Origin of the sequence: Streptomyces sp. NPDC051214, assembly GCF_040682375.1 — a bacterium.
GTDB lineage: Bacteria > Actinomycetota > Actinomycetes > Streptomycetales > Streptomycetaceae > Streptomyces.
Window position 1 is genome coordinate 1 of sequence record NZ_JBFBAT010000002.1, and the last position, 57,671, is coordinate 57,671.

Annotated in this window: 37 protein-coding genes, 1 rRNA gene and 1 pseudogene (1 of these 39 running past the window's edge); 22 read left to right on the forward strand and 17 right to left on the reverse strand. The window is 71.5% G+C overall.

Annotated elements, in window-relative coordinates; translation table 11 throughout:
* Positions 1 to 93, forward strand: a 5S ribosomal RNA gene (gene rrf, locus AB0M70_RS04520); the annotation flags it as partial.
* An 88-nt stretch (positions 94 to 181) separates the two neighbouring features.
* Here rrf and AB0M70_RS04525 read toward each other — a convergent pair.
* The 5 genes and pseudogenes from AB0M70_RS04525 to AB0M70_RS04545 all read right to left on the reverse strand — a co-directional run bounded on the left by AB0M70_RS04525 (position 182) and on the right by AB0M70_RS04545 (position 6,014).
* Positions 182 to 1,492 (reverse strand): DUF58 domain-containing protein, encoded by a 1,311-nt coding sequence (locus AB0M70_RS04525; RefSeq protein ID WP_365816325.1) that lies wholly within the window; start codon positions 1,490 to 1,492, stop codon positions 182 to 184.
* A complete protein-coding gene (locus AB0M70_RS04530) occupies positions 1,492 to 2,475 on the reverse strand; it encodes a MoxR family ATPase (RefSeq protein ID WP_365816327.1) in 984 nt (327 codons plus the stop codon). Before AB0M70_RS04530 ends, AB0M70_RS04525 begins: the two co-directional genes overlap by 1 nt.
* Positions 2,472 to 3,641: pseudogene (locus AB0M70_RS04535) on the reverse strand (DUF4350 domain-containing protein); the annotation flags it as partial. The gene AB0M70_RS04530 and the pseudogene AB0M70_RS04535, both read right to left, overlap by 4 nt.
* Positions 3,642 to 4,009: 368 nt before the next feature.
* Positions 4,010 to 4,696, reverse strand: coding sequence for a DUF4129 domain-containing protein (locus tag AB0M70_RS04540; protein WP_365817524.1), 687 nt, complete (start codon positions 4,694 to 4,696; stop codon positions 4,010 to 4,012).
* A gap of 19 nt (positions 4,697 to 4,715) precedes the next feature.
* Positions 4,716 to 6,014, reverse strand: a complete 1,299-nt coding sequence (locus AB0M70_RS04545) for a glycerophosphoryl diester phosphodiesterase membrane domain-containing protein (RefSeq protein WP_365816329.1) — start codon at positions 6,012 to 6,014, stop codon at positions 4,716 to 4,718.
* 140 nt (positions 6,015 to 6,154) lie between these two features.
* Here AB0M70_RS04545 and mtnA point away from each other — a divergent pair, with 140 nt between their 5' ends.
* The 7 genes from mtnA (at position 6,155) to AB0M70_RS04580 (ending at position 14,785) form a co-directional block, all read left to right on the forward strand.
* The gene (gene mtnA, locus AB0M70_RS04550; protein WP_365816331.1) at positions 6,155 to 7,339 is read left to right on the forward strand and encodes an S-methyl-5-thioribose-1-phosphate isomerase; all 1,185 of its coding nucleotides are present in this window, start codon (positions 6,155 to 6,157) and stop codon (positions 7,337 to 7,339) included.
* Between the two features lie 4 nt (positions 7,340 to 7,343).
* Entirely contained in the window at positions 7,344 to 8,033 is a 690-nt protein-coding gene (gene mtrA, locus AB0M70_RS04555; RefSeq protein ID WP_361836743.1) for a two-component system response regulator MtrA, read from the forward strand.
* 1 nt (position 8,034) lies between these two features.
* A complete protein-coding gene (mtrB, locus tag AB0M70_RS04560; RefSeq protein WP_365816334.1) occupies positions 8,035 to 10,131 on the forward strand; it encodes an MtrAB system histidine kinase MtrB in 2,097 nt (698 codons plus the stop codon).
* An 85-nt stretch (positions 10,132 to 10,216) separates the two neighbouring features.
* Positions 10,217 to 11,971, forward strand: a complete 1,755-nt coding sequence (locus tag AB0M70_RS04565) for an LpqB family beta-propeller domain-containing protein (protein WP_365817526.1) — start codon at positions 10,217 to 10,219, stop codon at positions 11,969 to 11,971.
* 91 nt (positions 11,972 to 12,062) lie between these two features.
* On the forward strand, positions 12,063 to 12,839 hold the full coding sequence (locus tag AB0M70_RS04570) for a phosphoribosyltransferase family protein (RefSeq protein ID WP_365816336.1): 777 nt from the start codon (positions 12,063 to 12,065) through the stop codon (positions 12,837 to 12,839).
* 257 nt (positions 12,840 to 13,096) lie between these two features.
* Positions 13,097 to 13,846 (forward strand): ribosome-associated translation inhibitor RaiA, encoded by a 750-nt coding sequence (raiA, locus tag AB0M70_RS04575; protein WP_365816338.1) that lies wholly within the window; start codon positions 13,097 to 13,099, stop codon positions 13,844 to 13,846.
* Positions 13,847 to 14,041: 195 nt separating this feature from the next.
* Positions 14,042 to 14,785, forward strand: coding sequence for a response regulator transcription factor (locus tag AB0M70_RS04580; RefSeq protein ID WP_365816340.1), 744 nt, complete (start codon positions 14,042 to 14,044; stop codon positions 14,783 to 14,785).
* Here AB0M70_RS04580 and AB0M70_RS04585 read toward each other — a convergent pair.
* Complete coding sequence (locus AB0M70_RS04585; RefSeq protein WP_365816342.1) at positions 14,778 to 15,968, reverse strand: crosslink repair DNA glycosylase YcaQ family protein; 1,191 nt, start codon at positions 15,966 to 15,968, stop codon at positions 14,778 to 14,780. The genes AB0M70_RS04580 and AB0M70_RS04585 overlap by 8 nt on opposite strands.
* Before the next feature lie 73 nt (positions 15,969 to 16,041).
* Positions 16,042 to 16,614, reverse strand: coding sequence for a GNAT family N-acetyltransferase (locus tag AB0M70_RS04590; protein WP_365816344.1), 573 nt, complete (start codon positions 16,612 to 16,614; stop codon positions 16,042 to 16,044).
* A 223-nt stretch (positions 16,615 to 16,837) separates the two neighbouring features.
* On the opposite strand from AB0M70_RS04590, the gene secA reads away from it, so the two are divergent.
* Complete coding sequence (gene secA, locus AB0M70_RS04595) at positions 16,838 to 19,681, forward strand: preprotein translocase subunit SecA (RefSeq protein WP_365816346.1); 2,844 nt, start codon at positions 16,838 to 16,840, stop codon at positions 19,679 to 19,681.
* Positions 19,682 to 19,752: 71 nt separating this feature from the next.
* On the opposite strand, the gene AB0M70_RS04600 is transcribed toward secA, so the two are convergent.
* Positions 19,753 to 20,232, reverse strand: coding sequence for an Rv3235 family protein (locus AB0M70_RS04600; RefSeq protein WP_365816348.1), 480 nt, complete (start codon positions 20,230 to 20,232; stop codon positions 19,753 to 19,755).
* 361 nt (positions 20,233 to 20,593) lie between these two features.
* Between AB0M70_RS04600 and AB0M70_RS04605 the strand changes: the two genes are divergently transcribed.
* Both AB0M70_RS04605 and AB0M70_RS04610 read left to right on the forward strand, forming a co-directional pair.
* Positions 20,594 to 21,079 carry a hypothetical protein gene (locus AB0M70_RS04605; RefSeq protein WP_365816350.1) on the forward strand — a complete coding sequence of 162 codons (486 nt, stop codon included), beginning with the start codon at positions 20,594 to 20,596 and terminating at the stop codon, positions 21,077 to 21,079.
* A gap of 92 nt (positions 21,080 to 21,171) precedes the next feature.
* Positions 21,172 to 21,849: an HAD family hydrolase gene (locus AB0M70_RS04610; protein ID WP_365816352.1), complete on the forward strand. Its 678-nt coding sequence runs from the start codon at positions 21,172 to 21,174 to the stop codon at positions 21,847 to 21,849.
* Between the two features lie 7 nt (positions 21,850 to 21,856).
* Here AB0M70_RS04610 and AB0M70_RS04615 read toward each other — a convergent pair whose 3' ends face one another.
* On the reverse strand, positions 21,857 to 22,423 hold the full coding sequence (locus tag AB0M70_RS04615; RefSeq protein WP_365816354.1) for a DJ-1/PfpI family protein: 567 nt from the start codon (positions 22,421 to 22,423) through the stop codon (positions 21,857 to 21,859).
* A gap of 496 nt (positions 22,424 to 22,919) precedes the next feature.
* Between AB0M70_RS04615 and AB0M70_RS04620 the strand changes: the two genes are divergently transcribed.
* From AB0M70_RS04620 to AB0M70_RS04630, 3 genes are all read left to right on the forward strand, one after another.
* Complete coding sequence (locus AB0M70_RS04620; RefSeq protein ID WP_365816356.1) at positions 22,920 to 27,866, forward strand: NAD-glutamate dehydrogenase; 4,947 nt, start codon at positions 22,920 to 22,922, stop codon at positions 27,864 to 27,866.
* A 153-nt stretch (positions 27,867 to 28,019) separates the two neighbouring features.
* Complete coding sequence (locus AB0M70_RS04625; RefSeq protein WP_365816358.1) at positions 28,020 to 30,923, forward strand: bifunctional glycosyltransferase family 2 protein/CDP-glycerol:glycerophosphate glycerophosphotransferase; 2,904 nt, start codon at positions 28,020 to 28,022, stop codon at positions 30,921 to 30,923.
* Entirely contained in the window at positions 30,920 to 32,062 is a 1,143-nt protein-coding gene (locus tag AB0M70_RS04630) for a glycosyltransferase (RefSeq protein WP_365816360.1), read from the forward strand. The genes AB0M70_RS04625 and AB0M70_RS04630 overlap by 4 nt, the downstream gene beginning before the upstream one ends.
* 11 nt (positions 32,063 to 32,073) lie before the next feature.
* Here AB0M70_RS04630 and AB0M70_RS04635 read toward each other — a convergent pair whose 3' ends face one another.
* Positions 32,074 to 32,862 (reverse strand): ABC transporter ATP-binding protein, encoded by a 789-nt coding sequence (locus AB0M70_RS04635; RefSeq protein ID WP_365816362.1) that lies wholly within the window; start codon positions 32,860 to 32,862, stop codon positions 32,074 to 32,076.
* The gene (locus AB0M70_RS04640; protein ID WP_365816364.1) at positions 32,855 to 33,766 is read right to left on the reverse strand and encodes an ABC transporter permease; all 912 of its coding nucleotides are present in this window, start codon (positions 33,764 to 33,766) and stop codon (positions 32,855 to 32,857) included. Before AB0M70_RS04640 ends, AB0M70_RS04635 begins: the two co-directional genes overlap by 8 nt.
* Positions 33,767 to 33,881: 115 nt before the next feature.
* Between AB0M70_RS04640 and AB0M70_RS04645 the strand changes: the two genes are divergently transcribed.
* Complete coding sequence (locus tag AB0M70_RS04645; RefSeq protein WP_365816366.1) at positions 33,882 to 34,502, forward strand: TetR/AcrR family transcriptional regulator; 621 nt, start codon at positions 33,882 to 33,884, stop codon at positions 34,500 to 34,502.
* 23 nt (positions 34,503 to 34,525) lie between these two features.
* Here AB0M70_RS04645 and galE read toward each other — a convergent pair whose 3' ends face one another.
* The 4 genes from galE to AB0M70_RS04665 all read right to left on the reverse strand — a co-directional run bounded on the left by galE (position 34,526) and on the right by AB0M70_RS04665 (position 42,376).
* On the reverse strand, positions 34,526 to 35,509 hold the full coding sequence (gene galE / locus AB0M70_RS04650; protein ID WP_365816368.1) for a UDP-glucose 4-epimerase GalE: 984 nt from the start codon (positions 35,507 to 35,509) through the stop codon (positions 34,526 to 34,528).
* 92 nt (positions 35,510 to 35,601) lie between these two features.
* Complete coding sequence (locus AB0M70_RS04655) at positions 35,602 to 37,251, reverse strand: glycosyltransferase family 2 protein (RefSeq protein ID WP_365816370.1); 1,650 nt, start codon at positions 37,249 to 37,251, stop codon at positions 35,602 to 35,604.
* Positions 37,252 to 37,286: 35 nt separating this feature from the next.
* Positions 37,287 to 38,882, reverse strand: a complete 1,596-nt coding sequence (locus AB0M70_RS04660; protein WP_365817528.1) for a hypothetical protein — start codon at positions 38,880 to 38,882, stop codon at positions 37,287 to 37,289.
* A 2-nt stretch (positions 38,883 to 38,884) separates the two neighbouring features.
* Entirely contained in the window at positions 38,885 to 42,376 is a 3,492-nt protein-coding gene (locus tag AB0M70_RS04665) for a CDP-glycerol glycerophosphotransferase family protein (protein WP_365816372.1), read from the reverse strand.
* A gap of 151 nt (positions 42,377 to 42,527) precedes the next feature.
* Between AB0M70_RS04665 and AB0M70_RS04670 the strand changes: the two genes are divergently transcribed.
* Positions 42,528 to 44,636 carry a bifunctional glycosyltransferase family 2 protein/CDP-glycerol:glycerophosphate glycerophosphotransferase gene (locus tag AB0M70_RS04670; protein ID WP_365816374.1) on the forward strand — a complete coding sequence of 703 codons (2,109 nt, stop codon included), beginning with the start codon at positions 42,528 to 42,530 and terminating at the stop codon, positions 44,634 to 44,636.
* On the opposite strand, the gene AB0M70_RS04675 is transcribed toward AB0M70_RS04670, so the two are convergent.
* The gene (locus AB0M70_RS04675) at positions 44,621 to 47,458 is read right to left on the reverse strand and encodes a stealth conserved region 3 domain-containing protein (RefSeq protein WP_365816376.1); all 2,838 of its coding nucleotides are present in this window, start codon (positions 47,456 to 47,458) and stop codon (positions 44,621 to 44,623) included. The genes AB0M70_RS04670 and AB0M70_RS04675 overlap by 16 nt on opposite strands.
* Positions 47,455 to 48,390 (reverse strand): hypothetical protein, encoded by a 936-nt coding sequence (locus AB0M70_RS04680; RefSeq protein ID WP_365816378.1) that lies wholly within the window; start codon positions 48,388 to 48,390, stop codon positions 47,455 to 47,457. Before AB0M70_RS04680 ends, AB0M70_RS04675 begins: the two co-directional genes overlap by 4 nt.
* A gap of 133 nt (positions 48,391 to 48,523) precedes the next feature.
* Between AB0M70_RS04680 and AB0M70_RS04685 the strand changes: the two genes are divergently transcribed.
* From AB0M70_RS04685 to AB0M70_RS04710, 6 genes are all read left to right on the forward strand, one after another.
* Positions 48,524 to 50,281, forward strand: a complete 1,758-nt coding sequence (locus tag AB0M70_RS04685) for a hypothetical protein (protein WP_365816380.1) — start codon at positions 48,524 to 48,526, stop codon at positions 50,279 to 50,281.
* Entirely contained in the window at positions 50,278 to 51,441 is a 1,164-nt protein-coding gene (locus tag AB0M70_RS04690; RefSeq protein WP_365816382.1) for an acyltransferase, read from the forward strand. The genes AB0M70_RS04685 and AB0M70_RS04690 overlap by 4 nt, the downstream gene beginning before the upstream one ends.
* 52 nt (positions 51,442 to 51,493) lie before the next feature.
* Positions 51,494 to 52,234: a methyltransferase domain-containing protein gene (locus AB0M70_RS04695; protein WP_365816384.1), complete on the forward strand. Its 741-nt coding sequence runs from the start codon at positions 51,494 to 51,496 to the stop codon at positions 52,232 to 52,234.
* Between the two features lie 55 nt (positions 52,235 to 52,289).
* Positions 52,290 to 53,108 (forward strand): TylF/MycF/NovP-related O-methyltransferase, encoded by an 819-nt coding sequence (locus tag AB0M70_RS04700; RefSeq protein ID WP_365816386.1) that lies wholly within the window; start codon positions 52,290 to 52,292, stop codon positions 53,106 to 53,108.
* Between the two features lie 187 nt (positions 53,109 to 53,295).
* Complete coding sequence (locus tag AB0M70_RS04705) at positions 53,296 to 56,790, forward strand: CDP-glycerol glycerophosphotransferase family protein (RefSeq protein ID WP_365816388.1); 3,495 nt, start codon at positions 53,296 to 53,298, stop codon at positions 56,788 to 56,790.
* A protein-coding gene (locus AB0M70_RS04710; protein WP_365816390.1) for a CDP-glycerol glycerophosphotransferase family protein crosses the window boundary here: on the forward strand, positions 56,787 to 57,671 show its 5' portion. The gene runs 1,935 nt beyond the window's last position; only the first 885 of its 2,820 coding nucleotides appear in the window; the start codon lies at positions 56,787 to 56,789; its stop codon lies beyond the right edge, outside the window. Before AB0M70_RS04705 ends, AB0M70_RS04710 begins: the two co-directional genes overlap by 4 nt.

A 57,671-nucleotide genomic window follows, 5' to 3' on the forward strand; every position in this document is an offset into this window, starting at 1 on the left:
ACGCCCGGTTACATTCCGAACCCGGAAGCTAAGCCTCACAGCGCCGATGGTACTGCAGGGGGGACCCTGTGGGAGAGTAGGACGCCGCCGAACTATTATTACGGGAAACCCCCGCACCCTCTGGGTGCGGGGGTTTTCTGCGTTCAGGACCAATTCTCCCCTCCCAACGCACTGTTGACTGTCAGAGGCGGCCGGCTGCCTTTAGGGACAGGTATGCGTCTGCCAGTGCGGGGGCCAAGTCTGTTGGGGTCGCGTCCACGACTGTTACGCCGTGACGGAGGAGTTGTTCTGCCGTGCGGTGGCGTTCCGCGTGGGCCTGGGCGGCGGCTGCGGCGTCGTACACGGCTTCTGTTGATCCTCGGGCCTTGGACATCTGCTCTATGTGAGGGTCCGCGACCGAGGCCAGCAAAACCGTGTGGCGTTGGGTGAGGCGGGAGAGCACGGGGAGCAGGCCCTCTTCGATGGGGGCTGCGTCCAGGCTGGTCAGCAGCACAATGAGCGAGCTGCGGGTTGCTGTGCGGAGCGCTGTCGAGGTGAGGCCTCTGGCGTCCGTCTCGACTAGTTCGGGTTCGAGTGTGGCCAAGGCGTTGACGACCGAGGGCAGCACGTCACCTGCTGCTTTGCCCCGGACCAGGGCTCGTACCCGGCGGTCGTACGCGAGGAGGTCGACTCTGTCTCCTGCGCGTGAAGCCAGGGCGGCGAGGAGCAGGGCCGCGTCCATGGAGGCGTCGAGACGTGGGGCGTCGCCGACCCGGCCCGCGGAGGTGCGGCCGGTGTCGAGGACCAGCAGGATGTGGCGGTCGCGCTCGGGGCGCCAGGTGCGGATGGCGACGTTTGATTGGCGGGCGGTGGCGCGCCAGTCGATGGAGCGGGTGTCGTCGCCGGGGACGTAGTCGCGGAGGCTGTCGAATTCCGTGCCCTGGCCGCGGGTCAGCACGCTGGTGCGGCCGTCGAGTTCGCGGAGGCGGGCCAGCTTGGACGGGAGGTGTTTGCGGCTGGTGAAGGGAGGCAGGACCCGGAGCGTCCACGGGACCTTGTGGCTGCCTTGGCGGGTGAGGAGGCCCAGGGGGCCGTACGAGCGGATGGTGACGCGGTCGGCCTGGTGGTCGCCTCGGCGGGTGGGGCGCAGGCGGGTGGTGAGGCGGCGGCGTTCGCCGGGAGGGATCGTCAACCGGGTGCGGGAGGCCTCGACTTCGGTGCCGGGGTGCCAGCTGCTGGGGGGCCAGGCGTCGCGGATCTGGGCGCGCAGGGGGCGGCCGGAGGGGTTGGTGACGGTCAGTTCGACGTCGGCGGATTCTCCGAGGCGTACGGAGGTGTCGCCTGCGCGGGTCAGGCCGAGGCGGCGTACGGGAGCGGCAAGGGCGAAGTCGCAGGCGCAGGCCAGGGCCAGTGGGGCGTTCACGGCGAGGATGCCGGTCCAGCTGGGTTCCCAGATGCCCACCGGGAGGGTGCCGAGGGCCGCCAGGAGGGCTGTGCGGCCGGTGAGGGCCATCAGCGGGGGGCCGGGACGTGGGCGAGGATCGCGTTGATCACGGAGTCGGCTGTCACGCCCTCCATCTCGGCTTCCGGGCGGAGTTGGACGCGGTGGCGGAGGGTGGGGAGGGCGAGGGCCTTCACGTCGTCGGGGATGACGTAGTCGCGGCCCGTCAGCCAGGCCCAGGCGCGGGCTGTCGAGAGGAGCGCGGTCGCGCCGCGCGGGGAGGCGCCCAGGGTCAGGGATGGGGATTCGCGGGTGGCGCGGCAGATGTCCACCACGTAGGCGGTGATCTCCGGGGAGACGGATGTCTTGGCGACCGCGGCGCGGGCTGCTTCGAGGTCGGAGGGGCCGGCCACGGGGCGGATGCCGGCGGCGGCGAGGTCGCGGGGGTTGAAGCCTTCCGCGTGGCGGGTGAGGACGTTGATCTCGTCCTGGCGGGAGGGGAGGGGGACGGTGAGCTTGAGGAGGAAACGGTCCAGCTGGGCTTCGGGGAGGGGGTACGTGCCTTCGTACTCGACCGGGTTCTGGGTGGCCGCGACGAGGAAGGGCTCGGGGAGCGGGCGGGGGGTGCCGTCCACGGTGACCTGGCGTTCCTCCATCGCTTCGAGGAGGGAGGACTGGGTTTTGGGCGGGGTGCGGTTGATCTCGTCGGCGAGGAGGAGGTTGGTGAAGACCGGGCCCGGCTGGAAGGAGAACTCGGTGGTGCGGGCGTCGTAGATGAGGGAGCCGGTGACGTCGCTAGGCATCAGGTCCGGGGTGAACTGGACGCGCTTGGTGTCGAGTTCGAGGGATGCGGCGAGGGCGCGGACGAGCAGGGTCTTCGCCACTCCGGGGACGCCTTCGAGGAGGACGTGGCCGCGGCAGAGGAGGGCCACGACGAGGCCCGTCACCGCGGGGTCCTGGCCGACCACGGCCTTGCCGATCTCAGTGCGCAGGGACTCCAGGGAGGAGCGGGCGCTGTCGGAGCTCCCGGCGTTGTCAGTGGTCGGGTCCATCATGAAGTACGTACCTCTCTTTCGAGGGCGTCGAGTTGGTCGGCGAGGGTGATGAGGGTTGCGTCGTCGGCGGGGGGTGGGCCGAAGAGGAGGGGGTGCAGGTCCTGGCCGGGGGTGCGGAGCCTGGCGGACAGGGCGGGGAGCAGGGTCTCGGGCGCGTGGGCCTGGGTGGGGGAGACGCCGATGAGGGGGGCGATGCGGGTGCGGGTGGCCGAGCGGAGGGCGGCGGCCGCGCGGTCGCGGGCGTTGGCCTTGCGGTAGAGGCGGGCTCGGCCTTCGACGGTTTCGGAGGCGCGGATGGCGACGGGGAGGCGTTCGGGGACCAGTGGGCCGAGGCGGCGGGCTCGCCACAGGGCGGCGAGTGCGGCGGCGATGGTGAGTTGGAGGGTGCCCCAGAGCCAGCCGTCGGGGATGAGGTCGAAGAAGTCGCGGTCGGCGGTGTCGCCGGTGGCGGCGTCGTCGGAGAGCGAGGGGAGGTACCAGACCAAGTGGGGTCGTGAGCCGAGGAGTTGCAGGGCCAGTGAGGCGTTGCCCTGCTCGTCGAGGCGGTCGTTGAAGAGGATGTCGGGGGCGCCGAGTACGACGGTGTCGCCGGGGCCTTCGGTGGCCGGGAGCCGCAGCAGGCTGGGGAGGCCGTCGCTGAGATAGCACGCGTCGGCGTTCGGGGCGAGGGTGTCGTAGCGCAGACCGCCGACGTCGGCGGAGCCCGCGCGTTCGGCGGCGGGGAGGTCGCAGCGGGGGGAGAGCGTCGAGTCCAGGCTGGGGGTGGCGTCCGCGGTGACCCCGGGCGCGAGGGTGCTGACCGAGGGGGTGCCGGGGGCGAGCAGGACGGTGCGGCCCCGGGAGCCCTGGGTGGCCGCGCGGAGGCGGGACTGCTGGCGTTCGGTGAGCCGGTCGGGGGTGGTCACCAGGAGCGTGGTGTCCGGGCCCGCCGCTGATCTGGCCTCTTCGGAGGTGGTGACCACGCGGGTGGACACGCCGCGGTCCGCGAGGAGTTCGGCGACGGCGCGGCTGCCGTACGGGTCGGCGGAGCGCGGGTCGAGGCGGCCGTGCTGGGCGCCGGAGCGAACGGCCGCGATGGCGATGGCGGCTGTCACGAGGAGTACCAGGGCGAGGAGGATGCCGCGGGTCTTGGTCCAGAGTTGGCGGGGGGTGGGGCTCGAGGAGGTGGGGGTGACGGGGTTGGGGTTGGCGTTGGGGTCGGGGGTGGAGTCGGCCCCGGGGGTGCGTGCGGGTGTCGGTGCGGGCACCGGTGTGGTGGGGGCGATGGCTGTGGCGGCGCGGGCTGGGGTGGGTGCTCCCGTGCCGGTGCCGGTGCCGGTGCCTGTGCCGGTGCCTGTGCCGGTACCGATGCCGGTGGCAGGGCCGGTGCCTGTGCCGTTGCCAGGGCCGGTGCCTGTGTCGATGTCGGTGCCAGCGCCTGTGCCGTTGCCAGGGGCGGGGCTGGTGCCGTTTCCGTCGGTGCGGGGGTCGTTCTTGCTCTTGTCCTCGGGTGTTCCGTCGCCGGCGTAGGGGTTCGGCGGGTCCTGGGGGGCCGTCAACGGGGGGCTCCCTGGGGGGTGGTGCTCAGGGATGGTTTTGTTTGGGTTAGGGCTTTGTCCAGCGTGGTCAGGCGGGTGTAGGTCGGTTCTGTGGCTTTGCGGGCGCCGTAGGTGATGGCGTCGAAGGACTGGGCTGCCGCCCGGAGTTCTGTGGCGTGGGTCGGGAGGGGGACGGAGGCCTCCGCTGCTGCTTCGTCCGCCGTGCGGCCGGGGCGGGGGTCCAGGAGGGCGCGTTCCTCCAGGGAGCGGACGATGGCGCGCATGCGCTCCTGGACGGCCTGGTTCCAGTGGGCCTGTGCCGCGTGTGCCTCGGCGGCCGCGCGGTGTTCCGCGGCGGTGCGCGGGCGGTCGTCGAAGAGGGCGGGTGAGGAGGCGGGGGCGCGGTGCGGGGTGCCCAGGCGCCACCACAGGGCCGCGACGAGGGCCAGTACGGCGATGACGATGACGAGGAGCCCGAGGCCGCCGCCCGGGGTTGCCCCCGAGGCGGCGGAGAACAGGTCGTCGACCCACTCCCAGAAGCGGTCCAGGGCGCGTTGCAGGAGGCTCGGGTCGTCCTGGTGGTAGGCGGGGTCGGACAGTTCGCGCTCGGCTGCCTCCCGCGCGGGGGCGCGCGGGATCGTCACCGGTGGGTCGTCGTCCCCGGTGCGTCGTACGAGTGGTGCGAACGTCCTTGCTGCCTGCAGTGCTGCCCCCGTCACCGCATCAGCTCCCCGGGGTTCCGGGGGCGCCCGTGCCGGTGCCGTGGTCGCCCTGGAGGCCCGCCGCGCGCGCCAGTTCGAGGTCGAGGGCCTCCCGGCGGATCCGCTGGTCGACGTAGAGAAGGACCGTGACGCCGGCGGTGATCGGGAACGTGAGCATCGAGCCGATGACCGAGCCGACGCCGCTGACGATCAGGAAGGTCCAGCCGAGGTCGCCGGTGCCGCTGTCGAGGAAGCCGGTGACGCCGTCGCCGCTCAGCGCGCCCGCGATGAGGGTGAAGGGGATGACGATGATCGACGCGACCACGTTGGCGATGATCGCGGCGAGCAGCTGGATGCCGAACACCCGCCACCAGGAGCCGCGGACCAGCTTCGCCGAGCGGGTCATCGACTTCTTCACGCCCTGCTTCTCCAGCATCAGGGCGGGCGAGGCGAGCGAGAAGCGGACGAGGAGCCAGATGGCGACGATCAGGGCGGCGAATCCGCCGAGCACGGCGAGGCTGATGCCCGCGTCCGATGCCCCGGCGGCAGCGATCAGCACGCCGGGCAGGCTGCCGGCGGCGACGACCGCCATGCCGATGAGCGGGAGCAGCAGCGTCAGGCCGATCAGCCTCGGCAGCTGCGGCTTCGCGTCCTGCCAGGCCTCGGCCGTGGTGACCGATTTACCGAGGACGGCACGGCTGGTGACCATCGTGAGCAGGGCGGTCGCGACGATCGTGCCGAGCAGCGTGATCAGCAGGACCACGCCGGAGCTCAGCAGGGTGTCGCCCAGGGCGCGGGTCAGCTCGCCGACGGTCGCGCTCGGGTCGTCGAGTGCGTCCGTGGACGCGCTGTCGTTGAGGACGAGCCCCTGCAGCAGGATGACGACGATCTCCGTGAACACGGCCACGGCGAGCGAGATGCCGAGCACCGTGCGCCAGTACGTGCGCATCGTGGAGACCGCGCCGTCCAGGATCTCGCCGACGCCGAGCGGCCGCAGCGGGATGACGCCGGGCTTCGCGGCGGGCGGCGGGCCCTGCCACGCGCCCCAGCCCGGATAGCGGCCGGGCCCGCCGGGGCCGGGACCGCCGGGGTGTCCGCCGCCCCAGCCGCCGCCGGGCGGGGGTGGCGGCGGAGGCGGGGTCTGGCCGGGCGTGGGTGGGGCGGGGGCGGACCACTGGGCGGGCGGCGGCTGCTCCTTGGACCACTTCGATGCGGGAGCGTCGGGCTGGTCCGCGGGCTCGGCGGGTCCGGGCTCGCCGGAGTCCTTGCCGTCGTCGGAGGGGGCAGATCCGGGCGAAGCCCAGCCCGGAGTGTCGTTCATCGTCGCTCCTTCACGGTGCCCGCCCGCGGTCGCGGCGGCAGGTTGCCAGCCATCGTGCCACGGCGCGCCCGTGCGGGGACCGGGCAGCGTATGGGCTGCACACCTTCAATTGTCCGTCAGGTACGGGGCAGACTGGGCGGATGGCTGATCAGTACGCGCAATCAGGCGAGGACACCCGGCCGAACCAGACCCCGACGAATCCGGTGAAAGAGGCGAACCCGGCGATCTCCGCGATCCGCTGGGCCGAGCCCCCCGAGGGCCCCGTACTGGTCCTCCTCGACCAGACCAGGCTGCCCGGTGAGGAGACCGAGCTGGTGTGCACGGACGCGCCGGCCCTGGTGCAGGCGATCCGCACGCTGGCGGTGCGCGGGGCGCCGCTGCTCGGCATCACCGGTGCCTACGGCGTCGCGCTGGCCGCCGTACGCGGCTTCGACGTGGAGGAGGCGGCGGTCGCGCTCGCGGGCGCCAGACCCACCGCGGTCAATCTCGGGTACGGCGTACGCAGGGCGCTGACCGCCTATCGCGCGGCGGAGGCGGCCGGGGCCGGTCCGGAGCGGGCGGGCGCCGCGGCGCTGGCGGCCGCGCGGGCGCTGCACCGGGAGGACGCCGAGGCCAGCGGGAGGATGGCGGCGCACGGGCTCGCGCTGCTCGACGAGATGCTGCCGGGCGGCGGCCACCGGATCCTGACCCACTGCAACACGGGGGCCCTGGTGTCCGGCGGTGAGGGCACGGCGTTCGCGGTGGCCCTTGCCGCGCACCGCACGGGACGGCTTCGCAGGCTGTGGGTGGACGAGACGCGGCCCTTGCTGCAGGGTTCGAGGCTGACCGCGTATGAGGCGGCGCGGGCCGGAATGGCGTACACCTTGCTTACGGACAATGCGGCGGGGTCGCTGTTCGCGGCGGGTGAGGTGGATGCCGTGCTGATCGGCGCCGACCGCATCGCGGCCGACGGTTCGGTGGCCAACAAGGTGGGGAGCTATCCGCTCGCGGTGCTCGCCCGCTACCACCACGTGCCGTTCATCGTGGTGGCACCGGTCACGACCGTGGACCCGGACACCCCGGACGGAGCGTCCATCGAGGTGGAGCAGCGGGCGAGTCATGAAGTGACGGAGGTCACGGCACCGTATGTGCCGATGGCCGGATTTGAGTCGGGAGGCGGGATCGCGGTGGCACCTCTGGGGACCCAGGCGTACAACCCCGCGTTCGATGTGACGCCGCCGGAACTGGTGACGGCGATCGTCACCGAGGAGGGCGTCGTGTCGCCCGTGACAGCAGGGGGCCTGGGCGAGCTGTGTGCCAGGTCACGCCAGGTATCGATGAGCTAATGGGATGATGTCAGGCATGAAGGGACGAGTCCTTGTCGTCGACGACGACACCGCACTGGCCGAGATGCTCGGGATTGTGCTGCGTGGTGAAGGTTTTGAGCCGTCGTTCGTAGCTGATGGCGACAAGGCGCTGGCCGCTTTCAGGGAGGCAAAGCCGGATCTTGTACTGCTGGATTTGATGTTGCCGGGCCGTGATGGCATCGAGGTGTGCCGCCTGATCAGGGCGGAGTCCGGGGTGCCGATCGTCATGCTCACGGCCAAGAGCGACACGGTGGACGTGGTGGTCGGCCTGGAGTCGGGCGCCGACGACTACATCGTGAAGCCCTTCAAGCCGAAGGAGCTCGTGGCCCGCATCAGGGCGCGGCTGCGGAGGTCGGAGGAGCCCGCGCCGGAGCAGCTGACCATCGGTGACCTGGTCATCGACGTGGCGGGGCACTCCGTGAAGCGGGAGGGGCAGTCGATCGCGCTGACGCCGCTGGAGTTCGACCTGCTTGTCGCGCTGGCCCGCAAGCCGTGGCAGGTGTTCACGCGTGAGGTGCTGCTCGAGCAGGTCTGGGGCTACCGCCACGCGGCGGACACCCGGCTGGTGAACGTGCACGTGCAGCGGCTGCGCTCGAAGGTCGAGAAGGACCCCGAGCGTCCGGAGATCGTGGTGACCGTCCGTGGTGTCGGTTACAAGGCCGGACCGAGCTGACATGTCCCGGGACAGTTCCCCCGGAACACCTCCTGGGGCTCCGGCTCCGGGCGGCCGCTCGGGGCGGACTGGGGGGCCGTCGCGGCGCGGCTCGACGTTCGGGCGGCTCCTCGACGGTGGTCTGCTGTTGCAGGACGGGGTGCAGGGCAGCCCCGTCCTGAGGCTCTTCGTGCGCTGGGTGCGCCGTCCGCTGCTGCCGGCCCTGCGGCTGTGGCGGCGCAACATTCAGTTGAAGGTCGTCGTCACGACGCTGCTCATGTCGCTCGGTGTGGTCCTGATGCTGGGCTTCGCCGTCATGAGCTCGGTGAACAACGGCCTGCTCAAGGCCAAGGTGAAGGCCTCGCAGAGTCAGGCCGACGGCGGTTTCCGGGCGGCCCAGGACGAGGCGAACGCGGCCCGGCCGCGCTCGGGGCAGGACAGCGGCAGCGGCACGCCCGACGGAGGGGCCGCGCGGCCCACCGCCGTGTGGATGTCCGACCTGGTCGAGCAGCTCTCCAGCGGCGGCCAGAGCGCGTTCAACGTGGTGACGCTGAGCCCGACGTCCACGGCGGGCGGCGAGAGTGTGCGCGGGCCGCGTGCCTCCGGGGGCGTGGACCCGATCCAGAGCGTGCCCGAGGCGCTGCGCGACAGCGTCGACAAGGGCACCAGGGCGTATCAGAGCAATACCCGCATCGTCTTCAACGACGGCCGTGAGGCGCAGCCCGGCCTCGTCATCGGCAAGCGTCTGAACGACCTGAAGGGCCAGCCCTACCAGCTGTACTACCTCTTCCCGCTGACGCAGGAGGAGGAGTCCCTCGGGGTCGTCAGGACGACGTTGGCCACCGCGGGTCTGTTCGTCGTGGTGCTGCTCGGCGCCATCGCCTGGCTGGTGGTGCGCCAGGTCGTCACGCCGGTACGGATGGCCGCGGGCATCGCCGAGCGGCTGTCCGCCGGGCGCCTCCAGGAACGTATGAAGGTCACCGGAGAGGACGACATCGCGCGCCTCGGTGAGGCCTTCAACAAGATGGCGCAGAACCTCCAGCTGAAGATCCAGCAGCTGGAGGAGCTCTCGCGGATGCAGCGGCGGTTCGTCTCGGACGTCTCGCACGAGCTGCGTACGCCGCTGACGACCGTACGGATGGCGGCCGATGTCATCCACGACGCGCGCGTGGACTTCGATCCGGTGACCGCGCGCTCAGCCGAGCTGCTCGCCGATCAGCTCGACCGGTTCGAGACGCTGCTCGCGGATCTGCTCGAGATCAGCCGGTTCGACGCGGGCGCGGCGGCCCTCGAGGCCGAGCCGATAGACCTGCGTGAGGTCGTACGACGTGTCGTGGGCGGCGCGGAGCCGCTCGCGGAGCGCAAGGGGACGCACATAAGGGTCGTCGGGGACCAGCAGCCCGTGGTCGCCGAGGCCGACGCGCGCCGGGTGGAGCGGGTCCTTCGCAACCTCGTGGTCAACGCCGTGGAGCACGGCGAGGGCCAGGACGTCGTGGTGCGGCTCGCGGTGGCGGGCGGCGCGGTCGCGATCGCGGTGCGGGACTACGGAGTGGGGCTCAAGCCCGGCGAGGCGACCCGGGTGTTCAGCCGCTTCTGGCGGGCCGACCCGGCACGCGCGCGTACCACCGGTGGTACGGGCCTGGGGCTCTCCATCGCGCTCGAGGACGCACGGCTGCACGGCGGCTGGCTGCAGGCGTGGGGTGAGCCGGGCGGCGGTTCGCAGTTCCGTCTGACGCTGCCGCGCACGGCGGACGAGCCCCTTCGGGGTTCGCCGATACCGCTGGAGCCCGACGACTCGCGACGGCACCGCGGCCTGAACGACGCGGGTCTGCCGCTCGGCGGCGCGAACAAGCTCGCCACGGTGCCCGCGCAGCCGACGGTGTCGGAGCGGGTGCCGCCGCCCGTGCCCGCGAGGGCGCCGATCGCGCCGCGGCTGGCGCAGGCGGCCACGACGGTGGACCCGACCGCGCTGCCGGGCAGTGGGGCGCGGGTGGTGCCGCGGAGGCCGCTGGACGACGGGCCCGGTGAAGCGGCGACGGACACCGCTGGGGACGCTGAGCGCGTGAGCGAGACGGATACGGATCCCGCCAGGGAAGGGGAGGCCTCTCGTGGCCGCTGACCACGACCGCCGCGCTCGCCGGCGTCCGCTGCGGGCCGGTGTGCTGTTCGGCTCCTGCGGGGTGCTGCTCGCGGGGTGTGCCTCGATGCCCGACAGCGGGAACCTGAAGGCGGTCGACGCCTCCCAGCGGCCGGACTCGCAGTCGCAGGTCCGGGTCTACGCGATGCCGCCGGGGGAGAACGCCGGTCCCGTGGAGATCGTCCAGGGCTTTCTTGAGGCGCTGACCAGCGACGACCCTCAGTTCGCGATGGCGCGCAAGTATCTGACCAAGGATGCCTCCAAGGGCTGGAACCCCGATGTGCAGACCACGGTGCTCGACAGCGGGCCGACCCCGGGGACGGGCAGTGTCGGGGACGGCGACACCGGCCGTACGTTTCCGCTGACCGGCCGCAAGGTCGCCACCGTGGACGACGAGCACGCTTACCAGCTCGACGACGAGGCGTACAACCAGAGCGTGCACCTCACCCAGCAGGACGGGCCGAACGGCAAGGAGTGGCGGATAGACCGGGTGCCGCAGGGTGTCGTGCTCGGCCAGTCCGACTTCCAGCGCATCTACTGGTCCGTCAACAAGTACTACTTCGCGACGCGTTCGTCCGGTGCGACCGGTGGCGGCCAGGAAGGGCTCGTCGCCGACCCCGTCTACATACGCCAGCGAATAGACCCCGTGACGGAGTCCGTGAAGGCGCTGCTCGACGGCCCCACCACCTGGCTCAAGCAGGTCGTGGGCACGCGGTTCCCGACGGGTACGCGGCTCAAGGCGGGCACCAAGACGCTGGCGCCCGACGATCAGGGCAAGCTGACGGTGCCGCTGAACGCGAAGGCCGACCAGATAGGCCAGGAGCGGTGCACGGAGATGGCCGCGCAGCTGCTCTTCACGCTCCAGGACCTGGCGTCGTCCGGCGTCGAGGAGGTGGAGCTGCAGCGCCGCAACGGCTCGCAGCTGTGCGTCCTGAGCAAGGAGCGGGCCGAGTCCGTCGCCTCGCGCCGCATCGCCGAGCACCCGGACTTCCAGTACCTCATCGACGACAAGCGTCAATTGGTGCGGATGCCGGCCGGTGCCCGTGGCAAGGCCGATCCGCAGCCCGTGCCCGGAAAGCTGGGCAGTGGCGAGCAGCCGCTGCGGTCCGCTGCCGTGTCGCGGGACGAGGAGCGGGCGGCCGGGGTGTCGCTCGACGGGCGGTCGCTCTACATGGGGTCGCTGGTCTCCGAGGGTGCCCTCGGCAAGCCGGAGGTGCGCAGCAAGGCGAAGTCCGAGCAGGACGGGCTTTCGACGCCCAGCTGGGACGGGCGCGGTGACCTCTGGGTGGCCGACCGCGATCCGAAGCGGCCCCGGCTGCTCTGGCTCGAACAGGGTGCGGGAGAGCCCCTGCCGGTCAAGATCGCGAACCTCGACGGTCGGATCGAGGCGGTGCGGGTGTCGGCCGACGGCGTACGGGTCGCGCTCCTCGTGAAGAAGGACGGCAGGACGAGCCTGCGGATAGGCCGCGTCGAGCGCACGGGCGCCAAGGGCGAGCAGCCGCAGATCTCCGTGGACGGGCTGCGCCAGGCCGCACCGCAGATGGAGGAGGTCACCGCCATGTCGTGGGCGGGCGGCAGCCGCCTCGTGGTGGTCGGACGCGAGTCCGGCGGTGTGCAGCAGTTGCGGTACGTGCAGTGCGACGGTTCGATGCCCGCCGGTGCGACGCTGCCCGGCCTCACCGGCGTGAAGGAGATAGCGGCGTCGGAGGACGAGCAGCAGCCGCTGGTGGCCCACTCGGACGACGGCATCGTGCGGCTGCCGACGGGTGCGCAGTGGCAGACGGTGGTGGAGCAGGGGTCGGCGCCGGTTTATCCCGGGTGACGACAACGCCGTCACCCTGACGGGGAGTTGTCCACAGGGCGTTGTCCACAGGGGTGGCCAGGGGCGCTTCGGCCTTGGCACAGTGGTGGGCATGCCGGGGTGGTGGCAGGACCTCACCGATCTGGTGCTGCCGGCCGAGTGCGGAGGCTGTGGCAGGCCTCGCGCGGCGCTCTGCGCGCCGTGCCGCGACGCGCTGTGCGGGGCGGCGCCGTGCCGGGTGAGTCCTCGTCCCCGGCCGCGGGGGCTGCCGGTGGTGCATGCGTCGGCCGTCTACGGGGACTCGGTGCGGGCGGTGCTGCTTGCGCACAAGGAGCGGGGCGCTCTGGGGCTCGTGGGGCCGTTGGGCGCGGGACTGGCCGGGGCGGTGCGGGCCGGGCTCCGGGCGGGTGCCGGTCCGTACGAGGGGGTCGGCGGTGACGCTCCGGTACTGCTGGTGCCGGTGCCTTCGGCTCGCGGGGCCGTGCGCGCGCGTGGCCATGATCCGGTGCGGCGGATCGCGCTGGCCGCCGCGGGTGAGCTGCGGCGGGGCGGCACGCGGGCCCGGGTGCTCGCAGTCCTGCGCCAGCGGCGGGTCGTGGCCGACCAGGCGGGGCTCAACTCCCGTCAGCGGCAGGCGAATCTGAGGGGCGCCCTGGAGGTGACCGCGGGCGGCGGGCGGCTGCTCGCCGGTGGGCGGGTCGTGATCGTGGACGACCTGATGACCACGGGCGCGTCTTTGGCCGAGGCGGCGCGCGCAATACGTGACGTAGACACGGAAAGTAAAGGGGCGGCCGCAGTGGTGACAGCCCGTGAAAATACCGGCGAGAACAGGATCATCGCGGCTGTTGTTGCCTCCTCGCCGGATTCTTTCGGAATAAACCGGAACTGACTGGGAACTTGCATCGTTGCAGGTAGTGAGAGGGCTAATACACCTGAATGGAGGTATGCAGCGGTAGAGGGTGACGACATCCGTCCGGGCGAGATATGTTCGGTTGTGAGGAATGGCGGACGCCGCCCCTCACATATCGGAATGCCGGTCGCCGGGTTTTCGCAATCACCCGGGCCGGTCGGGGTGGAGATCTTGTTCGCGGGGGAGGAGGAGGTGGAAGTCACCGAGTCCGAGGCTCCGGGAGTCACCGGGGCCTGGTGCAAAAGGGAGATGCTCCGCCGCCGAAGCGGGGCGATCCGGGAACGGAGTTCTGCGTGGACATCGTCGTCAAGGGCCGCAAGACCGAGGTGCCCGAGCGGTTCCGCAAGCACGTGGCCGAGAAGCTGAACCTGGAGAAGATCCAGAAGCTCGACGGCAAGGTGATCAGCCTCGACGTCGAGGTGTCCAAGGAAGCCAACCCGCGTCAGGCCGACCGTTCCGACCGTGTCGAGATCACGCTCCGGGGACGCGGACCAGTGATCCGCGCGGAGGCCTCGGCGACCGATCCGTACGCGGCGCTCGACCTGGCCACCGCCAAACTCGACGCAAGGCTGCGCAAGCAGCACGAGAAGCGCCACAACCGGCGCGGCACCGGCAGGCTCTCCGCCGCCGAAGTTGCCGAGCGGGTGCCGGACGCGGCGACTCTCAACGGAGACGGCACCCTCGTGCGCGAGGAAGAGCCGGACGGCGTGCCCGTCAAGAGGATCGGCTCGCTGGAGATCCAGGGCGAAGGTCCGCTCGTGGTCCGCGAGAAGAGCCACGTGGCGGCTCCCATGACACTCGACCAGGCGCTCTACGAGATGGAACTCGTCGGGCACGACTTCTACTTGTTCGTCGACTCGGAGTCGAAGGAACCGAGCGTGGTCTACCGGCGGCACGCCTACGACTACGGCGTGATCCGTCTCAACACCGACCCCATGGTCGCCCGGCCGGAGTCCGGCGGCGGTGGCGGTGCGCTCGGCGGCTGACCGCGGTCGGCCGAGGGTGTGCTGGTGCCCCTGGAGCGCGTGTGCGCCCCCAGGGGCACCAGCATGCGACCCCTGCGGGCACCGCGCGACCGCCCGAGCATGAAATCATGGGCGGAGCCGGCCAACCGGCGCGCTGCTGCCTCGGGTTGGCCGCAGCCGACGCACAACGGGCCATGGCCTTCAGGGGGAGGAACGATGGCGGACAGCTTCGGACCGATGCGGGATGCCGATGACGACGACGGCATCGGCATCGGCACGGATGCGGGCGCACCGCGCAAGGAACCCATCAGGGTCCTTGTGGTGGACGACCACGCGCTCTTCCGCCGGGGCCTGGAGATCGTCCTCGCGGCCGAGGAGGACATCCAGGTGGTCGGGGAGGCGGGCGATGGCGCCGAGGCGGTGGACAAGGCGGCGGACCTGCTGCCGGACATCGTGCTGATGGACGTGCGCATGCCCAAGCGCGGCGGCATCGAGGCGTGCACCTCGATCAAGGAGGTCGCGCCGAGCGCCAAGATCATCATGCTGACGATCAGCGACGAGGAGGCCGACCTCTACGACGCGATCAAGGCCGGCGCCACGGGCTATCTCCTCAAGGAGATCTCCACGGACGAGGTGGCCACGGCCATTCGCGCGGTGGCCGACGGGCAGTCGCAGATCAGTCCGTCCATGGCGTCGAAACTGCTCACCGAGTTCAAGTCGATGATCCAGCGCACCGACGAGCGCAGGCTGGTGCCCGCGCCGCGGCTGACCGACCGCGAGCTGGAAGTGCTGAAGCTGGTGGCCACGGGCATGAACAACCGCGACATCGCGAAAGAGCTGTTCATCTCCGAGAACACCGTGAAGAACCACGTCCGCAACATCCTGGAGAAGCTGCAGCTGCACTCCAGGATGGAGGCCGTCGTCTACGCGATGCGGGAGAAGATCCTCGAGATCAGGTGAGGGCGCGGACCAGCTCGGCGGCCAGCTCGGGCTTGTCGACGCGCTCCACCCGTACGGAATCGCAGTTGACCCAGGTCGCCGCTTCACGCAGGGCCTGGGCCACCGCGGGCACGGCCTTGGGGCCGTCCAGTGACACCTGCTTGGCGACCAGCGTGCTGCCCTCGCGCGCGGGGTCCACGCGGCCGACGAGGTGGCCCCCGGCCAGGACCGGCATCGCGAAGTAGCCGTGGATCCGCTTGGGCTTGGGGACGTACGCCTCCAGGCGGTGGGTGAAGCCGAAGATCCGCTCCGTGCGGGCCCGCTCCCAGATCAGGGAGTCGAAGGGCGAGAGGAGCGTCGTGCGGTGGCGGCCGCGCGGAGCCGTCTCCAGGGCCGCGGGGTCGGCCCAGGCCGGCTTGTCCCAGCCCTCCACCGTCACCGGCACCAGACCCGAGTCCGCGACCACCGAGTCGAACTGCTCGCCCTTGAGGCGGTGGTAGTCCGCGATGTCCGCGCGCGTGCCGACGCCGAGCGCCTGTCCGGCCAGGCGGACCAGGCGGCGCAGGCACTCCCTGTCGTCCAGGTCGTCATGGAGCAGCGTGCCCGGGATGGCGCGCTCCGCGAGGTCGTACACCCGCTTCCAGCTGCGCCGCTCGGTGCAGACCACCTCGCCGTACATCAAGGCCCGCTCGACGGCGACCTTCGCGTCCGACCAGTCCCACCACTCGCCCTTGTTCTTCGCGCCGCCCAACTCCGTCGCGGTGAGGGGGCCTTCGGCGGTGAGCTGCTTGATGACCGTGTCGTACGCACCGGCCGGCAGGTCGTGGTGCCAGTGCGGGCGGGTGCGGTAGGCGCGGCGCCGGAAGGCGAAGTGCGGCCACTCCTCGATGGGCAGGATGCACGCGGCGTGCGACCAGTACTCGAAGGCGTGCGGCCGGGCCGGGCCGGTGCCCGATGCCCCGTCCCAGTACGCCGCCTCGATCCTGTCGCGGCCGACGGCACCGAGCCGGGCGTACGGAATGAGCTCGTGGGAGCGGGCAAGAACCGAGATCGTGTCGAGCTGGACCGCGCCGAGATGCCGCAACACGCCCCGCACACCGGATTTCCGGTCCGGCGCGCCCAGGAATCCCTGGGCGCGCAGCGCGATGCGGCGGGCCTCGTCGGCGGAGAGGTCGATGGCGGGGCGCGGCGGCAGGCTCGTCATGCCGGAAACGATAGGGGGCGGCACTGACAGAGCCCCCTGGCCTGCGGAAACCCGGCGGCGGCCGAGGGGTGCCTCAGGCGCGGGCGGGCAGGTACGGCGGGAGCGACGCCATGCCCAGGTCGCTCGGGAGCAGGGCGCCGACCCAGCAGTCACGCAGCGTGGTCTTGTTCAGGAGGGCGGCGCGCAGGGTGCCCTCCATGACGAAGCCCGCCTTCTCCGCCACCGCGCGCGACCCCGTGTTGCCCACCTCGGCGCGCCATTCCAGACGGTTGCAGCCCAGGTCGGCGAAGGCCCACCTGGCCAGCGCGAGGACGGTCTCCGTCATGTAGCCGCTGCCCCGGTGCTCCTTCGCCGTCCAGTAGCCGACCTCCCAGGCGCCCGAGCGCGGGTGGTGGAGGCTGGCGGCGGCGACCAGGGGGCCGCCCTCCCGGGGTCGAACGGCGAAGGTGTACTCCGTGTCATGGCGCCAGCCGTCCGGCACCATGCGGCCGACGAAGCCCTCCGCGTCCGCGCGGGTGTAGGGCGAGGGGACCGTGGTCCAGCGCTGGATGTCGGCGTCCTGGCAGGCTTCGTACGTCTCGTCCGTGTCGGCGGGCGTGAAGGCGCGCAGGATCAGGCGTTCGGTGGTGAGGGTGACGGGCTCCATCCGGTGATTCTGCGGGGGCCGGGCGCTGTGGGCCAGTGCTTTTGGCCGAGCTTTCACCCGCATTTCGCCGAGCGCTGATCGGCACAACCCGGCACCTTCCAGGCCCCCCGTCCGTTGACGTATCGGCAGACCTCCCGGCGCGGCCCGCTCCTCGCTTACGATGGCCGTTGCCCTATGAGTAAACCGACCATGCCAGGCCCGACCGGCAAGGAGACCAACCCCCGTGTCCGTCCTCTCGAAGATCATGCGTGCAGGCGAAGGCAAGATCCTGCGCAAGCTGCACCGCATCGCGGACCAGGTCAACTCCATCGAAGAGGACTTCGTCAGCCTCTCCGACGCCGAGCTGCGCGCGCTGACCGAGGAGTACAAGGAGCGTTACGCCGACGGCGAGACCCTTGACGACCTCCTCCCCGAAGCCTTTGCCACCGTGCGCGAGGCCGCCAAGCGCGTCCTCGGCCAGCGGCACTACGACGTCCAGATGATGGGCGGCGCCGCGCTGCACCTCGGCTATGTGGCCGAGATGAAGACCGGTGAGGGCAAGACGCTCGTCGGCACCCTCCCGGCGTACCTCAACGCCCTGTCGGGCAAGGGCGTGCACCTGATCACGGTCAACGACTACCTGGCCGAGCGCGACTCCGAGATGATGGGCCGCGTCCACAAGTTCCTGGGTCTGAGCGTCGGCTGCATCATCGCCAACATGACGCCGGCCCAGCGCCGCGAGCAGTACGCCTGCGACATCACGTACGGCACGAACAACGAATTCGGCTTCGACTACCTGCGCGACAACATGGCGTGGTCGAAGGACGAACTGGTGCAGCGCGGCCACAACTTCGCGATCGTCGACGAGGTCGACTCGATCCTCGTCGACGAGGCCCGTACGCCGCTGATCATCTCCGGCCCCGCCGACCAGGCCACCAAGTGGTACGGCGACTTCGCCAAGTTGGTGACCCGCCTCACCAAGGGCGAGGCGGGCAACACCCTCAAGGGCATCGAGGAGACCGGGGACTACGAGGTCGACGAGAAGAAGCGCACCGTCGCCATCCACGAGCCCGGTGTCTCCAAGGTCGAGGACTGGCTGGGCATCGACAACCTGTACGAGTCGGTCAACACGCCGCTCGTGGGTTATCTGAACAACGCCATCAAGGCCAAGGAACTGTTCAAGAAGGACAAGGACTACGTCGTCATCGACGGCGAAGTCATGATCGTCGACGAGCACACCGGCCGTATCCTCGCCGGCCGCCGCTACAACGAGGGCATGCACCAGGCGATCGAGGCGAAGGAAGGGGTGGACATCAAGGACGAGAACCAGACGCTCGCGACGATCACCCTGCAGAACTTCTTCCGCCTCTACAAGCGTCACGACCACGACGGCAAGGAGACCCCCGGTCTCTGCGGCATGACTGGTACGGCCATGACCGAGGCCGCCGAGTTCCACCAGATCTACAAGCTGGGCGTCGTGCCGATCCCGACGAACCGGCCCATGGTCCGCGCCGACCAGTCGGACCTGATCTACCGCACCGAGGTCGCGAAGTTCGCCGCCGTCGTCGACGACATCGCCGAGAAGCACGAGCAGGGCCAGCCGATCCTGGTCGGCACGACCTCCGTGGAGAAGTCGGAGTACCTCTCCCAGCAGCTCTCCAAGCGTGGTGTGCAGCACGAGGTGCTCAACGCCAAGCAGCACGACCGTGAGGCGCCGATCATCGCCCAGGCCGGCCGCAAGGGCGCCGTCACCGTCGCCACGAACATGGCCGGACGAGGCACGGACATCAAGCTCGGCGGCAACCCCGACGACCTCGCCGAGGCGGAGCTGCGCCAGCGCGGCCTCGACCCCGTCGAGCACGTCGAGGAGTGGGCCGCCGCGCTGCCCGCCGCCCTGGAGAAGGCCGAGCGGTCCGTGAAGGCGGAGTTCGAGGAGGTCAAGAGCCTGGGTGGGCTCTACGTCCTCGGCACCGAGCGCCACGAGTCGCGCCGCATCGACAACCAGCTGCGCGGTCGTTCCGGCCGTCAGGGCGACCCGGGCGAGTCCCGCTTCTACCTCTCGCTCGGCGACGACCTGATGCGCCTCTTCAAGGCGCAGATGGTCGAGCGCGTGATGGCCATGGCGAACGTCCCGGACGACGTGCCGATCGAGAACAAGATGGTGACGCGCGCGATCGCGTCCGCCCAGTCGCAGGTCGAGCAGCAGAACTTCGAGACGCGCAAGAACGTCCTGAAGTACGACGAGGTCCTCAACCGCCAGCGCGAGGTCATCTACGGCGAGCGTCGCCGCGTCCTGGAGGGCGAGAACCTCCAGGAGCAGGTCACGCACTTCATGGATGACACGATCGACGCGTACATCGCGGCGGAGACCGCCGAGGGCTTCGCCGAGGAGTGGGACCTGGACCGGCTGTGGGGCGCCTTCAAGCAGCTCTACCCGGTGAAGGTCACCATCGAGGAGCTGGAGGAGGACGCGGGTGACCGCGCGGGTCTGACCGCCGAGTTCATCTCCGAGTCCATCAAGGACGACATCCACCAGCAGTACGAGGCGCGTGAGGAGCAGCTCGGCTCCGAGATCATGCGGGAGCTGGAGCGACGCGTCGTCCTCTCGGTGCTCGACCGCAAGTGGCGCGAGCACCTCTACGAGATGGACTACCTCCAGGAGGGCATCGGCCTGCGGGCCATGGCGCAGAAGGACCCGCTGGTGGAGTACCAGCGCGAGGGCTTCGACATGTTCAACGCCATGATGGACGGCATCAAGGAAGAGTCCGTCGGCTACCTGTTCAACCTGGAGGTCCAGGTCGAGCAGCAGGTCGAGGAGGTTCCGGTGTCGGACTCGGCCGCGGCCGGCGCTTCCCTGGAGAAGAAGGACGCCGTTCCCGCGGGCGGCGGCCGTCCCGAGATCCGCGCCAAGGGTCTCGAGGCTCCGCAGCGGCCCGACCGGCTGCACTTCCAGGCGCCGAACGCCGAGGGCGGCGTCGACGAGGGTGACTTCGAGACCGAGGACGCCGGCGTGCGTTCGGAGTCGGACGGCATGACCCGCGCGGAGCGGCGCAAGGCCCAGAAGGGCGGGCGTCGCCGCAAGAAGTAGCCGCGGGCGGCTGCAGGCAGTTCTCCGGGGGTCGGGCGCCATGGGCGCTCGGCCCCCTTTGCCATGCGCCTCTACCGGGCCGAGGCGCCCACCTCCACCGCCGTGCAGCGCCACCGCTGGTCCGCGCCCAGGTGCAGGCGGAAGGCCAGGGCCCTGAGGGCGGGGCCCGCGCCGATCCTCGCGAAGACCTCGTAGACCCCGGGACGCGGTTCGTAGTGGCCGATCCGGTGGATCGTGGGGCGGCGGCCGTTCACGGTCAGGGGCGTCTGCTCGGCGAGGCGGGTCAGGTCGTCGAAGGCGGTGTGGGCGATGTGGCGTGCCGCCCAGTGGACCGGCTTCTGGCCGCTGAGCACCAGGAGCAGACGCTCGGTGAAGAGCTCTGTGGGGTGCGGTGGGGGCTGGGGCGGGGTCCTGAGGGGGCGTACCGGGCGGGCGGGCGTGCGGGGGGCCGAGCGTGGCGTGCGTGCCGCCGAGGGGTGGCGGGGGTCCGTGCGGCCCGGTGGGCGGGTGGTCACCGGGCGGGAGCGGGGCCTGGTCATTACCTTCTGCATGCCGTGTCGCCTCCGGCTTCGCTGTCCCGGTCGCGGTTGTACCGGGGAGTAACTTCCGTCGGAGATCTTGTACGGGGGCCAGGGCGGGGGTCGCAAGGGGCGGCGGGGGTGGGGGCGAGCGGCCGGGGGAGTCACCTATCAGGGTGGTCGGGGGTGCGCGGCTCCTTGGGGGCGCTGGGGTGTGGCGGGTGACGGGCGGGGGGCGCGGGTGACGTGGGGGGTGGGTGCGGGGCGCAGCTCGAAGGGGGACTCCCGCACGTATTCTGGGGGTCTGTTGTGTTGCCTTCTCTGTGACCTTCCGACTGCGTCTTCTGAGAAGCGACTCCGTCTCCCGAGACTCCGACTGTGAAAGCGGGCCGTCATGCGCGTCTACGTTCCCCTGACCCTGAGCCGTCTCGCCGAGGCGTACAAGGCGGGCGAGCTGGGCGCCGAGACCGCCTCGCTGGGCGCCTACGCCGTGACGCCCGCGCTGCGCGAGTGGTGCGCGACGGACGACGTGGAGGAGCTGGAGTACGCGGCCCTGAGCCAGGCCGCGCTCGCCTCGCTGAAACTGATCGCCAAGGAGCCCGGAGCGGCCCGGCGGCGGGTCGTGCTGGCCGCGGACGTGGCGGACGGGGCGCTGGAGGACGCCGGGCGCGCGGGCGCGGGGGAGCTCGGTGAGGTACGGGTCGCCGGGGTGCTGCCGTTCAAGAAGGTCGCCGCGGTGCATGTGGACGCCGAGGACGCCGAGGCGGATGTCGCCGCGGCGCTGGGGAGCGCGGGCCAGGGCGACGGCGGCGGGGACGGGGTCGAGGACCACGAGCTGCTGTGGTTCGCGACGCAGGAGGTTCCCGGGCTGATCGGCTGAGGGGCTCCCGCGGAAGCCCTCGGCGCTGTGATGCCGGTTCGTCTCTGGGTGGGCGTGAGTGGAGTGTCGGTGGGGGCGGGTACCTTTTTGGCATGGGGAAGTCGCGGCGCGGGGCGCACATCGTCTGGGACTGGAACGGGACTCTGCTGCATGACATTCATGCGGTGATCGAGTCCACGAACGCTTCGTTCGCGGAGATCGGGCTCGATCCGATCACGCTCGAGCGGTATCGCGATCTGTACTGCGTGCCGGTGCCGCTGTTCTACGAGCGGCTGATGGGGCGGCTGCCCACGGACGCCGAGTGGCAGGTCATGGACGCCGTCTTCCACAAGCACTACTGGGCGCGTGCCGAGGCCTGCGGTCTCGCCGACGGCGCCGCCGAGCTGCTCGCGGAGCGGCGCGCGGCCGGGCGTACGCAGTCGTTGCTCTCGCTCGCGCCGCACGAGCACCTCGTGCCGATCGTGCGGCGGCACGGGATCGAGGAGCACTTCGTGCGCATCGACGGGCGCATGGACACCTCGCACGCGGGCAAGGCCGAGCGGATGGTGCGGCACCTGGCGGCCCTCGAGGGAGTCGCCGCAGCCGAGCGCGTCGTGGTCATCGGGGACGCCGTCGACGACGCGGTCGCCGCGGCGCACGTCGGGGCGCAGGCCGTGCTCTACACCGGCGGATCCCACAGCAGGGCGTCCCTGGAGGCGGTCGGGGTGGGAGTCCCGGTGGTCGACAGTCTTGCCGAGGCCGTGGACGTCGCCGAGCGTCTGGCCGCCTAGGCCCCTGCTAGGTCACCGGAGCCTTGGCCCGCAGCACCGTCAAGAATTCCCTCATCCAGCCCGAGTGATCCGGCCATGCGCGGGCCGAGACCAGAGTGCCGTCGACGACGACCTCCGCGTCCCTGAACGTCGCGCCCGCCGTCTGCATGTCCAGCTCAAGGGCCGGGTACGCCGTGACCCTGCGGCCGCTCAGGCCGCCGATCGCCGCGGTCAGGAGCGGGCCGTGGCAGATCTGGGCCACCGGCTTGTCCGCGTCGAAGAAGGACTTGAGGATCTTGCGGAGCTCCGGGTCGTTGCGCAGATACTCCGGGGCCCGGCCGCCCGGGATCACCAGGGCGACGTACTGACCGGGGTCGACCTCGGAGAAGGCCAGGTCCGCGGGCCAGGTGTAGCCCGGCTTCTCGGTGTACGTGTCGAAGCCCGGTTCGAAGTCGTGCACCACGAGCTGCAGCTTCTTGCGCGCGGGGGCGGCGATGTGGACGTCGTACCCCTCCTCGCGCAGCCGCTGGTAGGGGTACAGGACCTCGAGGCTCTCCGCCGCGTCGCCGGTCACTATCAGGATCTTGGCTGCCATCGGTGCTCGCTCCCCACTCGCGCGCTGACCGTCCGTTCCGCCCAACGTGCATCCGCCCGTCCGGTTTGCCAAGGGGGCCCACCGGTTCGCCGGGCGGGTCAGGCGCCGACAGATGGCGTGAAAGTCTCTGTGCAGAGTGTCAAAGTTCCACCCCTGCTTTTGTACACATACGGCTCATGACGACTCCGGGGTGGAGGGCGATAGCCTTGACCCGTGATCAGCGCGATATCCCGCGGGGGCGTGTACGCCCCCGCCCTGCGCCCGGGGAACACGGAGTACATCCGTGCCCGGGGCGTCGCTGACGCTTCTTCGCGGTGCGGCCTGCCAGATCATCCCGGCCATCGGTCAGCGAAACCGCTGAAAATGGCGGATAACCGCCCGCTCATCTCTCACCGCGGCATAACGTCGACTTCGACCGGAGACCCCGCGTCGCGGCGTTACGTCGGATCACTTCCTTCTACGTCACGCAACGGCGCGCGACAGGAGTCAGAGGACAATGCAGACCAAGCTGGACGAAGCCAAAGCCGAGTTGCTCACACGGGCGGCCCGGGTAGCTGAGAACAGCCCGGTCGGTGGCCGCCTACCGAATGGGGCACCGACCGGGTCGAAGGGCGACGAGGCCAGTCCTGACGAGGACATGGCCCTCGCGTTCCTCCAGCGCTACTACCTGCACACCGCCCCGGAAGACCTCGCCGACCGTGACCCGGTCGACGTCTTCGGAGCAGCCTTCTCCCACTACCGGCTGGCCGAGAACCGCCCGCAGGGCACGGCCAACGTCCGCGTGCACACCCCGACCGTCGAGGAGAACGGCTGGACGTGCAGCCACTCCGTCGTCGAGGTCGTCACGGACGACATGCCCTTCCTGGTCGACTCGGTCACCAACGAGCTCTCGCGGCAGGGTCGCGGCATCCATGTCGTCATCCACCCCCAGGTCGTCGTACGCCGTGATCTGACCGGCAAGCTCCTCGAGGTCCTCACCGACCCCGGCACGGAGCGCCCGCACGACGCGGTCACCGAGTCCTGGATCCACGTCGAGATGGACCGCGAGACCGACCGCGCGGACCTGAAGCAGATCAGCGCCGATCTGCTGCGGATCCTGTCCGACGTACGCGAGACCGTCGAGGACTGGGAGAAGATGCGCGACGCCGCGCTGCGCATCGCCGACGAGCTTCCCACCGAGCCGACCGCGGACGACCTGCGTGACCAGGAGGTCGACGAGGCCCGCGAGCTCCTTCGCTGGCTCGCCGACAACCACTTCACCTTCCTGGGCTTCCGTGAGTACGTCCTGACGGACGACGACTCGCTCGCCGCGGTGCCCGGCACCGGCCTCGGCATCCTGCGCGCCGACCCGAAGCACGACGGGGAGGAGGACCACCCGGTCAGCCCCTCCTTCAGCCGGCTGCCCGCGGACGCGCGCGCGAAGGCCCGCGAGCACAAGCTCCTCGTCCTGACGAAGGCCAACAGCCGCGCCACCGTGCACCGGCCCAGCTACCTCGACTACGTCGGCGTGAAGAAGTTCGACTCCGACGGCAACGTCATCGGGGAGCGCCGCTTCCTCGGCCTCTTCTCGTCCGCCGCGTACACCGAGTCCGTGCGCCGCGTGCCGGTCATCCGCCGCAAGGTCCAGGAAGTCCTCAAGGGCGCGGGCTTCTCGCCCAACAGCCACGACGGCCGCGACCTGCTCCAGATCCTGGAGACCTACCCGCGCGACGAGCTCTTCCAGACCCCGCCCGACGAGCTGCGCGCGATCGTCACGTCCGTGCTCTACCTCCAGGAGCGCCGCCGGCTGCGGCTGTACCTGCGCAAGGACGAGTACGGCCGTTACTACTCCGCGCTCGTCTACCTGCCGCGTGACCGCTACACCACCGGCGTCCGGCTGCGGATCATCGACATCCTCAAGGAGGAGCTCGGCGGCACCAGCGTCGACTTCACCGCCTGGAACACCGAGTCGATCCTCTCCCGGCTGCACTTCGTGGTCCGTGTCGCGCCCGGCGGCGGGCTTCCCAAGCTCACCGACGCCGACACCGACCGCATCGAGGCCCGGCTCGTCGAGGCCGCCCGCTCCTGGGCCGACGGCTTCGCCGAGGCGCTGACCGCCGAGTGCGGCGAGGAGCGCGCCGCCGAACTGCTCCGCCGCTACTCCGGTGCCTTCCCCGAGGGCTACAAGGCCGACCACTCCCCGCGGGCGGCCGTCGCCGACCTTCAGCACCTGGAGCAGCTCAAGCTCGGGCACAAGGACTTCGCGCTCAGCCTGTACGAGCCGGTGGGCGCGGCCCCCGGCGAGCGCCGCTTCAAGATCTACCGCTCGGGCGGCCAGGTCTCGCTCTCCGCCGTCCTGCCGGTCCTCCAGCGCCTGGGCGTCGAGGTCACCGACGAGCGCCCGTACGAGCTGCGCTGCACGGACCGCACGAACGCGTGGATCTACGACTTCGGCCTCCGGCTGCCCAAGTCGCAGAACGGCAACGGCGACTACCTGGGCGACGACGGCCGCGAGCGCTTCCAGGAGGCCTTCTCCGCCGCCTGGACCGGCGAGGCCGAGGTCGACGGCTTCAACTCGCTCGTCCTGCGGGCCGGGCTCAACTGGCGCCAGGCGATGGTTCTGCGCGCCTACGCCAAGTACCTGCGCCAGGCGGGCTCCACCTTCAGCCAGGACTACATGGAGGACACCCTCCTCAACAACGTCCACACCACCCGGCTGCTCGTCTCGCTCTTCGAGGCGCGGATGTCCCCGGACCGCCAGCGCGCCGGCGTCGAGCTGACGGACGCCCTTCTCGAGGAGCTGGATGCCGCCCTCGACCAGGTCGCCTCCCTGGACGAGGACCGCATCCTGCGGTCCTTCCTCACGGTCATCAAGGCGACCCTGCGCACCAACTTCTTCCAGGAGGCGGAGGGCGGCAAGCCGCACAACTACGTCTCCATGAAGTTCGACCCGCAGGCCATCCCGGAACTCCCCGCGCCCCGTCCGGCGTACGAGATCTGGGTGTACTCGCCGCGCGTCGAGGGCGTCCACCTGCGCTTCGGCAAGGTCGCCCGCGGTGGCCTTCGCTGGTCCGACCGGCGCGAGGACTTCCGCACGGAGATCCTCGGCCTGGTCAAGGCGCAGATGGTGAAGAACACCGTCATCGTGCCCGTCGGCGCCAAGGGCGGCTTCGTCGCCAAGCAGCTGCCCGACCCGTCCGTGGACCGCGACGCGTGGCTCGCCGAGGGTGTGGCCTGCTACAAGACGTTCATCTCGGCGCTGCTCGACATCACCGACAACCTGGTCGCCGGTGAGGTCGTGCCGCCCGCCGACGTGGTGCGCCACGACGAGGACGACACGTACCTCGTGGTCGCCGCCGACAAGGGCACCGCGACGTTCTCCGACATCGCGAACGAGGTCGCCCAGTCCTACAACTTCTGGCTCGGCGACGCCTTCGCCTCCGGTGGTTCCGCCGGGTACGACCACAAGGGCATGGGCATCACCGCCCGCGGCGCCTGGGAGTCCGTCAAGCGGCACTTCCGGGAGCTGGGCACCGACACGCAGAGCGAGGACTTCACGGTCGTCGGCGTCGGCGACATGTCCGGTGACGTGTTCGGCAACGGCATGCTGCTCTCCGAGCACATCCGCCTGGTGGCCGCCTTCGACCACCGGCACATCTTCATCGACCCCAGGCCGGACGCCGCGACCTCGTACGCCGAGCGCCGCCGGCTCTTCGAGCTGCCGCGCAGCTCCTGGGCCGACTACAACAAGGAGCTGCTCTCCGCGGGCGGCGGGATCTTCCCGCGCAGCGCCAAGGCGATCCAGCTGAACGCCCACATCCGCGAGGCCCTCGGCATCGAGAAGGGCGTCGGCAAGATGACGCCGGCCGACCTGATGCAGACCATCCTGCAGGCGCCGGTGGACCTGCTGTGGAACGGCGGCATCGGCACGTACGTGAAGTCGTCGGCCGAGTCCAACAGCGACGTCGGCGACAAGGCGAACGACGCGATCCGCGTGAACGGCGCCGACCTGCGCGTCAAGGTCGTCGGCGAGGGCGGCAACCTCGGCCTGACCCAGCTCGGCCGCATCGAGTTCGCGCAGGCCGGCGGGCGCATCAACACCGACGCCATCGACAACAGCGCGGGCGTGGACACCTCCGACCACGAGGTGAACATCAAGATCCTGCTCAACGCGGTCGTCGGCGCCGGTGACATGACCGTCAAGCAGCGCAACACGTTCCTCGCCGCGATGACGGACGAGGTCGGCACCCTGGTCCTGCGCAACAACTACGCGCAGAACACCGCCCTGTCGAACGCGGTCGCCCAGTCCCCGTCCCTCCTCCACGCCCACCAGCGCTTCATGCGCCGTCTGGGCCGTGACGGCCACCTGGACCGGGGCCTCGAGTTCCTGCCCAGCGACCGGCAGATCCGCGAGCTCCTGAGCTCCGGCCGCGGGCTCAGCCAGCCCGAGCTCGCCGTGCTCCTCGCGTACACGAAGATCACGGCGGCCGACGAGCTGATCCAGACGACGCTGCCGGACGACGAGTACCTGCGCGGTCTGCTGCACGCGTACTTCCCCGCGGCCCTGCGGGAGAAGTTCCCCGAGCAGGTCGACGGGCACGCGCTGCGCCGCGAGATCGTCACCACGGTGCTCGTCAACGACACGGTGAACACGGGCGGTTCGACGTTCCTGCACCGCCTCCGCGAGGAGACGGGAGCCTCGCTCGAGGAGATCGTGCGGGCGCAGCTCGCGGCCCGCGAGATCTTCGGTCTGAGCAAGGTCTGGGACGCCGTCGAGGCGCTCGACAACGTGGTGGCGGCCGATGTCCAGACGCGCATCCGGCTGCACTCGCGCCGCCTGGTCGAGCGCGGCACGCGCTGGCTGCTCAACAACCGGCCGCAGCCTCTCCAGCTCGCCGAGACCATCGACTTCTTCCGTCAGGGCGTCGCCGAGGTCTGGACCGAGCTGCCGAAGCTGCTGCGCGGCTCCGACCAGGAGTGGTACCAGGGCATCCGCGACGAGCTGGTGGGCGCGGGCGTTCCCGACGAACTGGCGCAGCGCGTCGCCGGGTTCTCGTCGGCCTTCCCGTCGCTCGACATCGTGGCGATCGCCGACCGCACGGACAAGGACCCGATGGCCGTCGCCGAGGTGTACTACGACCTCGCGGACCGGCTGCGGATCACCCAGCTCATGGACCGCATCATCGAGCTGCCGCGGGCCGACCGCTGGCAGTCGATGGCGCGTGCGTCGATCCGCGAGGACCTGTACGCGGCGCACGCCGCCCTGACGGCCGACGTGCTCGCCGCCGGGAACGGCGAGGACACTCCCGAGCAGCGCTTCAAGGCCTGGGAGGAGAAGAACGCGGCGATCCTGAGCCGGTCGCGGACGACCCTGGACGAGATCCAGAGCTCGGACGCCTTCGACCTGGCGAACCTGTCGGTCGCCATGCGGACGATGCGGACGCTGCTGCGGACCCACTCGTAGTCCCTCGTACGCCGATGGGGGCGCTCCGGGCCTGATGGCCCGGGGCGCCCCCTTTCGCGTATCGGGACTAGGCCGTTCACACCCCCCTGAAGAGCGCCAATCGGGCATTAGCGATAATTAGTAGGATGAGCCGGCATCTGACTGGAGGGACGCATGGGAGAGATAGGTGAGTGGGGGACGCCTGGGGAACGACCCGAGCGCCCCGATGTGTCCGTGGTGGTGATCGTCTACAACGACGCCGAGCGGCTGCCGACCGCCGTCCGGTCGGTGCTCGACCAGACGCTGCGCGGCGTCGAGGTCGTCATCGTCGACGACTGCAGCACCGACGACTCGTACGGGACGGCGCAGCGCCTGGCCGCCGAGCACCCCGAGCGCGTGCGGGCCTACCAGCTGCCGGAGAACAGCGGCGCGGGCGGCGAACCCCGCAATGTGGGCATCGGACACACCGTCGGCCGCCACGTGATGTTCCTCGACAGCGACGACGTCCTGGAGCGCAACGCCTGCCGCAACCTCCTCGAGGCCGCCGAGCGCGACGGCTCCGACATCGTCTCCGGGCTCTGCGTCCGTCTCTCCATGGACACCCGCAACAAGAAGCGCGACCAGTGGTACCCCTGGCTCTACGCCACGACCCGCACCCTGGAGTCGGTCACCGAGCTGCCCGACCTGTTCGTCTGGGACACCCTCTCCACGAACAAGCTCTACCGCCGTGACTTCCTCGTCGAGAACGCCCTGCGCTTCCCCAAGGGCATGTTCTACGAGGACCTGATGTTCATCGCCGAGGCCTATCTCGCCGCCGAGCGCATCACCCTCATCCCCAACCAGGTCTACTACTGGCACGTCCACGAGCGCGCCGCCGACGCCGCGAAGTCCGTGACCAACCGGCGCCACGAGATGACCAACTTCGAGCACCGCCTGGAGATCCACCGCCGCATCGACGCGCTGCTCGCGGAGCGCGGACTCGACGAACTGCGGCTCGCCAAGGACATCAAGTTCCTCAAGCACGACCTGGTGCTCCACCTGCGCGACCTGCCGTTCCGTGACGCCGCCTTCCGGCAGGAGTTCGCCGGGCTCGCCCGCGACTACCTCGCCGGGCTCGACCGCGCCGCGTACGACGAGGTGCAGCCCATCCAGGCCATCTGCGCCTACCTCCTGGAGCAGGGCGACTGGGAGAACCTGCTGCCCGCCGTGGACACCCTCACCAACCGCGACAAGATCTCCTCGCCGCTGGCCGAGCGGGACGGGCGCGTGTACTGGTGCGCCGAGCACCTCGACGACCCGTTCGGCCGCCGGGTCCTGGACGTGACCGCGCTCGGCTATCACAGCAAGCGCCTCGACCAGATGTTCCTGCGCAACGTCCTGACGCGGTACGAGGAGTCCGCGGGGACGGTCCGCATGGCGGGCCGCGTCACCAACCCGCTCGGTGTCGTCGGCCCGGACGCCGTGCTCACCGCCGAGCTGGAGTTCAGCGCGCGCCGCCGCAGCCTGCAGACGTTCCGCTTCCCGGTCTCCGCCGTGCGGCACGAGGGCGACGTCATCGTCTGGGAGGCCTCCGTCGACCTCGCCCGTCGCCTGCGTCCGCTCGGCGTGGTCGACGCGGTGTGGGACGTGCGCCTGCATCTGACCGCCGACGGCGTGCGCACCAGGACACGGCTCACCGCGTGCGACCCGGGGCTCGCCGAGGGCAAGCTGCCCGTGCGGCCGCGGCTGACCCGCCTGGTCGCCGACCACATGGAGCCCGAGGTCTCGCAGCGCGGGCACCTCGCGTTCCGCCTCGTCACACGGGAGTCGGCGAGCGGCCGCATCCAGGACCTCGTGGCGCGCGGGACGCAGGGCGTGCCGGGGCGGCTCGCCAAGTCCGGCTTCCGCAGGGCCAAGAAGCTGCGCAAGGACATCACCTCCGGGCAGAGCAAACTGCGCGTGTACGACGAGGTGTTCAGCCGGCTGCCGGTGAAGAAGGGCACGGTCGTCTTCGAGAGCCACCTCGGCAAGCAGTACAGCGACAGCCCCCGGGCGATCTACGAGGAGATGCGGCGCCAGGGCCTCGACTTCGACGCCGTGTGGTCCTACGCGGGCAGCCCCGAGGGCTTTCCGCGGGACGCCACGCTGGTGCGGCGCTGGTCGCTGCCGTATCTGCGGGCCCTCGCGCAGGCCGAGTTCTGGGTCGACAACCAGAGCTACCCGCTCAAGCTCACCAAGCGGCCCGGGACGACGTACATCCAGACCTGGCACGGCTCCGCGCTCAAGCGTATGGGCTTCGACGAGCCCGCCTGGAAGCTGCGCAGCAAGGCACGGCAGGAGGAGCAGGAGCGGGTGCTCGGCCGCTTCGACCGCTTCCTGATCCGCTCCGAGCACGACGTGCGCACGCTCGCCAAGGCCCTGCGCCTGCAGGAGAAGGTGCTGCTGCGGGTCGGCTACCCGCGCAACGACGCGCTGGTGCGCGCGAAGCGGGCCGAGGACGCGAGCGGCGTGCGCGAACGCGGGCCGCTCGCAGCGGAGTTGGGCATCCCCGAGGACAAGCAGGTGCTGCTGTACGCGCCGACCTTCCGACGGCACGGCGGCCGGTACGGACGCTTTGAACTGCCCTTCGACGTCGAGCGGTTCGCGGAGGAGTTCGGCGACCGCTATGTGCTGCTCGTGCGCTCGCACTACCTGAATCACGTGGTGCTCCCGCCGTCCGTGCGCGGCAGCGTCATCGACGTCTCCGCGCACCACGACGTCACGCCCCTCTACGAACTCGCGGACGCGATGATCACCGACTACTCGTCCGTGATGTTCGACTACGCGCTCCTCGACCGGCCGATGCTGTTCTTCACGTACGACTACGAGGAGTACGTCCACGAGGGCCGCGGCACCTACTTCGACCTGCGGGAACGGGCTCCAGGGCCGGTGGTCGACACCGAGGAGGAACTGTTCGGGGCGCTGAAGGCGCTGGACGAGCACGTCCTCGAGTACGCGGCGGCACGGGCGCGGTTCGTGGCCGAGTTCGGTGAGTACGACCGGGGCGATGCCGCCAAGAGCGTCGTCGATCAGTTCTTCTCGCACTGGAGCGGCAAGTGAACCGGGACATATTCTTCGTCTCCAACAGCGTCAACGAGCTGGGCGGGATCACCAGTTGGTCCCACCAGATGGCCCGCCTCTTCGTCGAGCGCGGCCACCGCGTGCACGTCATCGGCATCACGGAGCCCGGCGTACCGCAGGACATCGGCACGGACCTGCCCTACCCCACCACGACGCTGTACGACGAGCACCCGCCGCGCGTCGGGCCGGCCCGCGGCATCAAGGGCCGGCTCAACGTGGCCCAGCACCGGCAGCGCACGCGGCGCGAGCAGGGCATGCACGAGCAGGCCGCCAAGCTGACCGCGTTCTTCGCGCGGGCCAGGCCCGGAGCCGTCGTCATCGTCACGCAGGTGTGGGCGATGGAGTGGGTCGAACTCGCCGACACCACCGGCCTGACGGTCATCGGCATGAGCCACGAGTCGTTCGCGTACTCGCGGGCGTGCTCACGCTTCGGGCGGGTGAAGAAGCACTACAAGGACGTCGACCGGATGCTCGCGCTGACCCGCGAGGACGCCGATCTGTGGATCAGGCAGGGCATGGACAACGCGTCCTTCATGCCGAACCCGCTGCCGTTCATGCCCGATGTGCCCTCGCGGCGCACGGAGAAGGTCGTCACGAGCATCGGCCGGCTGCACGACCAGAAGGGCATCGACATGCTCCTCGACACCTGGGCGGAGGTCGCGCCGCTGCACCCGGACTGGAAGCTGCGGATCTACGGCTCCGGCGAGGACGAGGAGATCCTCAAGAAGCAGTGCACGTCTCTCGGCCTCGACGGCTCCGTGGAGTGGAGGGGACGCACGAGCGATGTGCCAGGGGCGCTGCGGGGCGGTTCGGTCTTCGTGCAGTCGTCGCGGGGCGAGGGTTTCCCGCTCGCGCTGATGGAGGCCATGGCGACCGCCGTGCCGTGCGCGGCCTTCGACTGCGCGCCCGGCGTGCACGAGATCGTCCAGGACGGCGTGGACGGGCTGCTCGCGCGGCTCGGGAACACGGGTGAACTGGCGCGCAGGCTGGACACGTTGATGTCCGACAAGGAACTGCGGGACCGGATGGGGGAGCTGGCCAGGGTGAACATCCAGCGCTACACGACGGATGAAGTCGTACGGCGCTGGGAAGAGTTGTTCGCGTTCCTGGAGCGATGACCCACCGGCACCTACTTCTTGGCGCCGGTGAACTGCTCGTACTCCTTCAGGACGTCCGCCGTCGGGCCGTCCATGCGCAGCTCGCCGTGCTCGAGCCAGAGCACGCGCTCGCACGTGTCGCGGATCGACTTGTTGTTGTGGCTGACCAGGAAGACCGTGCCCGCGCGCTTGCGCAGCTCGCGGATGCGGGCCTCCGAGCGCTTCTGGAAGGAGCGGTCGCCGGTCGCCAGGGCCTCGTCGATGAGCAGGACGTCGTGGTCCTTGGCGGAGCCGATGGAAAAGCGCAGCCGGGCCGCCATGCCGGAGGAGTACGTACGCATCGGGAGCGTGATGAAGTCGCCCTTCTCGTTGATGCCGGAGAAGTCGACGATGTCCTGGTAGCGCTCCTGGACCTGCTCGCGGGTCATGCCCATCGCCAGGCCGCCGAGCCGGACGTTGCGCTCGCCGGTGAGGTCGTTCATCAGGGCCGCGTTCACGCCGAGCAGCGAGGGCTGGCCGTCGGTGAAAATACGGCCGTGCTCGACGGGCAGGAGCCCCGCGACCGCCTTCAGGAGGGTCGACTTGCCCGAGCCGTTGGTGCCGATCAGGCCGATGGCCTCGCCCTTGTGGGCGGTGAAGGTCACCTTCTTGACGGCGTGCACCTTGCGTACGCCGGGGGACTCACCCCGCTTGAGGATGCGGCCGAGCGCGGCGGTCGCGCTGCCGCGGCCCGCGGTGGCGCCGGCGCCGTGCACGCGGTAGACGATGTCGACCTGGTCGACGATGACGGTGGGGGCGTTGTCGTTCCTGGTGTCAGCCACGGCCGTACGTCTCCTCTGCCTTCCAGAAGTAGATGAACCCGCCGACTCCGGCGAGCAGCGCCCAGCCGACGGCCCACGCCCAGACGTGGGCCGGGAGCTGGCCCGCCCGGAAGCTGTCGATGAGCGCGAAGCGCATCAGGTCGATGTAGATGGCGGCCGGGTTGCACTCCAGGAGGGCCTGGAGCGCGCGCGGCAGGTGCTGGTCCTTGAGGACCGCGTCGATGCTCCACATCACCCCGGACACGTACATCCACGTACGCAGCACGAACGGCATCAGCTGGGCGATGTCGGGGGTCTTGCTGCCGAGGCGGGCCATCACCAGGGCCAGGCCGGTGTTGAACGTGAACTGCAGGACCAGGACCGGGACCACGAGGAACCAGGACAGGCTCGGCGGTACGCCGAAGCAGAGCAGGATCACGACCAGCGCGCCCATGGAGAACAGGAGCTGCTGGAGCTGTTGGAGGCTGAACGAGATGGGCAGCGCGGCCCGCGGGAAGTGCAGGGCACGGACCAGGCCGAGGTTGCCGGCGATGGCGCGGGTGCCGGCCATCACCGAGCTCTGCGTGAACGTGAAGATGAAGACGCCGGTGACCAGGAACGGGACGTAGTCGGGGACGTCGTGCTTGGTGTTCATCAGCACGCCGAAGATGAAGTAGTAGACCGCCGCGTTCAACAGCGGCGTCATCACCTGCCAGACCTGGCCGAGCTTCGCCTGGCTGTACTGGGCGGTGAGCTTGGCGGTGGCGAAGGCGGTGATGAAGTGGCGCCGCTGCCACAGCTGCCGGACGTACCCGGGGAGCGTGGGGCGGGCGCCGCTGACGGTCAGGCCGTGCCGGGCCGCGAGCTCGGCCGGGTCGGGGGCCGGGGCCGCCGTGCGGGGTGGCGCGTCGAGAACCTGACTCACTTCCGCGGCTCCTTACTCGTTGCGTCGGGACGGACCCGTATCGTCGCAACGTCGAGAGTAGGACGATGCGACGTCGGAACGCAACCGTATCGTCGTGACGTTCTATGCTGTCCGCATGACGACGAGCAGGCCAGGAGATGAACAACCCCGCCGCAGGGCGCCCGCGGGCGCGGCGGTGCTCCGCGAGGATGTGACCGAGGCCATCAGGTCCGCCGTCTTCGAGGAGCTCGCGGCGGTCGGGTACGCGCGCATGTCCATCGAGGGCATCGCGCGCCGCGCGGGCGTCGGCAAGACCGCCGTCTACCGGCGCTGGCGCTCCAAGCTGCATCTCGTGCTCGACCTGGTGTCGGCGATAGCGGTCCAGGGCCTGCCGATGCCGGACAGCGGCTCCCTGGAGGGCGATCTGCGGCTGCTGTACGAGGTGACGTCACGCGCCCTGCGGCACCCCGTGGCCTCGCAGGTGATCCCCGATCTGCAGGCGGAGGCGGCACGCAACCCGGAGATCGCCGAGGCCCTGCAGAAGGCCTTGCGGGAGGGGCAGCACGGGGTGGCGAACGGCATCGTGCGGGCCGCCGTGGCGCGGGGCGAGGTACGGGACGGGGTGGACGAGGGCCTGGCCCTCGACCTGGTGTCGGGGCCGCTCTACTGGCGCTCCGTGGTGGTGCGCGCGGAGCTGCCCAAGGGCTACCTGGCCGGCCTGGCCACGGCTACGGCGGCGGCGCTGCGGGCCTTGTGAGGCGAAGCTGACGGAGGCGGAGGCTACTGCCGCGCCGCCCCCGGGTGCGTCCGCACCCAGCCGGCCCACGCCGACGTCACCATCTCGCGCACGTCCCGCTTGGCCGACCAGCCCAGTTCCGTGGCGATGCGGTCCGCCGACGCCACCACCCGGGCCGGGTCGCCGGGGCGGCGGGGGGCCACGACGGGCGGCAGGTCGTACCCCGTCACCTCGTTGATCAGGGTGGCCATCTCCAGGACCGAGACGCCCTCGCCGCGGCCGATGTTGAGCGTCAGGTCCGTGCCGCCGGGCGCCGCCGCCAGCTTGCGGGCCGCCGCGACGTGGGCCTCCGCGAGGTCCGCCACGTGGATGTAGTCGCGTACGCAGGTGCCGTCCGGCGTCGGATAGTCCGCGCCGAAGACGCGCGGCGCCTCACCGTCCGTGAGCTTCTCGAAGACCATCGGGATCAGGTTGTACACGCCCGTGTCGGCGAGCGCGGGGCTCGCCGCGCCCGCCACGTTGAAGTACCGCAGCGACGCCGTCGACAGGCCGTGCGCCCGGCCCGTCGCGCGGACCAGCCACTCGCCCGCCAGCTTCGTCTCGCCGTACGGGCTCATCGGCAGGCAGGGCGTCTCCTCCGTCACCAGGTCCACGTCGGGCATGCCGTACACGGCCGCGGACGAGGAGAGCACGAAGGACGCGACGCCCGCCTCGGTGACCGCCGACAGCAGGACCCGCAGCCCCTCCACGTTCTCGTGGTAGTACCGCAGCGGCTGCTCCACCGACTCGCCGACCTGCTTCTTCGCCGCCAGATGCACGACACCCGTGACGGAGTGCTCCGCCAGCGTGCGGGCCAGGAGGTCCGCGTCGAGGGTCGAGCCGGTCACCAGCGGCACACCCTGGGGCACGCGCTCGGCGATGCCCGTGGACAGGTCGTCGTAGACCACGGCCCGCTCGCCGGCGTCCGTCATGGCGCGGACCACATGTGCCCCGATGTAGCCGGCGCCGCCGGTGATCAGCCAGGTCATCGTCACTCAGCCTTCTTCTGTGGGTCCGGGTGGAGGGTCCGGGGGACGGTGGACGGTTGTGCAGTCTCGCAGAGGCCGGTGTTCGGGCGGCGTCAGCGTCCCGCTCCGCCCACCCACCGCGCGAGCCGCCTGCGCACCACCCCGAGCACTCCCCGCAGCCCCGGCGCGAGCCGCACCGCCAGATTCCCCGCCTGCGTCCGGTAGGGCTGGGCCAGCAGAATTCCCCGCAGTGACGGCAGCGCCGTGCGCCGCAGCAGACCCGGGCCGGCCACCGCGCGCGCCGTCGTCTCGCGCGCCGTCCCGTCGCCGAAGTGCAGGCGCAGCCGCAGGTCCCACACGCCGCCGCCGAGCGCGCCCAGGTCCAGGACGGCCTCGGTCAGCCAGGTCTCCCCGTCCTCCGTCGGGCCGAACGCCGCCGTCCGGCGGAGCACCGGGCCTTCGCCGTTCCTGGGCACGAGTTCCACGTCGACCGTCGTCGGGCCCGCCTCGGCCACCCGCCCGTACAGCTCGTGCAGCCGCAGCGTGAGGCGGCTGCCGCCCGCGCGCGGCCGCAGTTCCGCGTCCACCGCGAGCGGGAGGAGGCGGATGGGGCGCACGAGGAGGTGGTCCAGGGTCACCTGGGGGAGGTCGGGGGACCAGACGGGAGTCTCGCCGTCGGCCGACCGCGCGTAGGGCGGCGAAAGGCGCGCGGGGCGGGCGGCCACCTCCTGGAGGCGGGTCAGGTCGCGCGGCTCGGGGGACGCCAGGATCACCCGGGCGATGATGCGGCCCGGCGCGGGTGCCGCGTCCAGGTCGCCCGTGTCGAAGCCCGCGAGGTACGCGCGCGTGGCCGTCCACCACTCCGCGCGGTACTCCGGGCTGCGCGTGGTGAGCTCACGCGCGTACATCCGCAGGCTGTGGTCGATGAACTTGGCGCGCGCGGCCCGCGCGAGCCGCTTGCCCGCGTCGCCCGACGCGCTCCGCGCCTCCCGCAGGATCTCGACGGCCTGCCGGTGGGCCTCGAGTCGGGCCCGCCAGTTGTCGATGCCCGAGCGGTCCAGGGAGATCGACAGCTTGGCCGCGGTGCGCCGCACGTTCCACACGTAGACGGGGTCCGTGATCAGCGCGATGCGGGGGCCGGCGGCCAGGACGCGGGCCGTGAAGACGAAGTCCTCGTACGTGAAGCGGCCCTCGGGGAAGCGGAGGGTGTGCTTTCGCAGGAAGTCGGTGCGGTAGAGCTTGTTGACGCACAGGGTGTCGTGGACCAGGCGGGTGCGCAGCTCGGGGCGCGCGATGAGGCGCGGCTTCGTGTAGAGCATGGGCTGCCAGGGCGTCTCGCGTCCGGAGGGCAGTTCACGGCGTACGCACAGGCCCGTGACCACCTCGGCGTCGTGCCGCGCGGCGGCCTTGAGGAGGGCGTCCACCGCGCCCGGCGGCAGCACGTCGTCGCTGTCGAGGAACATCACGTACGCGGACGTCGTGGCCTCGATGCCGTCGTTGCGGGGGGTTCCGCAACCGCCGCTGTTGGTGGCGCGGCGGATCGGTGTGACGCGCGGATCCTCCCGGGCGAGCGCCGCGAGCAGCTCGTCGCTGCCGTCCGTCGAGCAGTCGTCGACGGCGATCACCTCGCGGACGGCGGGGCCTTGGGCGAGCGCCGAGCGCACCGCGTCGGTGATGTGCGCGGCGTCGTTGTAGCCGATCACGACGACGCAGACCTGGGGCGACGGGGGCGGCGGGGGCGAGAGAGACAGAGAGGGGTCCACGGGGGAAATTTTAGAGGTTGCCGGTAATTATCCGATTAGGGGGTCTTCGGCTGTTTCGTGTTGCTGTCTCCCGTATCCGTGCCGCCGTCTCCCGCATCCGTCTTCCCGCCGCTGACCCGCGCAAGCACCTCGCCCGTCCGCGGCCCCCACGCCACGACCACCGCCTCGTCGGGCACCTTCTGGTCGGGCGAGAGCAGCAGCCAGCGCACGTCGTAGCGGCGCACGATCCGGGTGCGTTCCGCGCGGGTCGCTTCCTCGGAGAGGTAGTCGCGCACCTTCTGGAGGCGGTGATTGCGCGTGTCCTCGGCCAACGAGGCGTCCGGCCAGGCGGGGGCGACGAGGTTGGCGCCGTACGCCGGGAGGGAGCGGGTGGGGTAGTAGCCGTCGGTCAGGACGACGTCCCCCTGGCGCATCTGGCTCACCGCCCAGCCGTAGCCCGGCCAGCGCGGCGGCTGGTCGAAGCCCACCGGGTCGAGCGCGCGCGGCACGACGGCGCCCGCCTGGAGCGTGAAGAACCCGACGGCCGCTCCGGTCGCCGCCACACCCCCCAGGGCCATGCGCCACCGGCGCCAGGGCCGGGGCGCCGCCAGTTCGATCGCGAGGGCGAACTGGAGCGGGACCAGGGTCAGGCCCATGATGCGGCCGTAGGTGTAGTGACCGCTCAGCCAGCCGTACGCCACGACCGCGCAGTCCAGGACGAACATCAGGACCAGCGGGTCGCGCCGGTTCCCGCGGAACCTGAGCGCGAGCGCGGGCAGGCCGATCAGCGCGAGCCAGAACCGCTGGGGCATCTCGGTGTAGAGCTGCCGGTGGATCCAGTCGACGCTCTCGTCACCGACGAGCGAGAACACGGAGAAGTAGGGCCAGCTCGCCGCGATCACCGCCGCTGTCACGCCGGTCGCCGCCCACTTCCACAGCCCCGCGAAGGGGCGCCGGGCCGAGGCGGCGAACGCCACCACCCCGATCACCGCGGCCACGGACGAGATCGGGTGAACGAGCAGGATCACCCCGCACAGCGCGCCGAGACCCACGTACGCCATGACGCCCCGGGGCGACTTCGCCAACGCGCCCGCCCAGCCGAACGCCCAGAACGCCAGGCCGATCGCGAACGTCGACGGATAGGCGAGGTTCCCCGTCATCGACATCAGGCCGAGGTAGCCGCTCCACCACGCCATCCGGGTGCCCCAGAGCAGCACCATCGCGAACAGCGCGAGCACGGGCGCCCACTGACGTGGCGTCAGGACCTTCACGAACCGGCCGAGACCCGTGAGCAGCACCAGCAGGTTCAAGGGCCCCGCCAGCTTCACGACCTCCCAGCCCGCGAGCCCGGTCACCCGCGCGAAGACACCTTGCGCCACCGCGTACGGCGAGTAGTACGGGCTGCCCGCGCCCGGCAGGTCCGCCATCGGGTGGCGCGGATGCAGCAGGTCGGCCTTGAGCCGCTCGATCACCGCCGCGTGCTGCCCGAAGTCGCAGCACATCGGCACCCGCCAGAAGGCAAGCGACATCACGACCCAGAAGAGCCCGCCGAACACGACGTACGGGCTCGGCCGCCACCGCCCCCGTCCGTGCAGGGCCGTCGCGCCGTGGACCTCGCGGCGCGTGAGGAGGCCGGCTCCCCGCGTGGCCATGGTCATCGCATGAGCCTCTCCGCGACACGGGCCGCCGCCCGCCCGTCGTCCAGGTCGCAGTAGGCCTCGCGGAACGCCGCGTACGCCTCCGCGTGCCGGGCGGTGAGCGAGTCCAGGTCGCGCAGGGCCTCGACGACCTCGCCGGTGGAGGCGAGCAGCGGTCCCGGGGCGCTGGTCTCGAAGTCGAGGTAGAAGCCGCGGACCGTGTCGCGGTAGTGCTCCAGGTCGTAGGCGTGGAAGAGCATCGGACGCCCGGTGTGCGCGAAGTCGAACATCAGGGAGGAGTAGTCCGTCACCAGCACGTCGGCGATCAGCAGGAGTTCGGCCGTGCGGGGGTGCGAGGACACGTCGCGCACGAAGGGCGCGCGGGCGCCGGGCAGCCGGCCCGCCGTCAGCGGGTGCTTGCGCACGAGCAGGACGTGGTCGCCGCCGAGCACGTCCTGCGCCGCGGCGAAGTCGAGCGCGGGCTCGTAGCGGAAGCGGCCGGGGGAGTAGGCGAGGTGGTCCCGGTAGGTCGGCGCGTACAGGACGATCCGCTTGTCGGGGGTGATGCCCAGTTCGCGGCGCACGCGTTCGGCGACCTTGGCGCGGTCGTCGGAGAAGAACACGTCGTTGCGGGGCGAGCCCGCCTCCATGACCTCGCCCTCGTAGGCGAGCGCACGGCCCAGGTGAGGGGTCGAGAAGCGGTTCGGGGAGACGAGCACGTCCCACTGGCGCGAGAGCCGCGGCAGGACGTCGAGGTGGCCGTGGTCGGCGTAGAGGGTGTCGGTGAGGTCGGTGCCGATGCGCTTGAGGGGCGCCCCGTTCCAGGTCTGTACGACGGTCTGCCCGTCCCGCCGCTCGAAGAAGTCGGGCAGATGGCCCGCGGTGACGATGCGCCGGCAGCGCGCGAGCGCCTCGTGGAAGGCCGTGCTGTGCTCCTCCACGCCCTTCGCCCCGGCAGGCACCCGCGTCTGCTGGTCCTGCGTCACCCACAGGTGCTCGACGTCCGCGCCGCGCCGCACCAGCTCCTCGTGGACCGCGCGCGGCGAGTCGCCGTCGAAGTAGAGCACCGCGTCCCGCAGGGGCTTGGTGCGCTGCTGCGGATAGTGCGCGGTGCGCAGCCGGTGCTGCCGGTAGGCACCCCGCTCGCCGCGGGCCAGCACGGACCCGGCTTCGAGCAGCAGCCGGTCGCCGAACCGGCGGTCGACGGTGAACTCCCGCCCGTCCACGGTCTGATGGAGCGGGAACCCGGCGGACACGGAGGCGAGCAGCCGCACCGGCATGCCGTCCCCCGAAGCACCGTGCGCGGCGCTCTCACCCCCGTCACCTCGCGCATCCCGCAGGAACGCGTACCAGCGCCCCTCCCGCAGCACCCCGCCCCCGGGCGCCACCACGCCCCGGAAGCGCCCGGCGGAACGTTCCACCGGGACGGTCACCTCCTCGTCCCTGCCGCTGTGCCGGAGCACCAGTTCCGCCGTGTCCCCGCTCGCGTCGGAGACCGTGCCCTCGATCGTCAGCGTGCCGTCCGTGCTCCACGCCACCCGGTCGGCGATCGGCTGCCGGGTCAGCTCGACGACCAGCTGGCCCAGGTCGTTCGCCGACGCGCACAGCTCGCGGCCGCCCGCGTGGGAGGCGTAGCGGCCCGGCGGCAGGTCCAGGGCCGCCGCCAGGGACTTCAGCTTGCCGTCGGGCAGCACCAGGTTGGCCTGCCAGCGGTCGCCGTGCGGGGGCTCGACCTCCTTGGGGGCCAGGTGCGGGGTCGGTGCGATGTCCTCCAAGTCCGCGAGGCGCACCCGGACGTCGAAGCGGTCGTCGCCGGGAAGCGTGACCGGGTAGTCGAACTCCGCCGAGGAGTGCTTGTGCGTCAGGCGCAGGGCTTTTGGACGCAGATGGCTGGGCAGATGGCCGCTGAGGACCATGGCGTGGCCGTCCCGGTGGTGGGCGTCGACCCGCGCCACGTACTCCTGGATCCGCAGCACCAGGCGGCCCTTGCTGAAGCCGAGGACGAGGCGGAGCCCGTCGCCCAGTTCGCGCACGACCGACTGCGCGGCCGACCCGTCCAGCGGGCGCACCGCGGCCCGCCGCACGGAGCCGTGGCCCGCGACGACCACGCCGAGCAGCCAGTTGCCCGGCCGCCACCGGCCGCCCGTCTTCAGCTGCTCGGGGTCGACGGTCATCTCGAACCCGGAGAGGTCGTAACAGTGCAGCCGCTGACGGGAGTTCTCGGTGGCCTGCGGGGCGGCGACCGTCCGGGTGGCGACCCGCCGCAACTGGGTGCGGCTGCTGGTCGACTTGAGGACGGCGGCCTTGACGGAGTGCCCTGGACGCGTCGCCTCCAGATTGCGGACGTAGGCGTATCCGCTGATCCGCAGCAGCCCGTCCGGGCTCCAGCCGGCCTCCCGCACCCGGGCGATGACCGGCAGCTCGCCCCGCCCGAGCCGGGCGATCTCCTGCGGCACCCGGATGTGACCGCCGGAACCGCGCGGATAGGCGGCGCTGCGCCGGACCAACCCGCGGACCTGGAAGGCGTTCTTGTTGTTGCGCTGCTCGAAGGTGAGCAGGTCGATCAGGTCGGCGGTGCGCCCTTCGCGGACGAGGTGCCACTTCACCCGCAGGGACACCGGGAGGCCCGCGATGACCCCCGGATCGGCGCGGCGCAGGAAGGCGGCGGCGCCCTTCACGAAGGCGGCGCGGTACTCGGGCCCGCCCATCGGCAGGCCCTCCAGGAAGTACACGAAGTCGTCGCGCAGGCAGGAGGTGTCGTACGTCCCCCGCATCTCGGGCGCGTGTTCGGCGAGGAAGGCGCTGACGTGCGCGCACGCGGCGATCCGGTCGCGCACGCCCTTGACGTCCGTGCGCCGCCGGGTGATCGAGCCCTCGCGGACCCGCCAGTAGTAGACGTGGTCGCTGAGCACGTCCACGGACCCCGCGAGGAAGTGGGCGGGGATCATGACGGGTGTGTCCTCGTACAGCTTTCCCTCGGGGAAGGTGAAGCCGTGCCGGTCCCAGAAGGCGCGCCGGAAGACCTTGTTCCAGGCGACGCGGTCCGCGAGGAGCTCCAGGTCGCGGCTGATGTGGGTGCGCGAGCGCGGTTCGGTGAGCCACTTGTACTGCCAGGCCTGCTGGCGGCCGCGCTCGTTCAGGCGCCAGACGTTGCCGCTGGCGAAGTCGGACCCGGTCGAGTCCAGGCTCGCGGTCATCCGGGCGTACGCGTCGTGCGGCACGACGTCGTCGCTGTCGACGAAGGTCAGGTACTCGGCGGTCGGGGTCGCGTGCCGCACCCCGGTGTTGCGGGCGGCGCTGAGGCCCGCGTTCGGCTGGCGCACATAGACGAACCGTGGGTCCTTCGCCGCGAACTCACGTGCGATCCGCGGGCTGCCGTCCGTCGAGCCGTCGTCGACGAGCACGGCCTCCAGGTCGGCCATGGTCTGCCCGGCGATCGACTCCAGGCACTCCTCCAGGAACTCTTCGACGTTGTAGATGGGCACGACGACGCTGAGACGGGGCTGCACGGCGACCGGCCTTTCACGGGGGAGCAATCATGGGAGTACGGGCGTATTCATCCCCTTTGCCCGTTCCGGTCAATTTCTTTGCCCCCCTTCACCCCAATGAGTGATGCGAGGTCTTCGACAGGGCGTGTCCGGCTGACTACCGTCGGTGTGCATGTCGCGCTTCTCGGTTGTCGTCCCCGCCCATCGCGTCCAGGGCTACCTGCGGGAATGCCTGGACTCCGTGCTCGAACAGGCCTTCTGCCGTACCGGCGGTGACCTGGAGCTGATCGTCGTGGACGACGCGTCGCCCGACGCGTCCGCCGCGATCGCCGCGGAGTGTGCGGAGCGCGACCCGCGCGTGCAACTCGTACGCCTCCCCGCCCACGCGGGCGCAGGACCCGCCCGCAACATCGGCGCGGACCGCGCCACCGGCACCCACCTCCTCTTCCTCGACGGCGACGACCTGCTCCTGCCGGGCGCCCTGGAGGCGATCGCCGAGGCCCTCGACGCGGCGGACGACCCGGACGTCCTCCTCCTCGGCCACGACCGCGTCGACTGGTGGGAGAACGTCCGCCCGGGAGGCGACGACCTCGCGGGAGACCCCCTCGCCGTCACCGTCGCCCCCTGGAACCGCGTCTACCGGCGCGCGTTCTGGCAGGAGCACCGCCTCGCGTTCAGCGACGGCCCGTACGAGGACGTGGTGCCGGTGCGGCGCGCGACCCTGGCCCCCGGCGCGCGCACCGCCGTCCTCGACCGGCCTTGCGTCCGCTGGCGCGAGCGGCGCGGCGGCAGCTTCGCCAAGACGCCGGGCCGGGCGCACTTCGCGCTGATCGGGCGGTACGAGGAACTGCTTGCCGCGGCCGATCCCGCCGACCGCGCCCGGCTCGTCCCGCACGCGGCCAGGCATCTGCTCGCCGTGCTCGACGACGCGGGGCGCATCACGCCGGGCGACCGCAAGGACTTCTTCCGCGGGGCGGCACGCCTCTACCGGACGTACGGCCCGGCGGGCCCGGCGGCGACACCGGGGGAACGCGCCCTGGCCACCGCCTCGTACGCCGCCTACGAGGCGCACCGCAAGAGCCGGTCCCGCAGGAGTGGCCTCGCCCGCAGGCTCAAGCAGCAGAAGAAGAAGCTGCGCGCCCGAGCCATGCGCCTCGCCTACCGCGCCGATCTGCGCCGCCCCCTCGACCCCCACCTCGCGGTCTACGGCGCCTACTGGAACCGCGGGATCTCCTGCAACCCGGCCGCCATCCACGCCAAGGCCCGCGAACTGGCCCCGCACATCAGGGGCGTATGGGTGGTCTCGTCCCGCAACAAGCACCGCGTGCCATCCGGGGTCGAGTACGTCATCGAGGGCTCGCGCGACTACTGGCAGACCATGGCGAGAGCGACGTACCTGATCAACAACTCCAGCTTCCCCGGCGGCTTCACCAAACGCCCCGGCCAGGTCTACCTCCAGACCCACCACGGCACCCCGCTCAAGAAGATGGGCCTGGACCAGCGCCGCTACCCGGCGGGCACGCACGGCATCAGCTTCCAGAAGATCCTCGACCACACCGACCAGTGGGACTACAGCCTCTCAGCGAACCCGCACTCCACGGAGATCTGGGAACGGGTCTACCCCTCGACCGCCTACGAGGCCCTGGAGGCGGGCTACCCGCGCAACGACGTCTACTTCACGGCGGGCAGGAGCGAGATCGCCGCCCTCCGCGCGGAGTTGGGCATCGCGGACGGCCGCACGGCACTGCTCTACGCCCCCACGCACCGCGACTACCAGAAGGGCTTCTCGCCCCGCGTCGACCTGGAACGCTTCGTGCGTGCGCTCGGCGACGAGTACGTGGTCCTGGTCCGCGCCCACTACTTCTACGGCGCCGACGCGGGCCTGCGCGCCCACCCCCGGCTCATCGACGTCACCGGCCACGCGCGCGTGGAGGACCTCTGCCTGGCCGCCGACGCCCTCGTCACGGACTACTCGTCCCTGATGTTCGACTACGCCTGCCTGGACCGCCCGATCGTGACGTACGCCCCGGACTGGCAGGCCTACCGGCTGGCGCGGGGAACGTACTTCGACCTGCTCTCGGGACGGCCGGGGGAGACGCCGGGGGCGGTGGCGCGGGACGAGGAGGAGCTGGTGAGGCTGTTCCGGGACGGGTCCTGGAACGCGGCGGAGGCGACGGCGCTCCGCACGGCCTTCCGGGACCGGTTCTGCCCGTACGACGACGGAGGAGCCGCCGAAAGGGTGGTGCGGCGGCTCTTCCTGGAGGGTCAGCCCCGCTCGTAGGGGGAGCGCACCGGGAAGTACGCCGCCAGGAACGCGCGCATGGCCAGGGCCATCTCCTCGTCCGTCAGTTCGCTGTCGGGGGACTCGCCGATGCAGAAGGCCGTCTTGTTGCGGCCCTGGAGCAGTTGGCCCAGGCGCGCGTGGTCGGTGCGGGTGCCGATGTCCACGAAGTCGTAGGCGATGCCGGCGGGCACCGCCCGGCCGGTGAGGTACGCGTAGTGGTGGTGCAGGGAAGAGACCAGGGCGAGGTCGCTGTTCGAGCGGAAGCGGCTGCGCGCGGTCGCCTCGAGTTCCTCGGGGAAGCGTTCGGTGAGCTCCGCGAGGACGCTGCGGTGCAGGGCGTAGGGGGCGTGGAAGAAGCTGTGGGTCGCCGTCCTGCCGAACGCCGCTCGCAGCAGCTCCCGGTTGTTCTTCGCCGCCGCAAGGTAGCCCTCGTCCTCGGGTGACACGGGCAGCGCGGGCACCGAGGCCGACGACCAGAAGAAGCGGGCGGTGCCCGAGCTGAGGAAGAACGTCTCCGGGGTGGTGGGGCGCCCGAGGAACATGTCGTCGTTCAGATAGAGGAAGTGCTCCGACAGGCCCTCGATGCGGTGCAGTTGGCTCTCGATGGAGTGGGAGTTGAAGGTGGGGAGCGCGGCGTCCGGATCGGCGAAGAGGTCACGGTGGTCGATCACCGTGAGGCCCGGGTGTTCCTCGTCCAGCCACGCCGGCCGCTGGCCCGCCGTGACGAGGTAGATGTGCCGGATCCAGGGCGCGTACATGGCGAGGGAGCGCAGCGAGTAACGCAGCTCGTCGCGGTTGCGGAAGCGGACGGCGCCGTGGTCCGGCGAGGAGTCGTCCTCGGGCCCGCCGAGCGCCTCCGCGCGGCGGGCACGCCACTCGGGGTCGGAGTCGTCGACCCACGTGTAGACCGCGTCGACGGGGAAGTCGACGTCACCGATCAGGACTTGGGCGAAGACGTCCAGCGTGGGGTACGTGCGCTCACCCACCCGGAGGGTGGCGGTCGGCGCGAGCGAAGGCAGCTCGGACCCGGCGAGGGTGGTGCCGAAGGGCGCGCGCCGGGCTTCGGTCCCGGTGAGACCGGCGGCCCCGTCGACCCGCGGCCAGAACGCCACCGTGCAGGCCTGCTGGACGCCGTGGCGCAGGGAGAGCGTCGTCGTGGTCACCGGCTTGAACAGCTTGATGCCCGCGACCTCGCCGATGCCGTCGAGCCGCTCGGCGAGCACGACACCGGGGGCCGCGTCCCGGGGATGGACCAGTTCGGCGTAGACGGGCTGGCCGTGCAGGGACTCGGAGAGCGCCTTGAGCGCCCCCTCGCGCTCGTCGTCGGCCACGGCGAGCGTGTGCGCGGTGCCGGACGTGCGCACGAGGACGTACGGGATGTCCTCCGACTCCAGTGCGGTGGCCGCGATCTCGAGGTTCCAGTCGGTCATGGCCGGCGCGAGGATGTCGTCACGGCGCTCGGCCAGCCGGCCCACCGAGCGGATGAGCAGGCCGCTGGTGTCGGCGGCGGCGATCTCGTCCTCGCGGGCGCGCTCCTCGGTGCTCGGCGGTGCGTCCAGGGTGTACGGCGTGGTCGGGCGGAAGCCGCTGCCTCCGGAGGCGACACCGAGCGCCACCCGGTCCGCGCGGTCGTCGAGGCGCTCGGGGGCGTCGCGCCGCGCCACGAGCCGGGAGTACAGCTCCTGCCAGCGCGCCGTGACGTCGGCGGAGGAGAAGCGGGCGTAGACGCCTTCGCGCGCGGCCCGCGCGTAGGACCGCCGGGTCTCCGCGTCGCCCATCAACTCGCTCATCGCGGCGGCCAGTTCGCGTACCTCGCCGGGCGGTACGAGCAGCCCGTCGACGCGGTGCCTGACGATCTCGGCGGGTCCGGTCAGGACGTCGTACGCGACCACCGGCACACCCGCGGCCAGCGCTTCGAGCAGCACGAGCGGGAACGCCTCGTTGTGCCCCGCGGTCATCAGCGTGAGCCCCGCCTTGGCCCACTCGGCGGCCATGTCCTGGCAGGGGCCGAGGAGTTCGACCCGGTCCTGGAGGCCGAAGCCGTCGACGAGGCGGCGCAGGCTCTGCTCGCGGTGGCCGCCGCCGAAGACGCGCAGGGTCCAGTCGGGGTAGGCGTCGGCGACTTCGGCGAAGGCGCGCACGGCGTGGTCGACGCGCTTCTCGCCGGTGAGCCGCGCGGCCATGACGATGACCTTGCTCTCGCCGTCCGCGCGCGGCCTGAAGCCGTCCGGCACGGCGTTCGGGATGACCGCGAGCTCGGGGGCGGTGGCGCCCAGGGACTCCGCGATCCAGTCGCGGGTGCGGTCGGTGAGCGTGACCAGGGCGTCCAGGCGCGGCGCGTGCAGGAGCAGGGGTTCGCCGGAGGGGCCGCGGCGCTGGGTGGGGCGGTGCTCCTGGTGCACGGTGACGACCCTGGCCGGGACGAGCTCGACGGCGGCGGCCATCAGGGCGGGTGTCGTGGTGACCAGGACGTCGGTGTCCAGGGTGGTCAGGGCGGCGGCCATCTCGATGTCGGAGAGCCGGTCGAAGGCGGACTCCCAGGCGGGCTTGATCAGTTCGCTGGGCAGCGCGGCCAGGGTGCGGCAGGCGGCCTCGTCCAGGCGTGAGCCGCGCACCGGACGCTCGGGGGAGGTGGTGCGGTCGACGAGATAGCGGACGGGGAGGCTGCGGGCCTCGGGGAAGAAGGGCTCGGGGCGGGTCCGGAAGACGGAGATGACCTCGACGTCGTGCCGGTCGGCGAGGTGCTGTGCCTGGGTGTAGGTGGCCAGCTCGGTGCCGCCCATCTCGTCGCCCCAGCCGAGGAGGTACGTGATCTTCATGAGGTCTCCTTCGAGATGTCCCAGCACGTCAGGCCGAAGGCGCCGGACTTGGTGAAGTGGGCGTGCGCGCGGATCAGGGCGCCGTTCGGCAGGGCGAAGACCCGGAAGGGCGTCGGGTAGGCGGCCGAGGGGTCGCGTACGTCGGTGAGCCAGCGCCCCAGGGGGAGCGAGGCGCCGGACGTCTCCGCCTCCACGTGGAAGTCCCACACCCACTGCCCGGGGCTCGCCCCCGCCATCTCCCCGAGCGGCAGCCGGAAGCTGAACTCGGCGCCCTCCCACACCGCCCCGACGGGCACGGTCACCCCGTCCCGCCGCCGCACCGCCTTCGCCCGCCACCGCCGCGAGGGACCCGCCATGACGAGCCGTCCGTGCACGACGATGCCGTCACCGCCGGGCACGAACCGCACGAGCTCGGCGCGCGGCCTGGACCGGGTCACCTGAAGCACCGCGCGCCCACTGCGGCACCGGACGACACGGATGAGCGTGCCGGTGCGCGGGTCGGGGGCGTGGCGGACGGTGGGCGTGGGCGGCAGTTCGGCGTCGGCCTCGATGCCGATGCCACGCCGTCGTACGCGTCCACGGGCGTCGGCGGTGACCACCGTGAGCCGCCAGACACCCTCGCGCAGGTCGCGCAAGGTGGCCGTCCCGGCGAGCAGCAGGCCACCGTGGGCGTGCTGTTCGAGGGCGAGCGGCACGCGGAACCTGCGGTGGCCGCGCGAGATCAACAGATGCGCCCCCTCGCCCTGTTCACCGGGGAGGGCGGCGACGGCGACGTTGAGCGTACGGCTGTCCCGGACCGACAGATGCACGGGCGGCAGAAGTGCCTGAGCCCCGCCACCGGCCCGCCCCGCGGCGGCGCGTTCCGCACGGAAGCGGGTGGTCCGTGCGGTGGCGAGGAGCCGCCGTGCCGCGGGCGGCAGGGCCGGGGTCATGGCGTGAACCCAATGTGGTGCATTGTGCCACTTTGCCCGTTGTCCACCCCGGGGCAGGGTGAGGCCGCGTACGGGTCACCCGCGTGGCGGACGGGAGAGTGACTTGAGGCGATATGTGTAAGTTAGCCCCTTAATGATCAGTCCCCTCGCGCAGTTCCAGCGCCGCAAGGAACCCTCCGCACCACCGGCCGAAGCCCCGTCCCCGGCCCGCAAGCCGGCCCGAGAGCCGGCCCGCACGCCGGCCCCCGCCGCCCTTCGCCGCTGGGCCGACCCCGCGGCCGTCGCCCTCGCGACCCTGCTCGTCGCCTGGCGTGCGAGCGCGCTCGGCCAGTGGATCGTGGACGACGCGGCCATCACCTTCGCCTACGCCCGGAGCATCGACGAGGGCCTCGGCCCCGTGCAGCAGCCGGGCGCCGACCCCGTCGAGGGGTACTCCAACCCCTCCTGGCTCGCCCTGCTCGTCGTCGGCCGCAGGCTCGGCCTCTTCGACCACGGCGCGCTCCTGGGCGTCAGCGACCTGGTGCTCTACCCCAAGGCCCTCGCGCTGCTCTGCACGGCGGGCGTCCTGGCCTGCGTGACCGTGGCGGCGCGCGCGGTGCTGCCCGGTCGCGCCTGGGCCGTGACGCTGCTGACCGGCGCCGTCCTCGCCGCGAACCTGTCGTACGTGGCGTGGTCCTTCTCGGGGCTCGAGAACCCGCTGTACGCGCTGACCGCCGCCGCGACCGGCGCCCTGCTCGTCCGCGCGGCCGTCCGCGGCGCCCTGCTGCGGCCCGCCGTCGCCGCGAGCGCGGGGGCTCTCGCGCTGCTCGCCGCGCTGACCCGCCCGGACGGCGCGGTGCTCGCCGCGGCCTACCCGGTCACCGTCCTGCTGTTCCTGCGCAAGGACCACCTCGCGCGGGCCGTGCGGGCGGCGGCGCTGAGCTGCGGCACCTTCGCGCTGCCGTACGGGGTATTCCTGCTGTGGCGTCGCGCGACCTTCGGCCTCTGGGTCCCGAACACGGCGGTGGCCAAGGCCCAGCAGCCCCCACGGCTCGGCCAACTCGCTTCCGCCGGTGAGCTGTTGACGTACGGCGGCTGGGCGCTCGCCCTGATCGCTGCGGCCTGCGTCGGTATCGCGCTCGCCCGCCCCGGACCGTCCCGCCGAGCCCTCGCCGCGCTGCTCGTCCCGCTGGCCCTCACCCTCCTGGCGTACGGCGTGCTCGGCCGTGACTGGATGGCGCTGTACCGCTTCGCGACCCCGGTGTGGGTGCTCGCCGCCACGGCGCTCGCGCTGGCCGTAGCCACCGTCTGGCGCGCGGAGCGTCCCCGCGCGCGCGTCCTGACCGGCTGTGCGCTCGCGGGCGCCCTGCTGCTCTCGGTCACCGGACAGGCCGCGCAGAACGGCAGGTTCGTCGACCGCCCGACCCTGTCCATGTGCTACGTCGCCGAGCGCTACGGCCACACCTTCAACGCGTACGCCTCGTACCTGGGCCTGCGCGACGCCACCGTGGCCCTGCCCGACCTCGGCGGCACCTTGCTGACCTCACGGCTGCGGGTCGTGGACGTCGCGGGCCTGACCGACCGCCGCGTGGCCGACGCGTACGCGGCCCGCGACACGGCCGCCCTGCGCCACTACGTCCTGGACGAGGTACGCCCCGAACTGCTCCACGTGCACGCCGCCTGGACCGCCAAGTCCGGCCTGACCGAACCCCGTCTGGCCACCGCGGGCTACGTCCCCCTCTACCGCGAGGGCAACGGCGGCGACTACGTCCGGGCGGCCGCGGTGCGCGACCCGGCCCGGATCACCGCACTGCGCGCACGCGTGGGCCCGGTCCTGGACACCATGGTCGCCGAGATGCGGCCGGCGGGCTGCGGCCCCGCCCTGCGCGCGGGCGAGGGGGCGCAGGCATGACGACCGCTCTCCCGCGCCAGACCAGGACCCGCCCCGCGCCGGCCACCCCCGTCGCCCCCGAGTCCCGGGTCGACTCCCTCACCGGGATGCGTTTCCTCGCCGCCTTCGCGGTGTTCGTGCACCACTTCACCGGGCTCAGTGCGTACGGCGGCGTCGCCCACGCGCCGCTGCTCTTCCCGTACTCGCGCCTCGGCGCGACCGGCGTCGACTTCTTCTTCGTGCTCTCCGGTTTCCTGCTCACCTGGGGGCACCGCCCCGGCGCCCGCGCCGGCCTCTTCTACTGGCGCAGGTTCGGCCGCATCTGGCCCGCCCACCTGGTCGCCACCGTGCCCTGCATCTGGGTCTTCTACCTCTGGGGAGGCGTGCCGACGGACGCCCTCAGCTTCGTCGCCTCGCTGTTCCTGGTGCAGACGTGGTTCCCCGGCGTCACCCCGATGTTCCCCGGCAACGGCGTCGCCTGGACCCTCAGCGTCGAGGTCTTCTTCTACCTCCTCTTCCCGTTCGCGATCCGCCACGTCCTGCGCCTGCGCACCCGCACCCTCGCCCTGCTCGCCGTCGGCGGGCTCGTCGCGATGTGGGCGCTCAACTGGTGGACGGCCACCCACCTCTCGCCCTTCGCCAGCGAGTGGGTCATGCGGCACCCGGTGACCCGGCTCCCGGAGTTCTTCGTGGGCATGGCCTGCGCGCTCGCCCTGCGCCGCGGGCACCGCCTGCGCCTCAGCCCGCCGGTGCTCTTCGCCTGCTTCGTCGCGTACGCCGTCGTCCACAGCCACCGCGCGGAACTGTTCGGCCCGTACGCGGCGGGCCAGCTCACCTGGGCCCTGCGGTCGGTCGCGGCGCTCTTCGCCGTCCTGTTCATCGCCGCCTACGTCCAGCGCGAGCTGTCCGGACACCGCGGCTGGCTCTGCTCGCGCCCGATGGTGCTGCTCGGGCTCTGGTCGTACGCCTTCTATCTGCTGCACCAGACCGTCAACCGGCTGATCCTCGACACCTACGGCCGCCCGCAGCCGGAGAACGTCGCGGTGTTCACGCTGCTCGGCGTCGGGGTCACGGTCGTCGCACTGTCGTGGGCCCTCTACACGTACGTCGAGGAACCGGCGAGGAAGTGGTGCGCCCGGCGGACTCCGCGCCGATGGCGCAGCTGTGTCGGTACACGGTAAACGCGTGTGATGCCGAGAAGATCCCGGTTCAGGCCCCTGTGTAGGAGGAGACGTGCACCAGTCCGCGTACGAACAGATGGAACTCTGTGTGGCGCAGTACATGCCCGCGGGGAAGCGCCACCGGGTGGTCGATCTCGGGGCCCGGGTCTCCGACGGGCAGACCCGCACCCACAAGACCCTGCTCGAAGGGCGCGACACGGAGTACGTGGGCGTCGACGTGCTCGACGGCCGCAACGTCGACGCGGTGATGACGAAGCCGTACCGCATCCCCCTGAAGTCCCGCAGCGCCGACTTCGTCATCTCCGGGCAGGCGTTCGAGCACATCCCCTTCTTCTGGGCGACGATGCTGGAGATCGCCCGCGTCCTGAAGCCGGAGGGCATCGCCTTCGTGACGGCGCCCTCGCGCGGCCACGTGCACGACGCGCAGGACTGCTGGCGCTACTACCCCGACGGGTTCCGCGCCCTGGCCGCCTACACCCGGCTCGAACTCCGCGAGGCCTACACGGACTTCCCGCCCATGAACGGCATCCGCCACGCCTACGGAAGCATCGACGCCAAGCACGCCTACTGGGGTGACTCCGTCGGCGTGTTCCAGCGCCCCAAGAACTACCCGGCCCTCACCATGGCGTTCGTGCGCGGCACGACCAACTGGTGGGCGAACAGGATCGGTGGCGTCGACGGGGTCCCGCTGCCCAAGCCCGTCGAGGGCCGCGCCGACTGCGGCAGGCCGAAGGTGGTGGCGCCGCGCGAGACCGACGAACAGCCCGTTTCGGCGACAAGTGATGTCAAATGACTTCATGTTGACGAAACCTGGCATCAGGGGCGTTTGGCGCGTACTGTCCGCTCCCATGGCATGGCGACGCGCTGTGAACGGCGCACTGAAGCAACTGACCGGATATCAGCTGACACGCAGGCCGGTGCCGGCCCAGCGAGCGGCGGCCGCCCCGGCGCCGAAGCCCGCCCCGGCACCGAAGCCGAAGCCGAAGGCCCTGAACCTCCCCGCCGACTACGACGAAGAGGCGAAGGAGATCATCCGTGCGGTGAAGCCGTACACGATGACCTCTCCCGAACGGCTGAACGCCTTCATCCTGGCGACCCGGCACGTCGTGCGGCACGACATCCCCGGCGGCATCGTCGAGTGCGGTGTGTGGCGCGGAGGTTCGATGCAGGCCTGCGCCAAGGCCCTGCTCGCCGCCGGTGACACCGAGCGCGACCTGTACCTCTTCGACACCTTCGAGGGCATGACCCCGCCCACCGAGGAGGACCTGCGCCTCGACGGCAAGTCCGCCGAGGAACTGCTCAAGCTCCAGGGCAAGGACCGCCCGATCTGGGCGGTCGCCTCCCTGGACGACGTCAAGTCCGGCTTCGAGAAGGTGCCCTACCCCAAGGAGCGCGTGCACTACGTCAAGGGAATGGTCGAGGAGACCGTCCCGCGCGAGGCACCCGAGCAGATCTCGATCCTGCGCCTGGACACCGACTGGTACGCCTCCACGAAGCACGAACTGGAGCACCTGTACTCCCGGTTGGTGAGCGGCGGCGTCCTGCTCATCGACGACTACGGCTACTGGCAGGGCTCGCGCCAGGCGGTCGACGAGTTCATGGACAAGACCGGGGAGCGGCTGCTGCTCCTGCGCATGGACGAAGGACGCATCGCCGTGAAGCCCTGACCGGGCTGCGGCACCTGAGCGGGCCCCGTGCCCGGCGGCCTCGGCCACCGGGTGCCGGGCCCTCTCGCGAGATCACTCGAATGGCTCTGTGCGGGTGACCCGGAAGGGCGGTGGTGGTTATCCGAGTGGCCCTCGGCAGGACACGCGGCCGTGCCCGTCAGCTCCCCGGAAGGAATGTGCGCAGCGCATGACACCCCGACTCGCCGTCGTCGTCCCCGTCTACAACGTCGAGGAATTTCTCGCCCCCTGCCTGCGGTCGCTGGCGGAGCAGACCATGCCGGACATCGAGGTCGTCATGGTCAACGACGGGTCGACCGACGGGAGCCCGCGCATCGCCCGCGAGTTCGCCGCAGCGGACGCCAGATTCCGTCTCGTCGAGCAGGAGAACGCCGGGCTCGGGGCGGCCCGCAACACGGGGGTGCGCGAGGCACGGGGCACGTATCTGACGTTCGTCGACAGCGACGACGTCGTCCCGCGGGACGCGTACGAGCGGATGCTGGCGGCACTCGCGAAGTCGGGCTCCGACTTCGTCACCGGCAACGTCCACCGGCTGCGCTCCGGCGACCGCAGCGAGCAGTCGCCGATGTTCCGCAAGATGATGGGGAGCGAGCGCAGCGGCACGCACGTCACCCGCGACTGGGAGCTGCTCGGCGACCGCATCGCCTGCAACAAGGTCTTCCGCAGGGACTTCTGGGACCGCCACGCCCTCACCTTCCCGGAGGGCGTCCTCTTCGAGGACACCCCGGTGATGATCCCCGCCCACTTCCTCGCCGAATCCGTCGACGTACTGAAGGAGCCCGTCTACCTCTGGCGCGACCGCGACGGCTCCATCACCACCCGCCGCGCCAAGCCCCGCGCCGTCCGCGACCGCGTCGCCGCCGTCCTCGAGGCCAGTGGCTTCCTCGCGTCGAAGGCCGCCGAGACGGCGGGCACACCGCAGGGCGAGGTCCTCGCGGAGGCCAAGCGGCGCTATGACACGACGGTCCTGTCCGGGGACCTGTGGCTCTTCATGGAGGCCCTGCCGCACGGCGACGCCACGTACCACGACGTCTTCATGGAGCAGGCCAACGCCTTCGCCGACACCGTCGACCCCGCGGTCCTGGCCGCGCTTCCGCTCGCCCTGCGCGTGCGCTGGCAGCTCATCCGCGCGCGCCGCGTCACCGACCTGCTCGCCTTCATGGCACACGAGAAGGCCAACCCCGACGCCTTCCAGGTCCGCGGCCTGCGCGGGCGCCGGGCCGAGTACCCCGGGATCAGAGGGCTGCCGCGCGAGACCGTCGCCCTGAAACGCTCCGACCTGCCGCTCTCCGCGCAGCTCACGCACGTCGCCTGGGACGAACAGGGCAGGCTGCGGCTCAAGGGCTACGCCTACATCCCCAACCTGCCCGCGGGACGGGTCGGGGCGCGCGCCCGGGTCGCCTGGCTGCGGGCCGGGCGGCGGCGCGTCCTGCCGCTCAAGCTGCGCACGGTGCGGGCGCGCGAGGCGACGTACCGCTCCAAACAGGGCCTGCACAGCTACGACCGGTCGGGGTTCGAGACGGTCATCGACCCCCGCAGGACCGTCACCAAGCGCCGCAGCACCACCTGGAAACTGGAGATGGGCGTGGTCAGCGCGCTCCTGCCCCGCACCGGGCCGGTCAGGACGAGCAGCCCGCCACGGCTTCCCGTGCGTTATCTGGAGGAGTTCCTGCGAGTCGCCGTCACCCTCAGCAAGGGGCGGCTGAGGCTGCGCACGGAGCGGGTGGCCGCGCGGCTCGTCACCCACGAGGGCTGCGGCGGCACGATCCGGCTGCACGGGCGGCTCGCCCCGGGGGAGACGCGGGGCGTCGACGCCCTGCGGGTGGAGAACTGGGCCACCAAGGAGAGGCACGACGTCCCCGCCCTGGCCACCGGCCGCGACTTCAGCGCCGACGTGCCGCTCGGCCTCTTCCACGCCGCGGAGGACGAGCGCACCGGCGAACCGCGCAAGGCCGACCCGTGGGGCGTCTCGGTAATCCGCGAAGGCGGCGACCGGACACCGCTCGCCGCCTGCCCCGACGTGCCGGCCGGGCGGTACGCACTCCTTCCGGGACGTGAACTCCTCGTCCTCGCCAACGCGTCGGGCAACCTGGAGCTGCGCGACCAGACCGAGCGGCCGCTCGCCGACACCGTGACCTGGGACGACGAGCTGATCGTCGAGGGCAGTCACCCCGACGCACAGGCCCGCGCCGCGGAGCTGGTCCTCGTGCACGGCGGCCACGGCGACGAGGCCGTGGTGCCGGTGCGGATCGAGGGCGGGCGGTTCACGGCGGCGCTGCGGCCCGAGGCCGTGCCAGGACCCGGAGGGACCCTGCCGCTCTCCGAAGGACGCTGGAACCTCTTCCTGCGTGCGCCGGGCGAGGGCGACCCCGAGCAGTACACCGCCGTGTGCGTGGCCCCGGGCAAGGGCCGCGAACTGCCCCTCACGCGTACCAGGTCCGGCCGTGAGATCAGCCTGAAGCGCCACGCCCACGACGGCCTCCACCTGCGCTCGGGCTCCGCGCTGTCCGTGGCCGACCGGGGCGGCCCGCGCCAGCGCAGACTGCGCGAGGAGTACGCGGCCCGGCGCGGCGGGCCCCTGCGCGACGCCGTCCTGTACTGCAGCTTCGACGGACGGCAGTACTCCGACTCGCCCCGCGCCGTGCACGAGGAACTGGTCGCACGAGGCGCGGAGCTGGAACACCTGTGGGTGGTCCGCGACCAGCAGGTGGCGCTCCCCGAGAGCGCCATGCCGCTCACTCTGTGGAGCGCCGAGTGGCACGAGGCCCTCGCCCGCTGCCGGTACATCGTGACCAACACCCAGCTGCCCGAATGGTTCGAGCGCGCCGAGGGCCAGTACGTCGTACAGACCTGGCACGGCACCCCGCTCAAGCGCATCGGCCGCGACGTCGCGGGCCACGCCTCCGCGGACCGCGCCTACATGGCGACCCTGCCGGGACGCGCCGACCAGTGGAGCCTGCTGGTCTCCCCCAACCGCTTCTCGACGCCTCTCCTGCGCGGCGCCTTCGGCTACACCGGCGAGGTCCTGGAACGCGGCTATCCGCGCAACGACCTGCTGCACGCCGCCGACCGCGCGAAGGTCGCGGCCTCCGTGCGCGAACGGCTCGGCATCCCCGAGGACAGACGCGTCGTCCTCTACGCGCCCACCTGGCGCGAGAACCAGCCCAAGCAGGCAGGACGCTACGCCCTGGACCTCCAGCTGGATTTCGAGGCCGCCGAACGCGCCGTCGGCGACGACACGGTGCTCCTGGTCCGCAGGCACTACCTCGTCGGCGGCACCGTCCCCGGCTCGGACTTCGTCCGCGACGTCACGCGCCACCCCGACGTCAGCGAACTGCTCCTGATCAGCGACGTCCTGGTCACGGACTACTCGTCCCTGATGTTCGACTTCGCGCAGACCGGGCGCCCGATGCTCTTCCACACCCACGACCTCGACCACTACCGCGACACCCTGCGCGGCTTCTACTTCGACTTCGAGGCGCAGGCGCCGGGCCCGCTGCTCGCCACGAGCGACGAGGTGATCGCCGCGCTGCGCGACCCGCGGGCCGCCACCGCCGCGTACGCCGACAAGTACGACAGGTTCCGCGAGGTCTTCTGCGACCTGGACGACGGGAACGCGGCGGCGGGAGTGGTGGACGCCATGCTCGAAGGAGGCCGCGCATGAGCACGCCCGACCTGCACGACGTCAGCTGCGTCGTGGTCGCCGGAACGGACGCCGAGGCGCTGCGGCAGTCGGTGGGGTCCGTGCTCGACCAGACGATGGGCAACGTCGAGGCGGTCGTCGTCGACCCCGGCGCCGACGGCCCCGCGCGTGACGCGGCGCGGGAGCTCGCCGCCGACCAGCCGCACCGGGTACGCCTCGTGAGTACCGACGGTGAGCTGCCGGTCGCCGTCGCGCGGAACCTCGGGCTCGACGCGGCACGCGGGCGCTACGTCATCGTGCTCGGCGACGGCGAAGTCCTGGAACAGCACGCCTGCCGCAACCTCTTCGACGCCGCGCGCTCCACCGGGGCCGACCTGGTGGCGGGACGCTGGACGCGGCTCACGGGCAGCGGCAAGAAGGAGCGCGGGCCGGACTGGCAGGCGCGACTGCACGCCAGGACAAGGAGCATCGAGAACCTCTCCGACGCCCCCGAACTCGTCGCGAGGGACTCGCTGATCACCGGATTCTGCGTCCGCCGCGACGTCCTCGACCGGCTGCGTCTCCGGTACGCGCGGGACCTCGACCACAGCGAGGTCCTCTTCGGCGTCGAGGCCGCCCTCGGCGCCCGCACCCTCACCCTCGTGCCGAACCTGATCACCACCCACCGCGCACCGCCCGCCCCCGCCCGCGAGACCCCGGCGCTCGCCACCGCCAACGCCCGCGTCGCCGGACTCCTGGTGAGCCTGGGCCGCCTCGACCTGGCCGACCAGCGCGAGCGGTCCTTCCTCGTCGACCAAGTGCTGCCCTGCGCCCGTACGTTCCCCCAGCTCACCGCCGAGGAACGGCGCCGCGCCACCGACGGGACCGCCCCGCACCTCCGGGGCCGCGTCGACCTGCGCGCC

Bases quoted from the DNA above. Each gene is read 5' to 3' on its own strand.
- AB0M70_RS04605 (WP_365816350.1), top strand. From the start codon at position 20,594: ATGCGCGTCTACGTTCCCCTGACCCTGAGCCGTCTCGCCGAGGCGTAC.
- AB0M70_RS04600 (WP_365816348.1), bottom strand. From the start codon at position 20,232: ATGCAGAAGGTAATGACCAGGCCCCGCTCCCGCCCGGTGACCACCCGC.
- AB0M70_RS04610 (WP_365816352.1), top strand. From the start codon at position 21,172: ATGGGGAAGTCGCGGCGCGGGGCGCACATCGTCTGGGACTGGAACGGG.
- AB0M70_RS04585 (WP_365816342.1), bottom strand. From the start codon at position 15,968: ATGACGAGCCTGCCGCCGCGCCCCGCCATCGACCTCTCCGCCGACGAG.
- AB0M70_RS04625 (WP_365816358.1), top strand. From the start codon at position 28,020: ATGGGAGAGATAGGTGAGTGGGGGACGCCTGGGGAACGACCCGAGCGC.
- AB0M70_RS04530 (WP_365816327.1), bottom strand. From the start codon at position 2,475: ATGATGGACCCGACCACTGACAACGCCGGGAGCTCCGACAGCGCCCGC.
- mtrA (WP_361836743.1), top strand. From the start codon at position 7,344: ATGATGTCAGGCATGAAGGGACGAGTCCTTGTCGTCGACGACGACACC.
- mtnA (WP_365816331.1), top strand. From the start codon at position 6,155: ATGGCTGATCAGTACGCGCAATCAGGCGAGGACACCCGGCCGAACCAG.
- AB0M70_RS04565 (WP_365817526.1), top strand. From the start codon at position 10,217: ATGCCCGACAGCGGGAACCTGAAGGCGGTCGACGCCTCCCAGCGGCCG.
- mtrB (WP_365816334.1), top strand. From the start codon at position 8,035: ATGTCCCGGGACAGTTCCCCCGGAACACCTCCTGGGGCTCCGGCTCCG.
- AB0M70_RS04705 (WP_365816388.1), top strand. From the start codon at position 53,296: ATGACACCCCGACTCGCCGTCGTCGTCCCCGTCTACAACGTCGAGGAA.
- AB0M70_RS04590 (WP_365816344.1), bottom strand. From the start codon at position 16,614: ATGGAGCCCGTCACCCTCACCACCGAACGCCTGATCCTGCGCGCCTTC.
- AB0M70_RS04545 (WP_365816329.1), bottom strand. From the start codon at position 6,014: ATGAACGACACTCCGGGCTGGGCTTCGCCCGGATCTGCCCCCTCCGAC.
- AB0M70_RS04570 (WP_365816336.1), top strand. From the start codon at position 12,063: ATGCCGGGGTGGTGGCAGGACCTCACCGATCTGGTGCTGCCGGCCGAG.
- AB0M70_RS04670 (WP_365816374.1), top strand. From the start codon at position 42,528: ATGTCGCGCTTCTCGGTTGTCGTCCCCGCCCATCGCGTCCAGGGCTAC.
- AB0M70_RS04675 (WP_365816376.1), bottom strand. From the start codon at position 47,458: ATGAAGATCACGTACCTCCTCGGCTGGGGCGACGAGATGGGCGGCACC.
- AB0M70_RS04680 (WP_365816378.1), bottom strand. From the start codon at position 48,390: ATGACCCCGGCCCTGCCGCCCGCGGCACGGCGGCTCCTCGCCACCGCA.
- AB0M70_RS04660 (WP_365817528.1), bottom strand. From the start codon at position 38,882: ATGGCCACGCGGGGAGCCGGCCTCCTCACGCGCCGCGAGGTCCACGGC.
- AB0M70_RS04700 (WP_365816386.1), top strand. From the start codon at position 52,290: ATGGCATGGCGACGCGCTGTGAACGGCGCACTGAAGCAACTGACCGGA.
- AB0M70_RS04525 (WP_365816325.1), bottom strand. From the start codon at position 1,492: ATGGCCCTCACCGGCCGCACAGCCCTCCTGGCGGCCCTCGGCACCCTC.
- AB0M70_RS04615 (WP_365816354.1), bottom strand. From the start codon at position 22,423: ATGGCAGCCAAGATCCTGATAGTGACCGGCGACGCGGCGGAGAGCCTC.
- galE (WP_365816368.1), bottom strand. From the start codon at position 35,509: ATGACCTGGCTGATCACCGGCGGCGCCGGCTACATCGGGGCACATGTG.
- AB0M70_RS04690 (WP_365816382.1), top strand. From the start codon at position 50,278: ATGACGACCGCTCTCCCGCGCCAGACCAGGACCCGCCCCGCGCCGGCC.
- AB0M70_RS04620 (WP_365816356.1), top strand. From the start codon at position 22,920: ATGCAGACCAAGCTGGACGAAGCCAAAGCCGAGTTGCTCACACGGGCG.
- AB0M70_RS04685 (WP_365816380.1), top strand. From the start codon at position 48,524: ATGATCAGTCCCCTCGCGCAGTTCCAGCGCCGCAAGGAACCCTCCGCA.
- AB0M70_RS04645 (WP_365816366.1), top strand. From the start codon at position 33,882: ATGACGACGAGCAGGCCAGGAGATGAACAACCCCGCCGCAGGGCGCCC.
- AB0M70_RS04580 (WP_365816340.1), top strand. From the start codon at position 14,042: ATGGCGGACAGCTTCGGACCGATGCGGGATGCCGATGACGACGACGGC.